We start from the raw sequence: 55,740 nt of genomic DNA, 5'->3' as shown, positions 1-55,740 counted from the left end.
CACGCTCCATGCCCGGCAACGGCTTGGCATCGATGTCGACCACGTAGTCCGGCAGCCAGATGCTTTCCTGGCGCTCGGCCTGGCTTTCGAAGCCTTCCTTTATCCACAGCAGGCCACGGTCATCCCAATGCATGGCCACCACCAGGCCATAGGCGATGATCGCCAGCGCAAGCAGCCACAGCGACCAGCGGGTGATCAGTCGTCGCTTTGGCGGCAGGGATGCGCTGGGGGGATTGGTCATCGGACAGGGATCCTGGAAATAGGCGGCAGGGTGGTCGCCACGGTCGGCAAAGGAGCGGGAAACAGCGAATTATCCGGATCAATTGTGAAAAAAACGACAAATCCTACCGGCAAGGGCGGCGACGACGGCATTGCGCCGTCGTCGATCTTGGTCAGAGCACCCGGCCTTCGAACCGGCTCGCGCCCGGAAGTTCCAGCACCAGCTCATCGCCCACATTGAACGGCCCCACGCCCGCCGGGGTGCCGGTGAGGATGACATCGCCGGCCTGCAGGGAGAAATGCGCCGCCATATGCTGGATCATCGGCACGATCGGGTTGAGCATCAGCGCGCTGTTGCCGTCCTGGCGTACCTTGCCGTTAATGGTCAGACGAATGCCGATATCGGTCAGGTCCTCGAAGGTACCGGCCGACACGAACGGCGGCAGCACGCAGGCGCCATCGAAACACTTGGCCAGTTCCCAGGGTAGGCCCTTTTCCTTCAGCTTCGCCTGCACATCGCGCAGAGTGAGGTCCAGCGCCGGGGCAAAGCCGGAGATGGCGTCGAGCACCTCGTCCTCGGAGGGATGGGTGGACAGAGGCTTGCCCAGCAGCACGGCGATCTCCGCTTCGTAGTGCACCGAACCGCGCTCGGTCGGGATCTTGAAGCCGCCTTCCAGGGGCACCACGCAGCTGCCGGGTTTTATGAACAGCAGCGGCTCGCTGGGGATGGGGTTGTCCAGTTCCTTGGCATGCTCGGCGTAGTTGCGGCCGATGCACACCACCTTGCCCAGCGGGAAATGGATGCGCGTGCCGTCTACGTACTGGTGCTGGTAACTCATGGCCGACTCCTGTGAATACTGCTTTTTATTCGGGAGCGAAGATCTTACCCGGATTCATGATGCCGTTCGGGTCGAACACGGCCTTGATCGCCTTCATGCAGGCAATTTCCTCCGGCGAGCGGCTGTAGCCCAGGTAGTCACGCTTGGTCATGCCCACGCCATGCTCGGCGGAGATCGAGCCGTTGTAGCGTTCGACGATCTCGAACACCCATTTGTTGACCTTGGCACAGGAAGCGAAGAAGTCGTCCTTGCTCATGTGGTCGGGCTTGAGGATGTTCAGGTGCAGGTTGCCGTCGCCGATGTGGCCGTACCAGACCACTTCGTAGTCCGGGTAGTGCTTGCCGACGATGGCGTCGATATCGCGCAGGAAAGCCGGCACCTTGGACACGGTGACCGAGATGTCGTTCTTGTACGGCGTCCAGTGCGAGATGGTCTCGGACAGGTACTCGCGCAGCTTCCACAGGTTCTTCAGCTGGGTCTCGCTCTGGCTCATCACCCCATCGAGCACCCAGCCCTGCTCCACGCAGTGCTCAAAGGTGGCCAGGGCCTCGTTGGCCACTTCCTCGGTGCTGGCTTCGAACTCCAACAGGGCGTAGAACGGGCAGTCGGTTTCGAACGGCGCGGGCACATCACCCCGGGCGAGGATCTTGGCCAGACCCTTGTCGGAAAAGAACTCGAAGGCCGTCAGGTCGAGCTTGCCCTGGAAGGCGTGCAGCACCGGCATGATCGCGTCGAAATCGGGCGTGCCCAGCACCATGGCGGTGAGGTTGCGCGGCGCGCGGTCCAGGCGCATGGTGGCCTCGACCACGAAGCCCAGGGTGCCTTCGGCGCCGATGAACAGCTGGCGCAGGTCGTAGCCGGTGGCGTTCTTGATCAGGTCCTTGTTCAGTTCGAGCAGCTCGCCCTTGCCGGTGACCACTTTCAACCCGGCCACCCAGTTGCGGGTCATGCCGTAGCGAATCACCTTGATCCCGCCAGCGTTGGTACCGATGTTGCCGCCGATCTGGCTGGAACCGCTCGAGGCGAAGTCCACTGGGTAATAGAGGCCTTGGTCCTCGGCAAACTGTTGCAACTGGCGGGTGACGACCCCTGGCTGGCAGGCTACGGTGCGGTCGAATTCATTGAAGGCCAGGATCTGGTTCATGTAATCGAAGGCCACCACCACCTCGCCATGGGCGGCCACGGCGGCGCCCGACAGGCCGGTACGCCCGCCCGATGGCACCAGGGCGACCTTGTGCCGGTTGGCCCAGCGCACGATGGCCTGTACCTGCTCGACAGACTTGGGGAAGACGATGGCGGTGGGAGCCGGCGGGTAGTGCTTGGTCCAGTCCTTGCCGTAGGCCTCGAGCGAGGCCGGGTCGGTGAGGACCTTGCCAGGGTCGACCAGGGTCATCAGCTCATCAATTACCGCAGACTGGGTCATCGCTGGAACTCTCGACTTATTCATAGTCACCCTGAGCACGCTTCACCTGTCGGCATAAGCTCAGATTGTGTCGCGTATGCTAGCATAGCCCTCCCGCTGTTCGTGCTAAGGCCGACGCCGCGCCGCTTCACCCCCTCTTCGCCATTTTTCTCCGGGATACAGGTTTACGCAGATGAGCAAGACTTCTCTCGACAAGAGCAAGATCCGGTTCCTTCTTCTTGAAGGTGTGCACCAGAACGCGGTCGATACCCTCAAGGCCGCCGGCTACACCAACATCGAATACCTCACTGGTTCGCTGCCGGAAGCCGAGCTGAAGGAAAAGATCGCCGATGCCCATTTCATCGGCATCCGCTCGCGCACCCAACTGACCGAAGAGATCTTCGACTGCGCGAAGAAACTGGTGGCGGTCGGTTGCTTCTGCATCGGCACCAACCAGGTCGACCTGGAAGCGGCTCGCGAGCGCGGTATCGCCGTGTTCAACGCCCCTTACTCGAACACCCGTTCGGTGGCCGAGCTGGTGCTGGCCGAAGCGATCCTGCTGCTGCGCGGCATCCCCGAGAAGAACGCTTCCTGCCACCGTGGCGGCTGGATCAAGAGCGCGGCCAACTCCTTCGAGATCCGTGGCAAGAAGCTGGGCATCGTCGGCTACGGCTCGATCGGCACCCAGCTGTCGGTCCTGGCCGAGAGCCTGGGCATGCAGGTGTACTTCTTCGACCCGCTGACCAAGCTGCCGCTGGGCAACGCGGTACAGGTCACCAGCCTGCACGAGCTGCTGGGCCTGGCCGACATCGTCTCGCTGCACGTGCCTGAGCTGCCGTCCACCCAGTGGATGATCGGCGAGAAGGAAATCCGCGCGATGAAGAAGGGCTCGATCCTGATCAACGCCGCCCGAGGTACCGTGGTCGAGCTGGACCACCTGGCCGCCGCGATCAAGGACAAGCACCTGATCGGCGCCGCCATCGACGTGTTCCCGGTCGAGCCGCGCTCCAACGACGAAGAGTTCGAAAGCCCGCTGCGCGGCCTGGACAACGTGATCCTGACCCCGCATATCGGTGGTTCCACCGCCGAGGCCCAGGCCAACATTGGCCTGGAAGTGGCCGAGAAACTGGTCAAGTACAGCGACAACGGTACGTCCGTATCGTCGGTCAACTTCCCGGAAGTGGCCCTGCCGGCCCACCCAGGCAAGCACCGCCTGCTGCACATCCACGAAAACATCCCGGGCGTGCTCAGCGAGATCAACAAGGTGTTCGCCGAGAACGGTATCAACATCTCCGGTCAGTTCCTGCAGACCAACGAGAAAGTGGGTTACGTGGTCATCGACGTCGACGCCGAGTACTCGGACTTGGCCCAGGAGAAACTGCAGCACGTGAAGGGCACCATCCGCTCGCGCGTACTGTTCTGAGTTTCACTGCGTCATGAAAGCGGGAGGCCCTGGTGGCCTCCCTTTTTTGTTTGGCTAACGGCTAAAACCCAGAAGGGCCACTACAAAAATCCACCAATACCACTATCACTCGTTTTTACCCCCTCGCCACACAACCGTCTCACAGCCTTCCTAGCATGGCCCCATCTCTTCGATGAGGCCTTGCCATGAACGACGCCACGCCAGGCGCACAGATGAAAGTGCGCGGTATCCACAAGCGCTTCGGCGCCTTCACCGCACTCAACGACGTCTCCCTCGACATCGCCGCCGGCGAGCTGGTGTGCCTGCTCGGCCCATCGGGCTGTGGCAAGACCACCTTGCTGCGCTGCATCGCCGGGCTCGAACGCCAGGACCGCGGGACGCTATACATTGGCGAGCGCGACATCTCCGAGCTGCCACCCCAGGCCCGTGACTACGGCATCCTGTTCCAGTCCTACGCCCTGTTCCCCAACCTCACCGTCGAGGCCAACATCGCCTACGGCTTGGCCGGCAGCAGCCGTGAGGCCTCGCGCCAGCGGGTCGGTGAAATGCTCGAGCTGGTCGGCCTTGCCGGCAGCGAGAAGAAATACCCCGGCCAGCTGTCCGGCGGCCAGCAGCAGCGCGTGGCCCTGGCCCGAGCGCTGGCGCCCTCGCCGTCGCTGCTGCTGCTCGACGAGCCGATGTCGGCGCTGGACGCCCGTGTGCGCGAGCACCTGTGCACCGAACTGCGCCAGCTGCAGCGTCAACTTGGCATCACCACGCTGATGGTCACCCACAACCAGGACGAGGCCATGCTGATGGCCGACCGCATCGCCGTGATGAACAACGGCCAGGTCGAGCAGTACGCCACGCCCCAGGAGATCTATGACCAGCCGGCCACGCCGTTCGTCGCCGAATTCGTCGGCCAAGGCAACTGGCTGCCGTTCCAGCGCAGCGGCGACAGCCATGCCCAGGTCGGCGGCCTGCACATGCGCCTGGCGGCCAACGCCGCTGGCGCCAGCAGTGGGCGGCTGTTCTGCCGGCCCGAGGCGATCACCGTCAACCCGGTGGTACACGAGGAAAACCTGTTCCCGGCCAAGGTCCGCGAGATCACTTTCCTCGGCAACCGCTGCCGCATGAGCTTCGAGTTCAAGGCCCTGCCGGGCCACGCATTGCTTGCGGAGCTGGCGCCGGAGGCGATGCCGCGCCTGGGCTCGCAGGACATCTGGGTGGCCCTGCCGCCGCAGAGCCTGCAGGTGTTCGCCTGAGATGGCCGCGCCGATGACCCTGCCGCTCACCTCCACCAAGGTCGCACCTCGCAGTGGTGTCGCTCTAGGGGACCGTCTGTTCGTGGTCGGTGGCAAGAGCCTGCTGCTGATCTTGCTGGTGCTGGCGGTGCTGATGCCGTTGCTGGCGATCTTCTGGCGCGGTTTCAGCGCTGAAGCCGGGCAGGGCGGCGGCCTGCCGGCGGCCCGTGAGCTGTTCGCCAGCGAGAACTTCCACTGGCTGCTCGGCAACAGCCTGGCGGTGGCCTTCACCGTCGCTGCCATTGTCGTGCCGCTGGCCTACCTGTTTGCCTATGCCCTGCAACGCACGCTGATTCCGGCCAAGGGCCTTTGGCGAGGCATCTCGCTGCTGCCGTTGCTGGCGCCGTCGATGCTGCCGGCCATCGCCCTGGTGTACCTGTTCGGCAACCAGGGCCTGCTGCGCGGGCTGCTCAGCGACAACATCTACGGCTTCTGGGGCATCGTCATCGGCGAGGCCATCTACACCTTCCCCCACGCCCTGATGATCCTGCTTTCGGCGCTGTCGCTGGCCGACGCGCGACTGTTCGACGCCGCCTCGAGCATGGGGGCTGGGCCGGCGCGGGCATTCTTCAGCATCACCTGGCCGGCCACGCGCCAGGCGGTGTTCGCCGCGTTCTGCCTGGTGTTCACCCTGACCATCACCGATTTCGGCGTGCCTGTCGTGGTAGGTGGGGATTACCAGGTGTTGGCCCTGGAAGCCTACAAGGCCGTGGTCGGCCAGCAGCAGTTCGGTCGTGGCGCGCTGATCGGCATGGTGCTGCTGGTACCGGCGTTGCTCAGCTTCGCCGTCGATGCCTGGTTGCGCCGCCGCCAGGGCGAGGCCATGAGCGGCCGCGCCCAGGTGTTCGAGGCCAAGCCGTCGCGGCTGCGCGATGGCTGCTTCCTGGCCATCGTGCTGCTGGTGTGCGCCGCACTGCTGGCGGTGATCGGCATGGCGGTGTACTCGTCGCTGGTCACGTTCTGGCCGTACAACCTGTCGCTGTCGCTGAAGCACTACATGTTCGAGGACACCGCCGGTGGTGGTTGGCTGGCCTATCGCAACAGCGTGACCATGGCTATCGGCACCGCGCTGATCGGCAGCGTGGTGATCTTCACCGGCGCCTACTTGATGGAGAAGACCCAGGGGCAGCGCCTGCTCAACCAACTGCTGCGCCTGCTGAGCTTTATTCCCATGGCGGTGCCCGGCCTGGTGCTGGGCCTGGGCTACGTGTTCTTCTTTAACCTCAACGGCAACCCGCTGCATGTGTTCTACGGCAGCATGGCGCTGCTGGTGGTGTGCACCATCGCTCACTACCTGACCACCGCGCAGATGACCGCCACCACCGCACTGCGCCAGCTCGATGGCGAGTTCGAGGCCGCCGCGCTGTCGCTCAAGGCGCCGCTGTACAGGCATTTCATGCGGGTCACCGTGCCGATTTGCCTGCCGGCGCTGCTGGACATCATTCGCTACCTGTTCGTCTCGGCCATGACCACCGTGTCGGCGGCGATCTTCCTGTACAGCCCCGACACCATCCTCGCCGCCGTTGCCGTGCTGAACATGGACGACGCCGGCAACGTCGGCGGTGCCGCCGCCATGTCGACCCTGATCCTGCTCACCAGCGCTGCCGCATCCTTGCTGCTGGCCGGTGCCTCACGCGGCCTGCTGCGCCGCTCCCAGGCCTGGCGCCAGCGCGCCCCAGGCCATTGACCGACTGCCCACACTGATAGGAACCGCATCATGTTCAAGCCCCTCGCACTTGCCGCTGCCGTATCCGCTGTCTTCAGCCTGCAGGCCTCGGCCGCGACCCAGCTGACCGTCTACACCGCCCTTGAGGCCGAGCAGCTCAAGCGCTACAAGCAGGCTTTCGAAAAGGCCAACCCCGACATCGAGATCAAGTGGGTGCGCGACTCCACCGGCATCATCACCGCCAAGCTGCTGGCCGAGAAGGACCGTCCGCAGGCCGACGTGGTGTGGGGCCTGGCTGCTTCCAGCCTGGCCATCCTCGATCAGAACGGCATGCTCGAGGCCTATGCGCCGAAAGACCTGGGCAAGATCTCGGCCAACTATCGCGACGCCGCCAACCCGCCGGCCTGGGTGGGCATGGACGTGTGGGCCGCGACCCTCTGCTTCAACACCGTCGAGGCCGAGAAGCAGGGCCTGAGCAAGCCGGTGAGCTGGCAGGACCTGACCAAGCCTGAATACAAGGGCAAGATCGTCATGCCCAACCCGGCCTCGTCCGGCACCGGCTTCCTGGATGTGAGCGCCTGGCTGCAGACCTTCGGCGAACCGCAGGGCTGGGCCTACATGGATGCGCTGCACCAGAACATCGGCCAGTACGTTCATTCCGGCTCCAAGCCGTGCAAGCTGGCGGCCGCCGGTGAATTCCCGATCGGCATCTCCTTCGAGTACCCGGCCGTGCAGCTCAAGCGCCAGGGCGCGCCGCTGGATATCGTGCTGCCCAAGGAAGGCCTGGGCTGGGAGATCGAAGCCACCGCGGTGATCAAGGGCTCGCCGAAGGCCGATGCCGCCAGGCGCCTGGCCGACTTCTCCGCGAGCCCCGCGGCCATGGAGCTGTACAAGGAGAACTTCGCCGTGCTCGCCGCGCCGGGCATCGCCAAGCCGCAGACCGAGTTGCCGGCCGATTACGAGCAGCGCCTGATCAAGAACGACTTCGCCTGGGCCTCGAAGAACCGCGACCAGATCCTCAGTGAGTGGCGCAAGCGCTACGACGGCAAGTCCGAGAAGGTCGCCCAGCAGTAAAGCCCTCGCGCAGCGAGCCTGTTCCTGCAAGATCGTGGGAGCGGGCTTGCCCCGCTACGGCGTCACATCCGTCAGAACAGGAGCCCGCGTGATGGCAACATCCTCCCAGATTGTCAGCGACATCTTTGCCCTCTATGACCGTCATGGCAGCGCCGACTACATCGGCGAAGCCATCACCCAGGTCGAGCACATGTCCCAGGCCGCCCAGTTGGCGATGGAGGAGGGCTACGACGACGAAGTGATCCTCGCTGCCTTCTTCCACGACATCGGCCACCTGTGCGAGGGCGAGGACATGGGCGGCTATGGCATCGTCAGCCATGAGCGCATCGGCGCCGAGTACCTGCGCCGCTGCGGTTTCAGCGAGCGACTGGCGCGGCTGGTGCAGTATCACGTCGAGGCCAAGCGCTACCTGACCTTGCGCCAGCCCGGCTACTACGCTCGCCTGAGCGAGGCCAGCCGGCGCACGCTGGCCTACCAGGGCGGGGTGATGAACAACAGCGAAGCCGACGCGTTCGAGGCCGATCCTCTGTTCCGGGTGAGTCTGCGCCTGCGTGAGTGGGACGAGATGGCGAAGCTGACCGGGGTGCCCGTGATGGATCTGGAGGTGCTGAAGAGAAAGGCGCTGGCGGTACTTTGATCGATCCGTTTTCCCTTTCCGCAAGATCCCGCATCACTTCTCCAGATGCTCATGCTGTGCCTCTTACCATACTTCCCCTCCTGGCAGCCCACCCGTCGCGACGAGGAGACCTATCACCATGTCGTTCCCCATTGCGATTCTCCCCGGTGACGATAAACATGCCAGGGGGTGTGGAAGTCCCTGATATTCCAGGCTGTTTCTCGGCCGGCGAGGACCTCGACAACGCAATTGCCATGGCCCGCGAGGCCATCGAAGGCCACCTCGAACTGCTGGCCCAGGACCAGCAGGAGATTCCCAAGGCCAGCCTGGTCAGCGTGCACGCGGCGAATCCGGCCTATGCCGGCTGTACCTGGGCGCTGATCGACATCGACATCACCCGTTACCTGGGCAAGGCCGAGAAGCTCAACATCACGCTGCCGGCGTACTTGCTCACCCGCATCGACGCGTACGTGCAGAACCATCCGGAGCACAAGAGCCGTTCGGGCTTCCTGGCCGAAGCGGCGCTCAGGATCTTGCAGGGTGCAAGTGATCGGGCGCTCGCGTCCAACGGTAGGCGCACGCTGACGCACAATTCGCCATCGTTTCAGTCCGATCGAGATCTGTAGTTTTAAGGGCCGGATCAACCTGCGTTTGATTGGCGATCCGGGTGGGGGTCGATTGGCCTGTCGAGGTGATCGTCCAGTTGGTTCCAATCCTCCCCGAACAACTCCACCGGATGCATGGTCCGGTCCGCGCCGTTGCCGCATGCCAGTGCCTTGGCCGGGCAGTACAGGTCGCAGCCCCAGCAGATCCGTTCGGGATGGCTGGGGTTGCTGGGAAATCGCTTGGCCATGTTTCCCTCCATGAAGTGAATGCCTGCGCTCAGGCTATGCCGCGCATGGCCAAGGGGCTTGATCGGGGTCAATGCCGCTAGCTGATCGGCCCGGGCGCCTGCACCTGTTTCATCAGGTCGTCGTTCCAGTGGCCCTCGACCTGCACATGCGCGGCGGCGCCGAGCATCACCGCTTCGATCAGGTTGTGGTTGAGGTAGGTGTACAGCCCGGGCTGGCGGAAGGTATACAACGCCGCGCCCGCCGCGCCGCCGGGAATGAACCAGGTTTCCAGGTTGCGCTGCGGCGGGTTGGCGAACTTGCCCGAGGCCCAGACATAGTCGCCGTGGCCGCCGATCAGGTGCGGGCGGGTATCGCGGTTGGCCTGGGAGTGAACGATCAGCACGGTCTCGCCGACCTTGGCGGTGAGCGCCTGCTTGCCGGTCAGGGCACCGACGCTGCCGTTGAACACCACATGGCTGGGCACCAGCCCTTTCATCAGCTGGCTCATGTCACCGAAGCTGGCCATGGGGTTGGCGTAGCGCTTGTACTTGCCGTCCTTGTCGCGGGGGATGTAGTAGTCCTGCTCGCCGATGTACCAGACCTTGTCGTAGCGCAATGGCCGGCCCTCGGGGTCCTTCAGGCCATCGCGGGGCAGGACCATGATCGCGCCGTTCATGCCGCACACCACATGCCAGGGAATCATCGCCCCGCCCGGTGCGCAGTGGTATACGAACCCCCCGGCACGGTCGGCCTTGAAGCGCAGCTTGACCTGCTCGCCGGGCTTCACGTGGGTCAGCTCGCCGCCGCCGAGGGCGCCGGTGGAGGCGTGGAAATCGATGTTGTGCATCATGCTGTTGCTGGCTGGGTTGACCAGGGTGAGTTCCACGTAGTCGCCCTCATGCACCACCATCAGCGGGCCGGGAACCGAGCCGTTGAACGTCATGGCGTGGATGTAGGCGCCGGCGGTGTCGATGGCCAGTTCTTTCTCTTCGATGACCATGCGGAACTCGACGATCCGCGGCTTGCCCTCGGCACGCTGGGTATGAGCGTGGACTTGCGGCGGCGCCACCAGCTCGACGCTGACACGTTCCAGTTTCGCCAGGTCAACCGCCGGGTCCTGGCCCGGCACGGCGGTCGCGGCCTGGGCCAGGCCACTGCCAAGCGCCGAGGCGCCGACGCCTAGCAGCACAGTACCGGCCAGCATGCCGCGCCGGGTGAGGGACACGCCTTCTTGCTCGTTCATGGGACTTCTCCTTAAGTCGACGAAAGCCGTCGGGCACAGGAATAGCCGCTTTAAAGGTAAGGTTTATTGAGGGAGAACAAGAAGCGGAGAGGGTGGGCAATGTGTCGCAGGGGCTGAAACGAAAAAGCCCCGACATTCGTCGAGGCTTTTGAGGATGGTGCCGGCACCAGGAATCGAACCCGGGACCTACTGATTACAAGTCAGTTGCTCTACCATCTGAGCTATACCGGCACAGGGGCGTCATTATAGCGATGGATTTGGCGCTGTAAACCACTTCGTTGCATCCATCGCACATTCCCCTAAGTCACCGCGCAGAAAGGAGAATTTTCCTACCAGCCGCGGTGAATCGAGTTGACGCTTGGCTCGGGCTGGCCCGGGTTGAAGAACAGCTTGCCGTTGTCGCAGCCGCGCTTGCGGCAGCTGCCGTCGGCGTTGTGCAGGGGCAGGCCGCGGTCGCCGCCCAGTTGCATGCCGGGCATGTTCCAGTTCAGCGGGGCGGGCTTGCTCGATGGCGTGCCGCTGGCGCAGCCGGTCATGGCCAGGGCGAGGGTCAGCAGGGCGAAGGGCTTGGTGTGTTTCACGATGTTCGAGTCCGTTCCGGGATCAGTCTTTGTTCAGGATGCGCTGGATGGTGCCGCCGCAGGCCATGTAGCAGGAGTCGTAGTCATTGCCGCAACTGTAGCTGCTCCCCGTGTAGGAGGGGTAGCTCGGGTAGTAGCAACTGTGACGCGCTTCCTTCTTGCTCTTGCCGTTCTTGCAGTACTGGTAGGCCCTCATCTCGGCCTGGTGCAAGGCACGTTCGCTGTTCTCCTGCAGGCGCGCCATCTGCTGGCAGTGGTTGCGCTCGGTCGAACAGCTGTTGATGCAATTCATGCCATGCGCGCTGGGCGGTGGCGAATATCTATAGGTGTAGCTCGGGCCGCAGCCGGCCAGGGCCAAGGCCAGGCAGGCCAGCACGAGGGCGGCCAAACTGTTGTGGAAAAGTGTCATGGGTGTTGCAGTCCTTGATCATTCGTCGCTGAACTCCAGCAGGTCGCCGGGCTGGCAGTTCAGGGCGCGACACAGCTTCTCCAGGGTCTCGATCTTGAAACCCTTGATCTTGCCGTTCTTCAGCAGCGACAGGTTCGCTTCCGTGATACCGATGATTTCCGCCAGGTCCTTGGAACGCATCTTGTTCCGGGCCATGACGACGTCGAGGCGGATGATTATCGGCATAGGAAGCAGTCAGACATAACAGTTGTGTTCATCGCTGATGGTCTTGGCGTCACGCATGAGCAGCGAGAAGGCACACAGCAGGATGCCTTTCATGATCTCGTAGACAGCCTGCGATGATACACCGATCGAGAAGCTGAAGCTCCTTTCGCCGGCCGGCAGGTCGATAGCCAGGGCCAGGCCCTGCAAGGTGTAGGTCACCGGCCACAGCAACGGGGTGAAGATGCACAGCAGGCCGACCCACCACAGCAGCTTGATGTTGTCCGAGGACCAAGTCTGGCCACGGGACAGCCGATGGAAGAACAGGCCGGTCAGGCTTAGGGCAATGACGGAAATCATTGTCGGGATCATGTCCACGGCCAGTACCAGGCCGATGGCCAGGGGAGATGGCATGTAGCCGGGTTCCAGCAGCAGGGGCATCTGGTCGCCATAGGCCTGCAGGTAGCCGTTGAGCATTTCAGGGAAGTCGAAGATGCAGAGCAACGGGATGGCCGCCAACTCGACGATCGCGGTCGTCCAGGCCAGGTAGGCGGCAAATGTGCCGATGGTGCGTAGGCGCGAACGTGCATAGGCCACGGATCTACTGTTCATGGGGTGCCTCCGTACAGTGATGAATGGGGCGGATTATTCTTGAATAATTATCGTAAAACAATAATTAATTTTGTATTTTTGACTGTGGCGACGGTTTGTCGCAGGGGAAGGGGGTGAGCATGGCACAGGCCTTGCTAGTGTTCGCGAGGCCAGCCCGCTCCCACGCTGAGGAAGCTTGCCTACGCTATAGAGCAGTCGCAGGGTCATCCCTATAGGAACGACTGTGGGGAATATAATTTACGAAGCTTTCAACAGGCTTTAAGGGGATAAATCTGGAGGCGCGCAATTTTTCGCGAGAAACATTTAGTCTAACCCTATCGTTTTGACTTAATCGATCAGTTCAGCTAATCTCGTGTTCATTATGTTGAACAGCAAAGCTTTCAAGCTCCTCTCCTCCTCCCGCCTGGTTTCCCGTGAACGTCACTGGACCGGCGACCTCTAGCGCCACCCTCCCTCTACAGCCATAACCATCTCTGACTGGCGCCGATACCTGTGCACTCGGCTGCTGTCGCCCATGGGAGGGCATCATGCGTTCCTGGATCTACCTGATCGTCGCCATCACCTTCGAGGTGATCGGCACGGCGTCGATGAAACTCGCCGCCACCCATTTCCCCGTGCTGGGGCATGCCGTCATGTACGTCATGATCTGTCTGTCGTATTTCTTCCTGGCCCTGGCGGTCAAGCGGGTGCCGGTGGGTGTCGCCTACGCGCTGTGGGAAGGGTTCGGTATCGTGCTGATTACCCTGATCAGCGTGCTCTGGCTCGGCGAAAGCCTGGGCTGGACCAAGGCCCTGGGCCTGGCGGTGATGATCGCCGGTATCCTGCTGGTCAAGGCCGGCACTCGGGCCAAGGCCGTCGAGCGTGAAGGGGAGGCGGTGCCATGCTGATGCCATTTGCCTGGCTGGGCCTGGCCATCGTGCTGGAAGTCCTGGCCAACCTGCTGCTCAAGTATTCCGAGGGTTTTAGCCGCAAGGGCCTGGGCGTGGCCTCGATCCTGTGTGTGCTGGCGGCGTTCACCGCGCTGGCCCAGGCGGTCAAGGACATCGACCTGTCGCTGGCCTACGCCATCTGGGGTGGCTTCGGCATTCTTGCCACCGTGGCCATGGGCTGGGCCCTGTTCGGCCAGCGCCTGGCCGGGCGCGGCTGGCTCGGCCTGGTGCTGCTGCTGGTAGGCATGAGCTTGCTCAAACTGGCTTGACAACACCCCTGCCAGAGCGCTCGGCCGAATGGTTTATGCACAATGGGCATTGATTGCTTGCGCGAAAGGCATGCCGACCGGCGCTACCATCGGTCTTTGCGCAAAGGCCTGTTTTTACTGACTTTGCCGGCTGCAGTGGAATAAGCAAACCCGCGCAAATAGCCTCTGGATCCAACATTTGGTGACTTTCATCACAAGCTTGTTCACAGAGTTATCCACAGGCTGTCAACTGCCCTGCGGTGCTATGTCGCGCTCCCCAAGCAGCAGCAAGTTGCGAGGCGTTAGCGGGTAGTCGCAGAACACGCCGACCCTCACCGCATAGCGTTGCTCCTGAAGAAACAAGGCGCGGTCGAGCACCAGCCACAATTCCAGGGGGCGGCGGAAGAGATTGCGTACCCGCTCGAGGTTGCGCACCTCGGCCAGGCGTCGCTGGCCGGCTGCTTCCAGGAAGGCCCAGTCGGGGTTGCCGCTGATCATGACCTGCTTGAGTTCGGCCAGGTCGCGGCAGTACTGCTCGAAGGGCTTTGCCAGCCAGCTGACCGGCAGCGATGGCGTGGGCAGGTAGTCGTCTACGCCACGTTGCTGGCGCTGCAGGAGGTCGAAGCCCAGGCGGCGGGCCATGGAGCTGTCACGCTGGCGGCGGGTGCGCAGGCTGGAGGTGACCGCTTCGCTCAGCGGCAGGCCCAGGTCTTCCTGGGTCAACGCCAGACTCGAGGCTCGGGCGGCGCGGGAGAGCGGCTGATAGGCCTGGCCCTGGATGCGGTTGTAGCAGCAGGGCGCAACGGCGATCTGCCGGCAACCCTGCTGGCTTGCCAGCTGCATGAGCCGAACATGCAGGTCGCCGCAGGCGTGCAGGGCGACCACGCTCTTGTCGCCGTCCAGGTGGCGAGCGCTGTCGGCGGCCATGACGTCCTGATGCACATGGGTGGCAGGCAAGTGATGGTGCTCGCTCAGGGCCTTGCCGGCGCTGACCAGTTCGGCGTCGTACTCCAGGCAGGTCAGGCGCTGGCCGGGCTGTAGCAGGCGACGGCCCAGGTGGCCTTTGCCGGAACACCAGTCAAGCCAGTGTCGGGCGGGTTGACTGAACGTCAGGCGACGGCTGAAGGCTTCGATCTGCTGCCACTTGCGGCCAGGGACACCGACATCGAGGCGGTGGCCGGCGGGATGCAGGCCGGCGTCGGGCAGTTCGCCGACGGCGGACAGCTGCGCGGCTTTGGCGGCCAGTTGTGGGAAGGGGGCCGGGGCCTCGGGAGTGTCGAGGGACTCGGCTTGTTCGAGGGTACATTGGCGAAGCCAATGGGACAGTTCCGGGTGTTCGTCTTCCCACGCCAGGCGCAGGTGGGTGAACGGGCGTGGGTGCCACAGCGGCTGGTGCTGTGCGAGGAAGCGGTCGAGGGCCTGGAAGCGCTCGAGGAGCTGGTCGTTTTGCAGGCAGGATGTTGTGGTCATTCGAGCACCGGGGCGCGATCGAGAGGGGCTGCTGTGCAGCCCCGAGGTCTTCATGGGCTCAACGTCCCTGGCAGGCATCCACGCGCAGCCAGCGCTCCAGTACCTTGAAGCCTTGCACCAGCACGAACGAGATCACCAGGTAGAACACCCCGGCGGCAAAGAAGATCTCCACCGGCAGGTAGGTGCGGGCGATGATGGTCCGCGCCATGCCGGTTAGCTCCAGCAACGTCACGGTGCTGGCCAGGGCGCTGGCCTTGAGCATCAGGATCACTTCGTTGCTGTAGGCCGGCAGGCCGATGCGCGTGGCGCGCGGCAGCATGATGTAGAACAACGTCTTGCCCCGCGACATGCCCAGTGCACGGGCCGCCTCGATCTCGCCCTTGGGGATCGCCTGCAGGGCGCCGCGCAGGATCTCGGCGATGTAGGCGGCGGTGTGCAGGGTCATGGTCAGCACCGTGCACCAGAACGGATCGCGCAGGTACGGCCACAGCGAGCTGTTGCGCACCACTTCGAACTGGGCCAGGCCATAGTAGACCAGGAACAGCTGCACCAGCAGCGGTGTGCCGCGGAAGAAGAAGATGTAGCCGTAGGGCAGGGCGCGCACGTACCAGTGCCGCGAAGAGCGCGCGACCCCCAGCGGAATGGCCAGGATCAGGCCGGCGATGACGGCGATGGCCACCAGCTCCAGGGTCAGGGTCGCGCCCTGGGCCAGGCGCGGCAGCCACTTGATGATGACTTCCCAGTTCATTTACTCGGCCCTCATGAAGCCGCGAGCGGCGCGCTTTTCCAGGAAGTGCATGCCGATCATCGCGATGATGGTCAGGCCCAGGTAGATGCAGGCGGCGACCGCGTAGAAGGTGAACGGCTCCTTGGTCACGGTCACGCCGATCTGTGCGTGGCGCATGATTTCTTCAAGGCCGATCACCGACACCAGCGCGGTGTCCTTCATCAGGATCATGAACAGGTTGCCCAGGCCCGGCAGGGCGATGCGCCACATCTGTGGGAGGATGATCCGCGAGAGGATGCGGCCCTTGGACAGGCCCAGCGCCAGGCCCGCTTCACGGTGCCCCTTGGGAATGGCCAGGATCGCGCCGCGGAACACTTCCGTGGCGTAGGCGCCGAAGCACAGGCCCAGGGCGATGACGCCAGCGGCGAAGGCGCTGAGCTCCAGGCTTGGTATGTTCAGGGCTGCGCCGAGGCTGTTCATCAGCCCGACGGTGCCGAAGTAGATGAGCAGCACCCAAAGCAGTTCGGGTACGCCGCGCACCAACGTGGAATAGGTGCCGCCAAGCCATTGCAGCGGCTTGACCGACGAAGTCTTGGCCAAGGCGCCGAGCAGGCCCAGGGCCAGCCCCAGCAGCAAGGCGCAGAGCGCCAGTTTTACGGTCATCAGGGTACCGGCCATCATGGCCGGGCCGAATCCGTGCAGGTCGATAGTCATGGGTAAGTTTGTTCAAGGGACAGGCACCGCCATGGCGGCGATGCCTGTCGGGGCGAATCAATAGATGCTGAACGGGAAGTACTTGTCGTTGATCTTCTTGTAGGTGCCGTCGGCGACGATTTCCTTCAGCGCGGCATTGAGCTTGTTACGCAGTTCGTTGTCGCCCTTGCGCACGGCGATGCCGACCTTATCGCTTTCGTTGACCGGATCGCCCTTGAACTCGTAGTTCTTGCCGGCGTCGGATTTCAGCCAGTCGTAGTTGGCGTACTTGTCGGCGAGGATGGCGTCGACACGGCCGGAGGTCAGGTCCAGGTAGGCGTTTTCCTGGCCGTCGTAGAGGTTGACCTTGAACTCGCCATCCATGCCGCCGTTGTCATCCAGCCAGGTTGCCGCCTGGGTGGCGCGCTGGGTACCGATGGTCTTGCCCTTGAGCGAGGCGCGGTCGGTCTTGAAGTCGACGTTCTTCGGCGCGATGAACTGCTGCTTGTTCGAGTAGTACGGGTCGGTGAAGTCCACCGCCTGCTTGCGCTCATCGGTGATCGACAACGACGAGACGATGAAGTCGAACTTCTTGGCGTTCAACGCCGGGATGATGCCGTCCCAGTCGGAAGTGACCACTTCGCATTCGACCTTCATCTTGGCGCACAGGGCGTCGCCGATGTCCTTGTCGAAGCCGACGACCTGGCCGCTGGCATCCTTGTTGTTGAACGGTGGGTAAGCGGCTTCGATACCCATGCGCAGTTTCTCGGCGGCCATGGCATTGGCCGACATCACCAGCGTGGCAGCAGCTGCCAGGAGGAACTTCTTGTAGGTCTGCATGTAGTGCTCCGTTAGCGGTGGCTGGACATGAATTGCTTACAACGCGCCGAGGTCGGGTTCTCGAAGACCTGCTGCGGCGATCCTTGCTCTTCGACCAGGCCCTGGTGCAGGAAGACCACTTCACTGGACACCTGGCGGGCAAAGTTCATCTCGTGCGTCACCAGCAGCATGGTACGGCCTTCTTCGGCCAATGCGCGGATGACGTTAAGCACTTCCTGGACCATTTCCGGATCGAGCGCCGAGGTTGGCTCGTCGAACAGGATGACCTTGGGTTTCATGGCCAGGGTACGGGCGATGGCGGCACGCTGTTGCTGGCCACCGGAAAGCTGGGCGGGGTAGCTGTGGCGCTTGTCGAAGATGCCGACCTTGTTCAACAGCGCCTCGGCGTGCTCGGTGGCCTCGGCCTTGCTCTGGCCGAGCACGCGGCGCGGCGCCTCGATGATGTTGTCGAGGATCGACATGTGCGGCCACAGGTTGAAATTCTGGAAGACAAAGCCGATTTCGCTGCGCAGGCGGTTGATCTGGCGGTTGTCGGCGGCGATCAGGTCGCCGTTTTTCTGCGCCTTGAGTTTGAGGGCTTCACCGGCGACGAGGATTTCGCCCTGGTGCGGGTTCTCCAGCAGGTTGATGCAGCGCAGCAGGGTGGACTTGCCAGAGCCGGATGAGCCGAGGATGGAGATCACGTCACCGTCGCGCGCGGTCAGCGAAATGCCCTTGAGAATTTCCTGCTCGCCATAGCGTTTGTGCAGGTTGCGGATTTCCAGCGCGGGCGTGGCCTGGGCCATGTGCGGTCCTCATGTGTTCGGGTGCGTTCCCAGCTGTTGGCGGCCTTCCTGGCGAGCGCCACGCTAGCATAGCGGCGCAACGGCGGCCAACCGGGTCGCGGGGGGCTCGGGTCGCTGGTAGGACAGTTTGTCGCATCGCTGCAGTGGACTGTCGCCAGGATATCCGCATTGGCGTTTTGCCCAGCACCGGAGCCTTGATGAAAAAAGGCGCGATGGTGCCAGCTTTGCTCCGGTCTGGGAAGCCGTTTTTGGCCGGGTGGCACTGTGTTGCGTGTTATGTGGGGTCCGGGTTGCGCCCGTGGGTTGCGCTTTGCCTTGCCCTGAATGTGTGCCTGGGTGTTACCGAGGGGCACCTTTGGTGCGTTTGTAAGTGGGTATTTCAGTAATCCCAACTTGGCACGGGGGTTTGGCGACCTTTCGGCCAAGGCTTGGCACAATGCCCTGCAAGCCGCGTCGTTATTGGTTGCAGAAACATTTCAGACGAAAGCCATTCTCAGCTGGCCCGCTTATTGCCATCCGGAAACCACTGAATGCAGCGACGCCCACTCACACCCCGGCGCGCTGGCCAGTCATTCGTGTAGTCCACCTCCTTACAAAGGTAGTTTTATGAGCGGTAACAATTCCAATGACCTCGCTCAGGGGCTCAAGCAACGGCATGTGACCATGCTGTCGATTGCCGGCGTGATCGGCGCCGGCCTGTTCGTCGGCTCCGGCCATGCCATCGCTGCCGCCGGCCCTGCCGTGCTGCTGGCCTACGCCGCCGCTGGTACCCTGGTGGTGCTGGTGATGCGCATGCTCGGCGAAATGGCGGTCGCCTCGCCGGATACCGGTTCCTTCTCCACCTACGCCGACCGCGCCATCGGGCGCTGGGCTGGTTTCACCATTGGCTGGCTGTACTGGTGGTTCTGGGTCCTGGTGATCCCGCTGGAGGCCAACGCCGCCGCGGCCATCCTGCATGCCTGGTTCCCGTCGGTGGGCCTGTGGGCCTTCTCCCTGATCATCACCCTGGCGCTGACCGTCACCAACCTGTTCAGCGTGAAGAACTACGGTGAGTTCGAGTTCTGGTTCGCCCTGCTCAAGGTGCTGGCGATCATCGGTTTCATCGTCGTCGGTTGCGCGGCCATGTTCGGCATGGTGCCGAGTAGCCAGGTCAGCGGCGTCAGCCATCTGTTCGATACCCAGGGCTTCATGCCCAACGGCCTGGGCGCGGTGCTGGCCGCGATGCTGACCACCATGTTCTCGTTCATGGGTACCGAGATCGTCACCATTGCCGCCGCCGAGTCGAAAGACCCGGGCAAGCAGATCAGCAAGGCCACCAACTCGGTGATCTGGCGTATCTGCCTGTTCTACCTGGTGTCGATCTTCCTGGTCGTGGCCATGGTGCCGTGGAACGATCCGGCCCTGGCCGAGAAAGGCTCCTACCAGACTGTCCTTAGCCTGATCGGCGTGCCGAATGCCAAGCTGATCGTCGACATCGTCGTGCTGATCGCCGTGACCAGCTGCCTGAACTCGGCGCTGTACACCTCCTCGCGCATGCTGTTCTCCCTGAGCAAGCGTGGCGACGCCCCGGCCATCGCCCAGCGCACCACCAAGGCGGGCACCCCGCACTGGGCCGTGCTGCTGTCCACTGCCGCAGCCTTCCTGTGCGTGTTCGCCAACTTCCTGGCCCCGGCCGCGGTGTTCGAGTTCCTGCTGGCAAGCTCCGGCGCCATCGCCCTGCTGGTGTACCTGGTGATCGCCGTGTCGCAACTGCGCATGCGTGCCCAGCGTGAGGCGAAGGGCGAGAAGATCTCGTTCAAGATGTGGATGTTCCCGGGCCTGACCTGGGCGACCATCGCTTTCATCATCGCCATTCTGGTGGTGATGGGCCTGCGTGAAGACCACCGTGCCGAGATCATCGCCACGGCGATCCTGAGCATTGGCGTGGTGGCGGCTGGCCTGTTGCTGCACCGCAAGCGCGGCGCTGCTGCGCGGGTGGCGCTGGATAGCTGATCCGTTGGCGTGAAATGCAAAGGCCGCGTCCTGTGAGGGGCGCGGCCTTTTTGTTTGACTTGTGCGGGGGTGGGGGCGACTCAGCCGAACTGCTTCTGCTGTTGCTGCTGCCTGGCCACGACTTCCGAGGCAGTGACATAGGCGTCCTGGAACTCGTCGCTTTCCAGCCAGGCCATGGTCGCGTCCTCGTCGGCACCGTCGAGCCATTTGCGGTAGGCGGTGAACACCAGGACGATGTAGTCGGTGGCGTGTTCTTCCTTGTGGCCCTTGAGCACCAGTGCCAGCAGCGGGTCGACCAGGAATACCGAGATCATCGGCACCAGGCCGTTTTCCTGGGCTTGCTTCATCTTTTCGAACAGGCTGTTGTAGCTGCCCGACTCCATGGCCTTGTTGAACACCTGCTCGACGCTGGCGCTGTCACCGGCGCTGGCCTTGACCGCCTGGCCGCTGCGCACCATGCGATTCTGCTTGGCCTTGGTGGCGGCGCGCTTGGCGCGTTTCTGTTGTTTGGTGTTGGTGGCCATGGGTGGATCCTTGGGGTGTCTGGTAAAGGCGCGTATTGAAGCGTAGTTGCCAGGGAAACCCAAGCAGGTATTCGAGATCGCCGGGGGCGCAACGCGCCCCCGGGGCTTAACTGACTAGCGCCTCCGGCTCATCCTCCTCGAAGCCCCGCGAAGCCCGCCCGACCAGCAACGGATCCGGCGCATGCGCCACGCTGTGATCCTTACCCGGATAATCCAGCGAATGCAGGAAGTGGCGAATGCAGTTGATCCGTGCCCGCTTCTTGTCGTCCGACTTGATTACCGTCCACGGTGCATCGGCGGTGTCGGTGTGGAAGAACATCGCTTCCTTGGCCGCGGTGTAGTCCTCCCACTTGTCCAGCGACTTGATGTCGATGGGCGACAGCTTCCAGTGCTTGAGCGGATCGTCACGGCGCGAAATGAAGCGGCGCAACTGCTCCTCGCGGTTCACCGAGAACCAGAACTTGAACAGCAGGATGCCGCTGTTGCACAGCATGCGCTCCAGCTCCGGCGCTTGGCGCATGAATTCCAGGTACTGCAGGGGCGAGCAGAAGTCCATGACCTTCTCGACCCCGGCGCGGTTGTACCAGGAGCGGTCGAAGAACACCATTTCGCCGGCTGTGGGCAGGTGCTGGACGTAGCGCTGGAAGTACCACTGCCCCTTCTCCTGCTCGGAGGGCTTCTCCAGCGCGACGATGCGCGCGCCGCGCGGGTTCAGGTGCTCCATGAAGCGCTTGATGGTGCCGCCCTTGCCGGCGGCGTCACGGCCCTCGAACAGCACGACGATGCGCTGGCCGGTTTCCTTCACCCAGTTCTGTACCTTGAGCAGCTCGATCTGCAGGTCATGCTTGGCCTTCTCATAGTCCTGGCGGCGCATGCGCGTGCGGTAGGGGTAGTTGGCCGGCAGGCGAGCGGAGGTGCTGTCTTCGTTGCTGCCTTTGCGGGCGTTCGCCACTTCCAGGGCGGCGGGCTGCTGGCTGACCTGGGTAATGGTCTCTTGCGCGGCGGTGCTGGTGGCCGGCTTGCGCTGGCGTGGGCGACGAGGGCGAGGGGCTGGCTTGGGGTTGCTGGCGGCCTCGGCGGGCGCTGGCAGGAGGAGGGTGGCGGATTCTTCGCTCATGGAGGTCCTTGCGGGGGTCGGTCGAATGTCCACCTTCCATCCTATGCAGGAGCAAAGGGAGGCATTTTGATATCGATCAACCAGGGGCGAAGGATTCCTGGGGTAAAACGGTAGGCAACAAAAAACCCGCACTAGGCGGGTTTCTTGTGTCGCTTCGGGTAACTTTGCAACCACCAGAAGCTTGAAGGTGGTGCCCAGAGACGGAGTCGAACCGCCGACACGAGGATTTTCAATCCTCTGCTCTACCGACTGAGCTATCTGGGCGACGGGGTGAATTAAATAGATTTTCTCAGAGGCCGTCAACGACTTTTTCAAAAAAATTTAAATTAATTCCGTCGCTTACGATTCGTGGGTCAATTCGAGGGCGGAACGTAGCCTTCGGCCTGGGCGTAATCCTCGCCGGCGAAGAACTTGTCCATCTCGGCCTGGATGAATTTGCGGTCTTCGGCATTCATCATGTTCAGGCGCTTTTCGTTGATCAGCATGGTCTGGTGGTCCTGCCACTCCTTCCAGGCTTTCTGCGAGATGTGCTCGAAGATGTCCTGGCCCTTGGCGCCCGGGTAGGGCGGGCGGTCGAGGCCTGGGAGTTCTTCGTTGTACTTGCGGCACTTCACGGTGCGGGTCATGGCTTATCTCCTGCAATCAGTTCGTCGGCCGCGCGTTGCAGCAGCTTCTTGACCGGGGCGGCGAGGCCCAGGCGCGGCGGGGTGGCGAGGTTATACCAGAGCCAGTCGGGCTCGGCCACGTACGAGCCGACGGGCTCGACACGCACCAGCCAGGGTTCGATGGCCAGTTGGAAATGGCTGAAGGTGTGGGTCAGGCCGTCCAGGGCCTGGCTGCCGTTCAGGCGCAGGCCGTGCTGGTACGCGAGGTCGTCGAGCTGTTCCAGGCTGTCCAGCTCCGGCAGGCTCCATAGTCCGCCCCACAGGCCGGTGGAGGGCCGGCGATAGAGCAGGATCGCGCCTTCGTGGTTGGTCAGCAGCGGCATCAGGGTCTTGCGCTGGGGCAGGGCCTTGCGCGGCTTGGGCTCGGGGTAGCGGGTCTCTTCGCCATGCAGGTGTGCCTCGCAACCCCTTTGCAGCGGGCAGATCAGGCAACTGGGCTTGCTGCGGGTGCACAGCGTGGCGCCCATGTCCATCATGGCCTGGGTGAAGTGGTTGACCCGGGTCATCGGTGTGAAGCGTTCGGCGGTGGCCCAGAGCTGGTTGGCCACTTTGGGCTCGCCGGGGTAGCCGGCCTGCGCGGTGAAGCGGGCCAGCACGCGCTTGACGTTGCCGTCGAGGATCGGTGCGCGGATGCCCATGCTGATGCTGGCGATGGCGCCCGCCGTGGAGCGCCCGATGCCGGGCAATTCGGTGAGTTGCTCGACGCTGCGTGGGAACTCGCCGCCATGCTGCTCGACAACGATCTTCGCGGCTTTTTGCAGGTTACGGGCGCGGGTGTAGTAGCCAAGGCCCGTCCACAGGTGCAGCACCTCGTCCTCCGGCGCCTCGGCCAGAGCCTGCACGGTCGGCAGCGCCTGCATGAAACGGTCGAAGTAGTTGAGCACGGTGCTGACTTGCGTCTGCTGCAGCATGATTTCGGAGACCCACACCCGATACGGGGTGATGCCCTGTTGCCAGGGCAGGTCGTGGCGGCCGTGCTGGTCGTACCAGTCCAGCACGGCGCTGGAGAACTGCTGGGGGCTCATCGTTTGAACAGCCCCTTGAGCGCATCTTTGAGTTCCGGGCTCACCTTGTCTCCGAGTTTCTCTTCGAGTTTTTCATCGATCTTGTCCTTCAGGCGGTTGCCGGCCAGCTTCGCGGCGACCTTGCCCAGGCCGTCCTGGTCCAGGCGGCAGGCCTTGGCGCCCAGCTCCAGCGGGCCACGGCAGCGCAGCGGTACTTCGACACCGGTAAAGCGCTCGTTGACCTGGCAGGCCGGGTCGGGCATGGCGCGCTGGTCGCCCTCGACGATCACACCGACGTTGTAGTCCATGCCCAGCACGCGCAGGTCGAGGTCGCCATGGCCGTTGACGGTCAGGCCCGGGATGCGTGCCTTGAGGTCCGGGTTGCTGGCTACGCCGTTACGCACCACCAGGCTGCCGCGCAGTTCCTGGAACGGCGTGTCCTTGCCCCGTTGTTCGCCGCTGAGCTGCTTGCGGTTGAGGGTGGCGATGGCCTGGCACAGCTGCTGTTCCAGGTTGGCGTTGACCAGCACACCATCATTGATGGTGAAGCTGGCGTTGCCGTTGAGGGTATCGACCAAGGCTTTCTGGCTGTTGCCGGTGGCGGTCAGGTCGCTGTTCAGGGTCAGCAGGCCCTTGACCGGCGGCGCCTGGTCCGGGCTTTCGCGCTTGATGAAGTGCTCCACCGGCACGCGACTGATCTTGGCGTTCACGCCGATCTGCGGCACGGCAGGGCGTACGTCGACAGTGCCCTTGGCCTCGAAGGTGCCGTTGTACAGGCCGCCGCGCAGGGTCTGCAGGGTGACCAGGCCGGCCTGGCCGCTGGCGGTCAACTGCGCGTCGCTGATCGGCAGCTTGTCCAGGGTCAGCGCGCCGAACGACAGGTCGGCCTGCAGGTCCAGGGCGCGCAGGCGGTCGACCGGCAACAGCTTGTCGTTGCTCCAGGCCACCTGGGTCGGAGCGTCGGGCAGTGGTGTGGTGCCCGCGCCAGCGACGGCGGTGGCTTCCTGCTGCTTGACCTCGGCCTGGCGCGCTGCCGTGGCGCCCTTGGCCTCTTCGCTTTTGGCCGGCAGGTAGCGATCGGCGTTGAACGTGTCGGCTTTGAGGCGCACACGCAACGCTTGCTTGGCGAAGTCGTCCACGGCGACACGGCCGGTGAAGGTGCTGTCGTCCAGCTTCACCGCCAGGTCTTCCAGGGCCAGGCTGTTCTGCGTGCCCTGCAGGCGGGTGACCAGCTCCAGTTTCTTGAATGCCGCCGGGTCAGCGGTGGCCGGCAGCGGGTGGCCGATGCCGTCGAGGAAGCTGCGCAGGTCGAACTGGGCGATGGACAGGCCGCCGCTGACCTGCGGGGCCTTGTCGAGATCACGCACGTTCAGCTCGCCCAGGGCACGCAACTGGTTGGCCGAGACCTTCAGGCCGCTCCAGGACGCGACATTGGCCGCCAGGTCGACCAGCACCTGCCCTTGGGCAACGAAGGTCAGGGTCTTGCCGGAGAGCGGCTCGCCCGAGGTTTCGCCGGACAGACGCATGTCCTCGAGGTTGTAGCGCTTGAGCTTGCGGTCGAAGCGCAGCTCGCCGGTCAGCTCGGTGCGCGCCTTGATGTTCGGCTGGCTGGCGCTGAGGAAGGCGCTGGCCTTGAGCGCGATGTTCGCGCCTTCGTGCACGGGACCTGTGCTCAGCTGGATGCTTTCGGCGCCATAGGTCTGTCCGGCTTTCTCGTCGGTGTAGAGCACGCGGGCGTTATTGACGGTCAGGCTGTCGATGTCGAGCTTGACCGAGTGCTCGCTGGCTTCCGAGTTGGCTGGTGTGGCGGCTGGCGTTTCAGTCGGCGTGCTCGCCGACGCGCCTGCGACGGTCGGCTGCGGCAGTGGCTTGCCGATGTCTTCCCAGTTGCCATGGCCGTTGGCGTCGCGGGTCAGGGTCAGGTTGAGGCCCTCGACCCGCACATCGCTCATCTGCACCTCGCGGCGCAGCAGCGGCAGTACGCGCACTGACAGGCCGAGCATCTGCAGGTCGGCGAACGGCACCTTGGGGTTGTTCAGCGTGGCGATGCTTGCTTCGTGCAGTTCCAGGCCCAGCCAGGGGAACAGGCTCCAGCCGATGTCGCCGTTGAGGGTCAGTTCCACATGGGCCTTGTCGCGGGCCAGCTTGCGGATTTCATCTTTGTAGTCGTTGGGATCGAAGAGGTGGGTCAGGGCGAAGCCCAGCGCCACGATGATCAGCAACAACCCGAGAAGTCCCAGCCCCAGGATTTTGCCGAACGCTTTCATGGGCGAGTCCTTGTAGTCCGATTTAGAAATTCAGCGGCGAGTATAGCGCCGTGGCACTTGGCTCTGCGTATCCGACATTTCGACAGTGGCAATGGCGGCAGTTCATTTATTGCCTGTTCGGGCCTCATCGCCGGCAAGCCGGCTCCCACGCCGATCGCGCTTGCCTCAAGGCTTGCGCTGTTCCTGTGGGAGCCGGCATGCCGGTGATGCAGGCGCCCCCGATACAGGGTTGATCGTTTCAGTTGACGAAAAAAACACGATATCAGATTGCTTTCATGTCACCCCCTGCTGGTAATCTTGCGCCCGCCCGTGGAGTCCCCGCGACCCATTGTCGCGGGGTGCCAGCCCAAGCGGCCGGGCTGCCTTGCGTGCAGCCGAAGCAGAGCCGTCCATGCGCACAGCCCACCTACAAAAGGAACAATCCATGAACAGCAGTATCACGTCGGGGACGGTGGCGAGCGCGCCGGGCTTCCTGTCGAAGGAGCGCATCATCGCCCGTCCGGGCTTCAATCGCTGGCTGGTGCCGCCGGCGGCCCTGGCGATCCACCTGTGCATCGGCATGGCCTATGGCTTTTCGGTGTTCTGGCTGCCGCTGTCCCAGGCCTTGGGTGTCAGCGCACCGGTGGCCTGCGCCGCCGACATGGGCTTTGTCGCCCGACTGTTCAGCGCCGAGTGCGACTGGCCAATCTCCATGCTCAGCTGGATCTACACCCTGTTCTTCGTGTTCCTCGGCTGCTCGGCCGCGGTGCTCGGCGGCTGGCTGGAGCACGCCGGCCCGCGCAAGGCCGGCCTGGTATCGGCGCTATGCTGGTGCGGTGGCCTGCTGATCTCGGCGATCGGCGTGAAGACCCACCAGTTGTGGCTGATGTGGCTGGGCTCGGGGGTGATCGGTGGGATCGGCCTGGGTCTGGGCTACATCTCGCCGGTGTCGACGCTGATCAAGTGGTTCCCGGACAAGCGCGGCATGGCCACCGGCATGGCGATCATGGGCTTTGGCGGGGGTGCCATGGTGGGCGCGCCGCTGGCCACCGCACTGATGGGCCATTTCTCCAGCCCGACCGAAGTGGGCGTATGGCAGAGTTTCGTGGCCATGGCCGCGATCTACTTCGTGTTCATGACCGCCGGCGCCCTGGCCTACCGCGTGCCGCCGACCGGCTGGAAGCCTGAAGGCTGGACGCCGCCGGCGAAGAAGGCCAACGCCATGGTCACCGATCGTCACGTGCACGTCAGCGTGGCCTGGAAGACCCCGCAGTTCGCCCTGGTGTGGCTGGTGCTGTGCCTGAACGTGTCGGCCGGTATCGGCATCCTGGGCATGGCCTCTCCGCTGTTGCAGGAAGTGTTTGCCGGCAAGCTGCTGGGCAACGAACTGACGTTCAGCGAACTGAACGCCGCGCAGCTGGCGCAGATCGCCGCCATTGCCGCCGGCTTCACCGGGCTGTTGAGCCTGTTCAACATCGGCGGGCGCTTCTTCTGGGCGTCGTTCTCCGACTACATCGGCCGCAAGAATACCTACTTTGCCTTCTTCGCCCTGGGCGTGGGCCTCTACAGCCTGGTGCCGAACATGGGGCACATCGGCAACGTGGCGCTGTTCGTGGCGGCGTTCTGCATCATCCTGTCGATGTACGGCGGCGGTTTCGCCACCGTCCCGGCGTACTTGGCCGACCTGTTCGGCACACAGATGGTCGGCGCCATCCATGGTCGCCTGCTGACGGCCTGGGCGGCGGCAGGCGTGCTCGGCCCAGTGCTGATCACCTACCTGCGCGAGGCGCAGCTGGCTGCGGGCGTGGAGCGCGCGGCGGCTTACGACATGACCTTGTACATTCTCGCCGGCCTGCTGGTGCTGGGCTTCATCTGCAACATGTTGGTGCGGCCGGTAGCGGACAAGTACTTCATGACCGATGCCGAACTGGCTGCCGAGCGAGCGCTGAGCCATGACAAGGGTGTCGATTCGGCACGCTCGCTGGAGTGGCATGCGGCGCCGGGCAGCCTGCCGTTGGTGCTGCTGGCCTGGGCCGTGGTGGTGATTCCGCTGGCCTGGGGGGTGTGGATCACCTTGCAGAAGACGGCGGTGCTGTTTCACTGAGTTAGCTGGCCCTGGGGGCGCTTTGCGCCCCTTTCGCGACACAAGGCCGCTCCCACAGGCATTGCGTACCTTCAGGCTCACGAGGCTCCTGTGGGAGCGGCCTTGTGTCGCGATGGGCTGCGAAGCAGCCCCCAAAGGTACTTGTATAGACCTGTAGGCCCGTCCCGCCCCCGTAATTACTAGCCCTGCCATATGTCATCCGCGTTTCAAGCCGGCGCGTTCTGGGCCTATAATGGAGCCCTTTTCGCCCAATGATTTTGCGGAGCTGGTGATGGTCGAACGTAAGGCTTCCGTCGAGCGCAATACCCTGGAAACCCAGGTCAAGTGCTCGATCAACCTCGATGGCAGCGGCAAGGCCCGATTTGAAATCGGCGTGCCTTTCCTTGAACACATGCTCGACCAGATCGCCCGGCATGGGCTGATCGACCTGGACATCGAGTGCAAGGGCGACCTGCATATCGACGATCACCATACCGTCGAGGACGTTGGCATCACCCTCGGCATGGCGTTCGCCCAGGCCATCGGCGACAAGAAAGGCATCTTCCGCTATGGCCATGCCTATGTGCCGCTGGACGAAGCGTTGTCGCGCGTGGTCATCGACTTCTCGGGGCGCCCGGGCCTGCAGATGCATGTGCCCTACACCCGCGCCACCGTCGGCGGCTTCGATGTCGACCTGTTCCAGGAGTTCTTCCAGGGCTTCGTCAACCACGCCCTGGTGACCCTGCACATCGACAACCTGCGTGGCCACAACACCCACCACCAGATCGAGACCGTGTTCAAGGCTTTCGGCCGCGCCCTGCGCATGGCCGTCACCCTCGACGAGCGCATGGCCGGGCAGATGCCGTCCACCAAAGGGTGCCTGTAAATGCAGACGGTAGCCGTAATCGACTATGGCATGGGCAACCTGCACTCGGTGGCCAAGGCCCTCGAGCACGTGGGCGCCGGCAAGGTGCTGGTGACCAGCGACGCCGCGGTGATTCGTGAAGCCGACCGCGTGGTGTTCCCCGGCGTCGGCGCGATCCGCGACTGCATGGCCGAGATCCGCCGCCTGGGCTTTGACAGCCTGGTGCGCGAGGTCAGCCAGGACCGTCCGTTCCTCGGTATCTGCGTGGGCATGCAGGCGCTGCTCGACCACAGCGAAGAAAACGATGGCGTCGATTGCATCGGCCTGTTCCCCGGCCAGGTGCGCTTCTTCGGTAAAGACCTCAAGGAAGACGGCGAGCACCTGAAGGTGCCGCACATGGGCTGGAACGAAGTGAGCCAGACCATTGACCACCCGCTGTGGCATGACATCCCTGACCGGGCGCGCTTCTACTTTGTGCACAGCTACTACATCAACGCCGGCAAGCCGGGCCAGGTCGTCGGTCGCGGCCACTATGGCGTCGACTTCGCCGCCGCGCTGGCCGATGGCTCGCGCTTTGCCGTGCAGTTCCACCCGGAGAAGAGCCATACCCATGGCCTGCAGCTGCTGCAGAACTTCGTCGCCTGGGACGGGCGCTGGTAAATGAGCCGATCGAAGACCAAGGCCCCGATCATCACGCTGACGCCGGAGCAGGAGCGCGACGCGCTCGACACGCTCAAGCGTTTCCTCGAAGACCGCTTCGAGCTGCAGCTGGGGTCGTTCGAGGTGGCCGAGGTCCTCGAGCTGTTCAGCAAGGAAATTGCACCCCATTACTACAACAGGGCGATTGCCGATGTTCAACTGCACCTCAAGGAGCGGTTCGAGAGCATCGAAAGCGACCTGTGGGCGCTCGAGAAGCCCTGAACCCAACGAACAAGACAGGTTGCCAAGATGCTGATTATCCCCGCTATCGATCTCAAGGACGGTGCCTGCGTACGCCTGCGCCAAGGCCGCATGGAAGACTCCACCGTATTCTCCGACGACCCGGTGAGCATGGCCGCCAAATGGGTCGAGGGTGGCTGCCGTCGCCTGCACCTGGTCGACCTGAACGGCGCCTTTGAAGGCCAACCGGTCAACGGTGAAGTGGTCACTGCCATCGCCAAGCGCTACCCGAACCTGCCGATCCAGATCGGCGGCGGCATCCGCTCGTTGGAAACCATCGAGCACTACGTCAAGGCCGGCGTCAGCCACGTGATCATCGGCACCAAGGCGGTCAAGCAGCCCGAGTTCGTCGCCGAAGCGTGCAAGGCCTTCCCGGGCAAGGTCATCGTCGGTCTTGATGCGAAAGACGGCTTCGTCGCCACCGACGGCTGGGCCGAAGTGAGCTCGGTGCAGGTCATTGACCTGGCCAAGCGTTTCGAGGCCGATGGCGTCTCGGCGATCGTCTACACCGACATCGCCAAGGACGGCATGATGCAGGGCTGCAACGTGCCCTTCACCAAGGCCTTGGCCGAAGCCACCTCGATCCCGGTGATCGCCTCGGGCGGCATCCACAACCTGGGCGACATCAAGGCCCTGCTGGACGCCAAGGCCCCCGGCATCATCGGCGCCATCACCGGCCGCGCCATCTACGAAGGCACCCTCGACGTCGCCGAGGCCCAGGCCTTCTGCGACAACTATCAAGGCTAAGGAGCGACCATGGCACTGGCCAAGCGCATCATCCCTTGCCTGGACGTGGACAACGGCCGGGTGGTCAAGGGCGTCAAGTTCGAGAACATCCGCGATGCCGGCGACCCGGTGGAGATTGCCCGGCGCTACAACGAGCAGGGCGCGGACGAGATCACCTTCCTGGACATCACCGCCAGCATCGATGGCCGTGACACCACCCTGCATACCGTCGAGCGCATGGCCAGCCAGGTGTTCATCCCGCTGACCGTCGGTGGCGGCGTGCGTACCGTGCAGGACATCCGCAACCTGCTCAACGCCGGTGCCGACAAGGTCTCGATCAACACCGCGGCAGTGTTCAACCCTGAGTTCGTGGGTGAGGCGGCGGACCGTTTCGGTTCGCAGTGCATCGTCGTTGCCATCGACGCCAAGAAGGTTTCTGGACCGGGCGAAACGCCGCGCTGGGAGATCTTTACCCATGGCGGGCGCAAGCCGACCGGGCTGGATGCCGTCGAGTGGGCGAAAAAGATGGAAGGCCTGGGCGCCGGCGAGATCCTGCTGACCAGCATGGACCAGGATGGCATGAAGAACGGCTTCGACCTCGGTGTTACCCGGGCGATCAGCGATGCGTTGGGGATTCCGGTGATTGCCTCCGGTGGCGTGGGCAACCTGCAACACCTGGCGGACGGAATTCTGGAAGGCCACGCCAGCGCGGTGCTGGCGGCGAGTATCTTCCACTTTGGCGAGTACACGGTGCCTGAGGCGAAGGCCTATATGGCTTCGCGTGGGATCGTCGTTCGCTGACAGAGCGCTGGGAGGGCTTCGCCCTCCTTTCGCGACACAAGGCCGCTCCCACAAGTACAGCACTGCACCTGAGGCTGGCGTCGTGCCTGTGGGAGCGGCCTTGTGTCGCGAAAGGGCCGCGAAGCGGCCCCAGAGGCATCACCCGTGGTTCTTGCCAAGCAAGGCATGGTAAAGCTCGGTATCCCCAAGAATCCCCACCACCTTGTCGTTATCCTGCAGCACCAGCTTGTTGCCGGTCTGGTAACGAATCTGCAGCGCCTCGCGCATGCCGATATCGGCGTGCACCACGGTCGGCCTGCGCTCCAGCAGCTCCACATCCTGCCCCGGTGCCCAGTTCTGCATATCCAGCCCGTTCTGGCCCTGGCGCGCGCGCTTGAGCGAGCCTCCCTCGCCGAGGTCCAGCCATGAGTCGATTCCCGGGTCCAGGCACACCGAGCCGTTGACCCGCTTGCACTGGTCCAGGCTGCGCATCAGGCTGCGGCCGCACAGCACGTTGAGCGGGTTGGTGTGGGCGACGAAGGTACGCACGTACTCGTCGGCCGGGTTGAGCACGATGTCTTCCGGCTTGCTGTACTGGATGATCCGCCCGTCCTTCATGATCGCGATACGGCTGCCCAGCTTCAGGGCCTCGTCGAGGTCGTGGCTGACGAAGACGATGGTCTTGCTCAGCTTGCTCTGCAGGGCCAGCAGTTCGTCCTGCAGGCCCTGGCGGATCAGCGGGTCAAGGGCCGAGAACGGTTCGTCCATCAGCAGGATGTCGGCGTCCATCGCCAGCGCCCGGGCCAGGCCGACGCGCTGCTGCATGCCACCCGAGAGTTCATCCGGCTTCTTGTTTCGCCACTGGGTCAGGCCCACCAGCTCGAGCTTTTCATCCACCAGCTTGCGCCGTTCCTTCTCGGGACGGCCCTGCATCTCCAGGCCAAAACTGATGTTCTCGCGCACCGTCAGCCAGGGCATCAGGGCGAACTTCTGGAACACCATGGCGATGCGCTTGGTGCGCATCATTTTCAGCTCCGCCGGGGTGCAGTGGGCGATGTCGATGTGCTTGCCTTCATGCTCGACGAACAGCTTGCCGCGGCTCACGGTGTTGAGGCCGTTGATGCAGCGCAGCAAGCTGGATTTGCCAGAGCCGGACAGGCCCATCAGCACGCAGATCTCGCCCTTGTTGATGTCCAGGTTGGCCTTCTCGACACCGACCACCAGCCCGGTTTGCTTGAGGATCTGCTCGCGGGTCTTGCCCTGGTCGAGCAGGGCCAGGGCCTCGCGCGGCTTGCTGGAGAAAATGACGTCGACGTCTTCGAAACGAATGATGCTCATGCCTCACCCCTTACCGGCAGCTCCGGTTGCTTGCAGATACGGTCGAGCATGATTGCCAGCAGCACGATGGCCAGGCCCGCTTCGAAGCCCAGGGAGATATCGGCGGTGTTCAGTGCGTTGACCACGGGTTTGCCCAGGCCGTCGGCGCCGACCAGGGCGGCAATCACCACCATCGACAGCGACAGCATGATGCATTGCGTCACGCCGGCGGCGATGCTCGGCATGGCGTGGGGCAGTTCGATACGGGTCAGCAACTGGCGGCGCGAGCAACCGAAGGCCTTGCCGGCGTCCATCAGTTCCTGCGGCACGTCGCAGATGCCCAGATAAGTGAGGCGGATGGGCGCGGCGATGGCGAACACCACGGTGGAAATCAGTCCTGGCACCACGCCCAGGCCGAACAGGGTCAGGGTCGGGATCAGGTAGACGAAGGTGGGCACGGTCTGCATCAGGTCCAGCACCGGGCGCATGGCGGTGTAGAACATTGGTTTGTGCGCGGCGGCGATGCCCAGCGGCACGCCGATGACCACGCAGACCACCGTGGCGAAGGTGACCTGCGCCAGGGTTTCCATGGTTTCCTGCCAGTAGCCCAGGTTGAGGATCAGCAGGAACGACAGGGCGACGAAGACGGTGAGGGCCCACTTGCGCTGGATCAGGTGCGCGAGGGCGGCGAACAGGGCGATGAGCACGAACGGGTTGAACCAGGTCAGGGCGCTGGTGACCCCATGGATCATGAATTCCAGGCCTGCGGCGATGGCGTCAAAGTAACTGGCGCCGTTCTGGGTCAACCATTCGACGAATGAGGCGATGTACTGCCCCAGGGGTATTTTCTGATCGATAAGCATGATAGCGAGCTTCCACCTGCAAAGATTGAAATCAGTCCGGGGCGGGCACGGTCCCGCCCCGAGGTGTTGCCATTGCGTCTTGCGTTATTGCGTCAGTTTGGCCTTGGCCGCCTCGAGGCCGGGCTTGCCGTCCACGGTGGTCACGCCGGCCAGCCAGGCATCCAGCTTGCCGGGGTTGTCCTTGAGCCATTTCTTGGCCGCCGCCTCGGGTTTCATCTTGTCGTCCAGGACATAGCCCATCATGGTGCTTTCATCCTTGAGCTCGAACGACAGGTTCTTCAGCAACTGGCCGACGTTGGCGCATTCCTGCGCATAGCCCTTGCGGGTGTTGGTGAGCACGGTGGCCTTGCCGAAATCGGGACCGAAGTAGGCGTCCCCGCCGGTCAGGTACTGCATCTTGAAGCGGGTGTTCATCGGGTGTGGTTCCCAACCGAGGAACACGATCGCCTCGTCGCGCTTCTGCGCCCGCTCTACCTGGGCGAGCATGCCGGCCTCGCTGGACTGCACGATCTGGAAACCGGCGTCCTTCAGGCCGAAGGCGTTGTCGTCGATCATCTTCTGGATGGTGCGGTTGCCGTCGTTGCCGGGTTCGATGCCGTAGATCTTGCCCTTGAGCTCCTGCTTGAACTTGGGCAGGTTGGCGAAATCCTTCAGGCCCTTGTCATACAGGGCCTGGGGCACGGCCAGGGTGTACTTGGCGTTCTCCAGGTTGGCGCGCACGGTCTCGACGGTGCCGGCGTCGCGGTACTGCTTGATGTCGTTCTCCATGGTCGGCATCCAGTTGCCGAGAAACACGTCCAGGTCCTTGCCGGTGGCCAGCGACTTGTAGGTCACCGGTACCGAGATCATGGTGGTGTGGGTCTTGTAGCCCAGGGCTTCGAGCACGACGCTGGTGGTCGCGGTGGTGACCGTGATGTCGGTCCAGCCGACATCCGAGAAACGCACCGTCTGACACTGCTCGGGTTCGGCGGCCTGGGCCAGCAGCGGAGCGGACAGCAACGCGACCAGCAACAGCTTGGGTGAAGCTTTCATGGATGGACTCCTGTGATTTTATCTTCGGGTTCGCGTGGGTCGCCGGGCGTTCTCAGGGCTCCGGTCGACCAGGCCTGCAGAGGGCAGGATGCGAGGCCGTGCAATACGAGTCGCTTTCGATAATCCTCCAGCGTTCGGCAATCGCCTACTGGTGGCGTCGTATCCAGTACAGGACGGGTCGCATCCAGTACGGACGATGTCGCAACTGGATTTTTCCACCCCCCGGCCTCGGTTTTTGCGGCGTCCCGGCGCTGGAAAACGGCGCACGCAGGGCCGGTGCAGTGGCGGCGCTGCTGGACAAAAGTACGTCGGTTGCAGACGGCGAGGGGGTGGGCAAAAGCCCGATGATGCGAGCATTCCGAGGCGGCTCGAGCTTTCAGCCTAGCAGTTGCGCAAGGCGGTGTTCGGCGCTGCGAGACAAGCCCATCAAGAGGTGATGCGACAATGGCCATCAGCGTGTTCGACCTGTTCAAGATCGGTGTCGGGCCTTCCAGCTCACACACCGTCGGCCCCATGCGCGCCGGCGCGCTGTTCGTCCAGGGGCTGCGCGAGCGCGGTGAGCTGGAGCGGGTGCGGCGCGTCGAAGTGAGGCTGTATGGCTCGCTGTCGGCCACCGGTGTCGGTCACGGCACCGACAACGCCACGATCATGGGCCTGATGGGCGAATGGCCCGACGCCATCGACCCCAGCCAGATCACCCCGCGCATCGCCGACCTGCGCGAAACCAACGTGCTCAAGCTCGACAACCACCTGCCCATCGAGTTCGTCTGGGCCCGCGACATGCTGCTGCTGGACGAGAACCTGCCGTACCACCCCAATGCCATGACCCTGATCGCCGAAGGTGAGGCGGGCGAGCTGCACCGCGACACCTATTACTCGGTGGGCGGCGGTTTCGTGGTCGATGCCGCCCAGGCCGCCAGCGGCGTGCTGGACGCCGACCAGACCGTGCTGCCCTACGACTTCGACAGCGCCGCCGAACTGCTGCGCCTGTGCAAGCAAAACGACCTGCGCGTGTCGCAATTGATGCTGGAGAACGAAAAGGTCTGGCGCAGCGAAGCGGAGATCCGCGCCGGCCTGCTCAAGCTCTGGCAAGCCATGCAGGAGTGCGTGAACAACGGCCTCAAGCATGAAGGCATCCTCCCGGGAGGGCTCAATGTGCGCCGCCGCGCCGCCCGCCTGCACCGCAGCCTGCAGGAGCTGGGCAAGCCTAACGTGATCGGCTCGACCATGAGCGCCATGGAGTGGGTCAACCTGTTTGCCCTGGCGGTCAACGAAGAGAACGCCGCTGGCGGGCGCATGGTCACCGCGCCCACCAACGGTGCGGCGGGCATCATCCCGGCGGTGTTGCACTACTACATGCGGTTCTCCGATGCGGTGGATGAGTCCAATGTGGTGGACTTCTTCCTCGGCGCGGCGGCAGTGGGCATCCTGTGCAAGAAGAACGCCTCGATCTCCGGCGCCGAGGTTGGTTGCCAGGGCGAGGTCGGTTCGGCTTGCGCCATGGCTGCCGCAGGCTTGGCCGACGTGCTTGGCGCCACCCCGGCGCAGTTGGAGAACGCCGCCGAGATCGCCCTTGAACACAACCTTGGCCTGACCTGCGACCCGGTCGGTGGCCTGGTGCAGGTGCCCTGCATCGAGCGCAACGCCATCGCTGCGGTGAAGGCGATCAATGCCGTGCAGATGGCCTTACGCGGTGATGGCGATCATTTCATCTCCTTGGACCAGGTGATCCGCACCATGCGCGACACCGGCGCCGACATGCATGACAAGTACAAGGAAACCTCCCGTGGGGGCCTGGCGGTCAGCGTCATCGAATGCTGATGCGCCGTTCTGGCCCGCGCGTGACCGATGCGCCACATTCTGGCGCACTGGTTGTCATCTACCGGCCGTCGCCTGTCGTTACCAGCAGGGTCATTGTCGGTGACACTCAAGTCTGTCGCATCTGGGCAACTTTCCCACAAGTGCTACCGAATTGCTCAGCGGTGACGCGCAGGGGCGCTGGCGCGCCCGTTTGCGTTTGAACTGACGCTCATCACCCGGCCCGCTGGAAGGCGCATGCCGACGTCGTTTTTGGGTTTTATTGGATGAGCGTTCAATTTCAGGCATGCCATTTGCGTTGAGATTGGCAAAGCCCCTGCATACGAAACGGGGCCATTACAAGAACAGTGCTCGCCTGAGGCACACCCTGCATTGTGTGAGGAGAAATCGCGATGACGTCGTACACCTCCGGGACCCCAACCCAGAACCGCACAGCACCCCAGTCCATCGGCTTTCTCCTGCTGGACAACTTCACCCTCATTTCCCTGGCGTCGGCGGTCGAGCCGCTGCGCATGGCCAACCAGCTGTCCGGTCGCGAGCTCTACCGCTGGCATACTCTGACCGTCGACGGTGGCCAAGTCTGGGCGAGTGATGGCTTGCAGATCACCCCCGATGCCGCCATGCACAGCGCGCCCCCGATCGACACCGTGATCGTCTGCGGCGGTGTGGGCATCCAGCGCACCGTCACCCGCGAGCACGTCACCTGGCTACAGGCCCAGGCCCGCCAGTCGCGCCGCCTGGGCGCGGTGTGCACCGGCAGCTGGGCGCTGGCCTGCGCCGGCCTGCTCGACGGTTTCGACTGCAGCGTGCACTGGGAATGCCTGGCGGCGATGCAGGAAGCCTACCCGCGGGTGAACATGAGCACCCGCCTGTTCACCCTCGACCGCAACCGCTTCACCAGCTCCGGCGGCACCGCGCCGCTGGACATGATGCTGCACCTGATCAGCCGCGATCATGGCCGTGAGCTGTCGGCGGCGATCTCCGAGATGTTCGTCTACGAACGCATCCGCAACGAACAGGACCACCAGCGCGTGCCGCTCAAGCACATGCTCGGCACCAACCAGCCGAAGCTGCAGGAAATCGTCGCGCTGATGGAGGCCAACCTCGAGGAGCCGATCGACCTGGACGAACTGGCGGTGTACGTGGCCGTGTCGCGGCGCCAACTCGAGCGACTGTTCCAGAAGTACCTGCACTGCTCGCCGTCGCGCTACTACCTCAAGCTACGCCTGATCCGTGCCCGGCAATTGCTCAAGCAGACGCCGATGTCGATCATCGAGGTGGCGTCGGTGTGCGGGTTCGTGTCCACGCCGCACTTCTCCAAGTGCTACCGCGAGTACTTCGGCATTCCGCCGCGTGACGAGCGCGTGGGCTCGAACACCACCCAGCAGGTGGCAATGATGCCGATTCCGCAAGCCATGGCCTTGTCACCGCACAGCGGGCCGATGGCGGCGCTGAGCCAGGCGCGTAACGAGTCGACCTTTGCCAGTGTGCGCCTGTAGCTGAACATCGGTCCCTGTAGGAGCGGCACAAGGCCGCTCCTACAAAGGGCCAGTCAATGCTTCAGGCACGCTTGTTGAACTGCGCCAACGCCGGCAGCAACTGCTTGTCGATGGCCTGGCGCACGGCCGGCAGGATCGTCGCGCTGCCGGTGTACATCTGCTCGACCATGCCCTTCAGCGCCCGCGCATTGGGCTCGGTCAGTCCGCGTATCACCACCTCGCAGGCCTGCTCGGCGCTGGCGCCGGCCGGAATGTCGAAACCCCGCGAGCGCAGCTGGCCCAGCAGGTCGTCCTGGTCGATCAAGTCCGCATGCATCATGACTAATGTCCTTCGCCGCTGTTGTTTTCAATCGATTCTGTGTCCGATGCTCCGGGGCGGCAAGGGCGGATTGTCACGATGGCTGCTTTGACTACGAACAGGTCGTTTACGGCTAAATCGTCGGGAAAGGAGGGCCGCAGATTGATGTCACGGCACCGGGGGCTTGGTCACTCTCGGCGTTTTTCAAACTAGTTGTCGCGCCACTCCTCGATCAGATACAGATAGTCGTACTGACCACGCACCGAAGACGGTAAGTATGTGATGTCCCACGACCACACACGATTCGGTGCCTGGGTCGCATGTGTTGTCGGCTCGGCATTACGTCCAGGGCGCTGAGCACGTCCTCGGTGCTGCCTCTGTCCGGCAGTTCGAAGCTGCAGCGCAGTTCAATCTCAAGTTCTTTGATGCATTTCTGATCCTGCCGGGCTTGTTCCCGATCAACCTTGGGTTGCGCTTGTTGAGACGCCATTGCGCTCAGAAGCCCTTGCCGTCACGCGGTTATCTGCTTGGCATACAAGCTTTTGCGACGACAGTATTCGCCCAATTCAATCTCGGACAGGCTGGCACACTCGGTGACTGCAGCGAATTTCACCTCCACCGACTAACTCTCGGTCGGGTGTTTGGGGGCGGACACCACTACGAATCCTTTGGTACTGGCTTGCCGACGTCAGGTGTACAGAGACATTTCAGGAACGCCCTCGGCCATCGTCAGATTGAATGGAGGGAGCAACATCTTGAGGGGTTCGGCTTTGCGCTCAGAGGAATAGTACGGCACAACGGCTCTGTTTGCGCCCCTGTGTCTGGTTTGAGGTAAATCAGGCGAGGCGGCCACTATCCTGACACCGGGGGCCTTGCAGTGGATGTTGCTCTTGATCCCGGAAGCTCACGGCTTTCCAGGACTTTTGGGGTCACGCCAAACTACCTGATAATTTTGCCAGTTGCGGGCTGTCTGATAGTTAGTTAAGTATTATGGCAGATACTTTTTGTTCGAGCGTTGGCATGTCACTGCTGGGCGACGACAGCATAATCTGAGGATAGTGAGGTAAGGACATGAACAAACTATGCGGAATTCATGCTGTCTTGCTATGGACTGTATTGGTCTTTGTTTTTTCGGGGTGTTCCACTCCGAAGCCCGAGGGGGCGACGCCGTCTGCAAACGAATTGCAGGTTGTTTTTTATACGGGGCGTTTCGCAGCGAGCGGATTAATATGCCGTGTATTCGTGCCTGATCACGGAAATGCGCCAATATGCCCTGAGATGCTGAAAGCGCTGGCGGAGAATAGTTGTCATACTTCTGAGGAGGGGTGTAGGAGAGAAGGAAAAGAATACATGCCTGAGCTCGGATCGATTAAATTTTTACTTTGGTTTGGCTTTCGCGTTATTTGTTTTGAAACGGATCGGGGCGAGGCAGCGCTGTGCGTGCAGGGGATGCTTCCTGAAGACAATTTATATATACGGATGATCGGAGACATGAAGGAGTCGGTGTGGGCATACCCAAGTCTTCTTCAGCCCTTGGAAATAACGATATGGAATGAGGCGTTGTTCGGCAAGGTAACTAAGATTACCTCCTGGAAGCTTGATCAATAAGGCGGCTTGCGGCTGCTCTTCTGCCTTATTTAAGTATTTGTATTGTGCTTGGCTGTGTACTGCTTGCACATCTATTCAAGGAGAGTAAGATGATTGTTCAACGAAGGGTTACGTGGCTTTTCGCATTTTTACAGGTGCTTCTGCTGTCGGCTTGTGGAGTGGCAAGCCATGCGCAGGTTTCATCAATGGATGATGAGCAAAAACTTTATGATATCAAGGAAGCGATGGATCTCCAGAGGCTGTCGACGCTGGCCTCTAGCGATGCAGACGTCAATTTCCTTAAAGCACTGGGGCAATCGAGGAACATAGAATATGCGCGTTTCATTGATGTCAATCCGGCCTTGGTCAAGGCAGGGGTTGGCCGGCTTTTGGTGTCGCTACCAAATGGAGATATTGTAAAGTTTCAGCAACGTAATGTCTATGAAGAAGGTAACAATACTACGTATTGGTTTGGAGACATCGTTTCCGATCGAAAACAACACCACACATCTCCTGGTGAGGTTGATATAGATCCTGTCAGCAGAATTATGCTGGTGCGGCAAGGGCAGCGTCTGAGCGGTGAGATATATCTGCCAGGACAATTTTATCGTTTGGAAAATGCGGGTGCGGGGCGATATGCTCTCATTAAAGTTGGGTCGGATTCTAATTTAAAGTGTGATCCTATACGTGAGTCGCAGGGTAAAAAACTGAAAAAAGCAGTGAATGGTTCACAGCCCAGGGCGCGTAGTATTATTCGGGTCATGTTCGTTAGTACGCAGGAGGCGCGTGCAGTTGATCCGTCTTTTGAAGGCAGGATTAGGGCAATGTTGGCATCGAGCTCTCAGGTGTTTCGGAGAAGTAATGTTGACCTTGAGTTTGAGTACGCTGGGTATTATGCCTCGAGTTTAAAGGAGTCTGAGTTTGACAATGAACCATCTGAAGTGCTGAGGGCGATCCGTTTGTCAAACACGACTGTCGCAAAACAAATTGCTGAACAGAGAGAGTCGAAGCAGGCTGATTTGGTTGTCACTGCAGTTGCTTATCCATTTTTTGGTGGCAAGGCTTATGCCTCGACAAGAAAAGAAACTGCCTTTGCTTTGATCAGCGTTATGCACGACTCAGACATTCTGACGCATCAGCTTGGACATCTCTTGGGCGGGGACCATACCTGGAAACCTGGAGATCCCGATCTAGGTGATCCTCCTTACAAATTCGCGCATGAGTTTTTTGCCAATGGTGCTAAGTATCACACGATAATGGGTAAGTTTGATTGCGGAAAAAATGGATGTGATCATTATGATATGGGGCAGTTTTCTGATCCTAATGCTTCTTTTGCTTCAGTTCGTTTGGGTACTAAGGAACATAATGATAATGTTCGTTATTTTAATGAGGTTAGGGATGATGTGTCCAAATTCTACCCCTGAAATCAAGGTCGAGTGTCTATAGGTGGGCGCTGAGTGAGAAGGCACGCTGGTGGTTGAGGTGACCTTCTCGCTCGAGCCTGATCTTACGTTCAAGGAATGCGAATGGTTCGGCCAACGTACAGTGAATGCGGTTGGCTATCTTGCCCAGTGACCAGGTTTTCCAGTTGTTCGATGGAACTCGCCGTAAACGGCGCAGACTTTGGTCCGGCCATATCCACGTGCAGTAGCAGTTGCTCGCTGGCGGAGAGGGCTTCCTCAAAGTCCTTTCTATGCAAGCTGTGGTACAGGTGCAGGCGCTTCTTGTCGAAGCCGATAATGAATGTCTGCACCCACACCTCAGTATCAAGCTTTACCTCGTGCAAGTAGTTGATATGCGCCTCTAGGGTAAACAGCGAATGCCCGCTCTGCCCTCGTGCATCGGCATCCAGGCCGATGCGCTCCATCAGCGCATCGGTGGCGTAGCTGAAGATCAGCAGGTAGTAGGCATCGCGCAGGTGGCCGTTGTAGTCGACCCATTCCGGCAACACCCGGGTACGGTAGGTGATCAGGGCGGGCATCGTTTACTCCTCAGTCGCCGAAGGCCATGCCGTGCTTGGCTTTGCTGGTTTTCACCGCTTCCAGTACCGCCAGCAGTGTGTCATCACGATAGCGCTCCAGGGCCGCGATGCTGCGCTCGCCCAGCTGTTCCGAGGTGCCTTCCACCACATCGTCGATCAGCTTGTCGGTCAGCTCCGGTGCCGGCAGGTACGTCCAGGGCAGCTTCAGCGCGGGGCCGAACTGGGCCATGAAGTGGCGCATGCCGGCGTCGCCACCAGCCAGGGTATAGGTAAGGAAAGTGCCCATGAACGACCAGCGCAGACCGGCGCCGAAGCGGATCGCGTCGTCGATCTCGCCAGTGCTGGCGACGCCGTCGTTGACCAGGTGCAAGGCCTCGCGCCAGAGCGCTTCGAGCAGGCGGTCGGCGATAAAGCCGGGGACTTCCTTGCGCACATGCAATGGGCGCATGCCCAGCGCTGTGTAGAGGGCTTTTGCCGCTTCGATGGCGTCGGGGCTGGTGTTTCGGCCGCCGACGATTTCCACCAGTGGCAGCAGGTACACCGGGTTGAACGGGTGGCCCACCACGCAGCGCTCGGGGTGGGTGGCCGACTCATAGAACTCGCTGGGCAGCAGGCCCGAGGTGCTGCTGGCGATGATCGCATTCGGCTTGGCGGCGGCGCTGATCTTCGCGTGCAGGTCGAGCTTGAGGTCCAGGCGTTCGGGGGCACTCTCCTGGATGAAATCGGCGTCGCGCACGCACGCCTCGATGGTGGCGACGAAAGTCAGGCGATCCTGTGAGGCGCCGGGCGCCAGACCTTGCTTCTGCAGGGCCGGCCAGGCATTGGCGATACGTTTGCGCAACATGGCCTCGGCGCCGGGCGCAGGGTCCCAGGCAATCACGTCCAGGCCATGGGCCAGGGCGCGGGCGACCCAACCGCTGCCGATTACGCCGCTACCCAGGGCGGCGAAGGTCTTGATGTCGGTGATGAATGGCATATCGGGCTCCTACAGGAATATCAGCGGCGTTTGAGGTTCATCTTTTCCCGGCCTTCTGCCGGGCTGAGCACGCGGGCACCCATGCGGGTGATGATTTCCATCGCCCGTTCCACCAGCTGGCCGTTGCTGGCCAGCACGCCACGGTCCAGGTACAGGTTGTCCTCCAGCCCGACCCGGACGTTGCCGCCGAGCAGCACCGCCTGGGCGGCCATGGGCATCTGCATGCGGCCGATGCCGAAGCCGGCCCAGGTGACATTGGCCGGCAGGTTGTCGACCATCGCCTTCATGGTGGTGGTATCCGCCGGCGCGCCCCATGGGATGCCCAGGCACAGCTGGAACAGCGGGTCGTCCAGCAGGCCTTCCTTGATCATTTGCTTGGCGAACCACAGGTGACCGGTATCGAAGATCTCCAGCTCGGCCTTCACGCCCAGCTCGGTGATGCGCTTGGCGCCTGCGCGCAACTGGGCCGGGGTGGAGACGTAGATGGCGTTGCCGTCGCCGAAGTTGAGGGTGCCGCAGTCGAGGGTGCAGATTTCCGGCAGCAGTGCCTCGACATGGGCCAGGCGCTCCAGCGGGCCAATCAGGTCGGTGCCTGGGCCGAATTCCATGGGTGACTCGCCCGGGCCGATCTCCAGGTCGCCGCCCATGCCGGCGGTGAGGTTGACGATGATGTCCACGTCAGCCTCGCGGATGCGCTCCATCACTTCGCGATAGAGGTTGACGTCGCGGCTAAAGCGGCCGGTTTGCGGATCGCGAACGTGGCAGTGGACCACGGTGGCGCCGGCCTTGGCGGCCTCGACGGCGGATTCGGCGATCTGTTTCGGGGTGACCGGGACCAGGTGGCTCTTGGCGACCGTGTCGCCGGCACCGGTGAGGGCGCAGGTGATGATGACGTCGTGGTTCATGGTGGATTCCTTTTTGTGACTATGGACCGGATCTCTGTAGGAGCGGCCTTGCGTCGCGATAGGGCCGCGCAGCGGCCCCAGGATTTATGTGGCGGCGTTGAAGTCCGGGGGCCGCCTTGCTGCCCTATCGCGACACAAGGCCGCTCCTACACCGATCGGGTTGACCTGTCGGTGTGCGAGTAGGCGATGAGGTTCTGTCAGTTGGCCGTGAGCTTGAGGTTGTCCGCGGCGGGCTTGCCATCGAAGGTGGTTACACCCTCGAGCCAACGGGCCTTGTCCTCGGGGTGGTCCTTGAGCCACTGGCGGGCGGACTCCAGCGCGTCCTTGTGATCGAGCAGCGGCTGCATCATCCGGCTCTCGTCCTCGGCGCTGAAGTTCAGGTTGGCCAGCAGGCGGTGGGCGTTGGGACAGCGTTCGGCGTAGTCCGGCGCGGTCACCGTCCACACCGTGGCGCGGCCTTCGTCCGGGCCCAGGGCGTCCTGGCTGTCGCCGAGATAGACCATGTCGATGTTCACGTTCATTGGGTGCGGCGCCCAGCCGAAGAACACCACCGCTTCCTTGCGTCGTACCGCTCGGTCCACCGCGGCGAGCATCCCGGCCTCGCTCGACTCGACCAGCTGGAACTTGCCCAAGTCGAACTGGTTCTTGCTGATCATCGCCTTGATCTGGGTATTGGCGCCGGAGCCTGGCTCGATGCCGTAGATCTTGCCGCCCAGTTCCTTCTGGAACTTGTGGATGTCGGCGAACGTCTTCAGGCCTTTGTCGGCCAGGTATTTCGGCACGGCCAGGGTGGCGCGGGCGTCTTCCAGGCTTGGCTTGTCGAGCACCTTGACCTGGTTGGCCTGGATGAATGGGGTGATGGTCTGGGTCATGATCGGGTTCCAGTACCCGAGGAACATGTCCAGCCGCTTGTCGCGAATACCGGCGAAAATGATCTGCTGCGAGGCGCTGGTCTGCTTGGTCTGGTAGCCCAGACCATCGAGCAGCACCTGGGCCATGGCGCTGGTGGCGATCACGTCGGTCCAGTTGACCACGCCCAGGCGCACGTCCTTGCAGACGGCGGGTTCGGCGGCGAAGAGCGGTGCGGCTACGGTGGTGCTGAGCACGAGGGACAACAGGCTGCGGCGGATAAAGCGTTGCATGGTGGCTCTCCATCGGCAGTGCATATTGTTATGGGTCCGGCCTCTGCGGGCCGTGAGAACACGCTACGCTGGTGACAGGGTGGAAAATCGCACCCTGGCGACCAACACTTGCACGGAGGCGACCACCTTTGCGCGGAGCATGCGATGCCGGAAACCATAGACTTCCTGTTGCTACCCGGCTTTTCCGCCATGGGTTTCATCAGTGCCATCGAGCCGCTGCGCGTGGCCAATCGCTTCCGTGGCCCGTTGTACCGCTGGCGCGTGCTGAGCCTGGACGGTGGCGCGGTAGAGGCCAGCAACGGCATGTCGGTGAATGCCGATGGCGCGCTGGGGGAGGGCGGGCACGGGCGGCTGTTGCTGCTGGTGGCCGGCTTCGAGCCCTTGGCGTGCTATGGATCGGCGCTGCAGCAAGCGCTACGTCGTCTCGACCATGAAGGCGTAGTGCTCGGGGGTATCGACACCGGCGCAGTGGTGCTGGCCGAGGCCGGCCTGCTCGATGGTCACCGGGCGACCCTGCACTGGGAGGCACTGGAGGCGTTCAAGGAGCGTTATCCACGCCTGCAGGTGACCCAGGAGCTGTTCGAGATCGACCGCCGGCGCATCACCTGTGCCGGCGGCACGGCCTCCATCGACCTGATGCTCGACCTGATCGCCCAGGCCCACGGCAGTGAGCTGGCGGTGCAGGTTTCCGAGCAGTTCGTGCTGGGGCGCATCCGTCCGCGTCAGGACCACCAGCGCATGGAGATCGCCACGCGTTACGGGCTGCGCAACAAGAAGCTGGTGAAAGTGATCGGCGAGATGGAGCGCAACACCGAGCTGCCGCTTAACACCCAGGTACTGGCTGATGGCGTGCAGGTGACCCGGCGCCAGTTGGAGCGGCTGTTTCGCCTGTACCTGGCCGACACGCCCAGCGGTTTCTATCTGCGGCTGCGACTGGACAAGGCCCGCCAGCTGCTGCGCCAGACCGACATGAGCGTGCTGGAGGTGGCAGTGGCGTGCGGGTTCGAGTCGGCGTCGTATTTCACCCGCTGCTATCGGACACGGTTCGAGCGGTGCCCGCGGGAAGACCGGCGATTGGTCGGGTCATGAAGTGAGCATTCGCGGGGCAGGCAATCACTGCTGTCCGATCGACTGCAGGTATTCCGAGCGCTCGTCGCTACGCTGCGCCACGCAGGTATCCCACGCCGCCTCGTACGCCTTGCTCCCCGGCTTCTCGGCCCAGGTCTCGACCTTGCAGTCGGCGTCGCGCAACTGTGCCCACAGCTTTTCGGCGGCCTCCATCTTGCCGCTCAGTGCCGCGGCCTTGTCGCTTTCATCCGCGTACTGGTCGCGGATGCGTTGCATCAGGTCGTCATAGGCCGCTTTCAGTTCGCGCTCGGCGGTCTGCTTGTTGTAGGCCGCGCAGGCATACCCCTGCTGTTCGGTCTCAACGTTGTCGCAAGGCGTGCTTTCTTCCTCGGCGGCGTGCGTGCTACCCGCGACCGCCAGCAGAACCAGCCATGCCATTGATTTCATCCAATTTCTCCTGAACAGGCTGACCAATCGCTGGATTCTCGCTCAGCGCAGGTTCGGGCGATAGCTCCCTGACGAAATGTTCATCAAACGTCGTTGTCGAGACTCGCTCTCATTGCCGAGCGCCGTGCCAGAGCGTGCCGGATCGGCCATTGACGCTTTCGGCAAACCCCCTGTCGTTTTTGCATCGGGGCGCCTCGGGCGGCAGGCATATGCTGGCCCCAAAGCGCCGGCACAAGGTTCGGCGCATGCAGACTTCAATAAAAGGGGACAGCCTGATGAGCCCAGCCGAACTTCACGCCGACAGCATCGTCATCGACGGCCTGATCATTGCCAAGTGGAACCGCGAGCTGTTCGAGGACATGCGCAAGGGCGGGCTGACCGCGGCCAACTGCACGGTCTCGGTGTGGGAGGGCTTCAAGGCCACCGTCGACAATATCGCCTCCAGCCAGAAACTGATCCGCGAGAACAGCGACCTGGTGATGCCGGTGCGCACCACCGCCGATATCCGCAAGGCCAAGGAGCTGGGCAAGACCGGCATCCTCTTCGGCTTCCAGAACGCCCATGCGTTCGAAGACCAGATCGCCTATGTCGACGTGTTCAAGCAGCTCGGCGTGGGCATCGTGCAGATGTGCTACAACACCCAGAACCTGGTCGGCACCGGTTGCTACGAGCGTGACGGTGGCCTGTCGGGCTTCGGCCGCGAGATCGTCGCCGAGATGAACCGCGTCGGCATCATGTGCGACCTGTCCCACGTTGGCTCCAAGACCTCCGAAGAGGTCATCCTCGAGTCGAAGAAGCCAGTCTGCTATTCCCACTGCCTGCCCTCGGGCCTGAAGGAACACCCGCGCAACAAGTCCGACGCAGAGCTGAAGTTCATCGCCGACCACGGCGGCTTCGTCGGCGTGACCATGTTCGCGCCGTTCCTGGCCAAGGGCATCGACTCGACCATCGACGACTACGCCGAGGCCATCGAGTACACCATGAACATCGTCGGCGAGGACGCCATCGGCATCGGCACCGACTTCACCCAGGGCCACGGCCAGGACTTCTTCGAGTACCTGACCCACGACAAGGGCTACGCCCGGCGCCTGACCAACTTCGGCAAGATCATCAACCCGCTGGGTATCCGTACCGTCGGCGAGTTCCCCAACCTGACCGAAACCCTGCTCAAGCGCGGCCACTCTGAACGCGTGGTGCGCAAGATCATGGGCGAGAACTGGGTCAACGTCCTCAAGGATGTGTGGGGCGAGTAAAGCCGCTCTCCAAGCCTGAAAGCCCCTGCCAGCAACGCCGGGGCATCCAAACAAAAAATTTTATGGAGTTGAGTTTCCATGGCCAAGATCGCCCCGCAATTGCCAATCGAAGTCGACAGCGAGACCGGTGTCTGGACCAGCGACGCCCTGCCGATGCTCTACGTGCCACGGCATTTCTTCGTCAACAACCACATGGGCATCGAGGAAGTGCTGGGCGCCGACAAGTACGCCGAGATCCTCTACAAGGCCGGCTACAAGTCCGCTTGGCACTGGTGCGAGAAAGAAGCCGAGTGCCATGGCCTGGAGGGCGTGGCGGTGTTCGAGCACTACATGAAGCGCCTGTCCCAGCGTGGCTGGGGCCTGTTCCAGATCCAGGACATCGACCTGGACAAAGGTACCTGCAGCGTCAAGCTCAAGCACTCGGCGTTCGTGTACGTGTATGGCAAGTGCGGCCGTAAGGTCGACTACATGTTCACCGGCTGGTTCGCCGGGGCCATGGACCAGATTCTCGCTGCCCGCGGCAGCTCGATCCGCACCGTGGCCGAACAGGTCTACGGCGGGTCGGAAGAAGGCCACGAAGATGGCCTGTTCGTTACAAAGCCGTTGTAAGCCGGAGATAGCGTCATGGCCTTCGAAGCAATGTTCCAGCCGATCCAGATCGGCAAGCTGACCGTCCGCAACCGTGTGCTCAGCACCGCGCACGCCGAGGTCTACGCCACCGACGGCGGCATGACCACCGACCGCTACGTGAAGTACTACGAAGAGAAGGCCAAGGGCGGCATCGGCCTTGCCATCTGCGGCGGCTCTTCGGTGGTGGCCATCGACAGCCCGCAGGAGTGGTGGTCGTCGGTCAACCTGTCCACCGACCGCATCATCCCGCACTTCCAGAACCTCGCCGACGCCATGCACAAGCATGGCGCCAAGATCATGATCCAGATTACCCACATGGGCCGTCGCTCACGGTGGGACGGCTTCAACTGGCCGACGTTGATGTCGCCGTCGGGCATCCGCGAACCGGTGCACCGCGCCACCTGCAAGACCATCGAGGTGGAAGAGATCTGGCGGGTGATCGGCAACTACGCGCAAGCCGCGCGTCGCGCCAAGGAGGGCGGCCTGGACGGCGTCGAGCTGTCGGCTGTGCACCAGCACATGATCGACCAGTTCTGGAGCCCGCGGGTCAACAAGCGTACCGACGAGTGGGGTGGCACCTTCGAGGGCCGCATGAAGTTCGGCCTGGAAGTGCTCAAGGCCGTGCGCAAGGAAGTCGGCGATGACTTCTGCGTGGGCATGCGTATCTGCGGCGACGAGTTCCATCCCGATGGCCTCAGCCACGAGGACATGAAGCAGATCGCCGCCTACTACGACGCCACCGGCATGCTCGATTTCATCGGCGTGGTCGGCTCGGGCTGCGACACCCACAACACCCTGGCCAACGTCATCCCCAACATGAGCTACCCGCCGGAGCCGTTCCTGCACCTGGCGGCCGGCATCAAGGAAGTGGTCAAGGTCCCGGTGTTGCACGCGCAGAACATCAAGGACCCGAACCAGGCCACACGCATCCTCGAAGGCGGCTATGTCGATATGGTCGGCATGACCCGCGCGCACATCGCCGACCCGCACCTGATCGCCAAGATCAAGATGGGCCAGGTCGACCAGATCAAGCAGTGCGTCGGTGCCAACTACTGCATCGACCGCCAGTACCAGGGCCTGGATGTGCTGTGCATCCAGAACGCCGCGACCTCCCGTGAATACATGGGCGTGCCGCACATCATCGAGAAGTCCACCGGGCCGAAGCGCAAGGTGGTGGTGGTCGGCGCAGGCCCAGCTGGCATGGAGGCGGCCCGCGTCGCCGCCGAGCGTGGCCACGACGTCACCGTGTTCGAGAAGAAAGACCAGATCGGCGGACAGATCACCATCGCCGCCAAGGCGCCGCAGCGCGACCAGATCGCCGGCATCACCCGCTGGTACCAGCTGGAGTTCGCCCGCCTGAAGGTCGACCTGCGCCTGGGTACCGCTGCGGATGTGGACACCATCCAGGACCTGCGCCCGGACATCATCGTGCTGGCGGTGGGCGGCCATTCGTTCCTCGAGCAGAACGAGCACTGGGGCGCCGCCGAAGGGCTGGTGGTCAGCAGCTGGGACGTGCTCGACGGCAAGGTCGCGCCGGGCAAGAACGTGCTGGTGTACGACACCATCTGCGAATTCACCGGCATGTCGGTGGCCGACTTCCTCGCCGACAAGGGCAGCCAGGTCGAGATCGTTACCGACGATATCAAGCCGGGCGTGGCCATGGGCGGCACGACCTTCCCGACCTACTACCGCAGCATGTACCCCAAAGAAGTGATCATGACCGGCGACATGATGCTGGAGAAGGTCTACCGCGAGGGTGACAAGCTGGTGGCGGTGCTCGAGAACGAGTACACCGGCGCCAAGGAAGAGCGCGTGGTCGACCAGGTGGTGGTGGAGAACGGCGTGCGCCCTGACGAGCAGCTGTACTACGCGCTCAAGGACGGCTCGCGCAACAAGGGCCAGATAGACGTGGAGGCGTTGTTCGCCATCAAGCCGCAGCCGATCCTCAGCCAACCGGGCGAGGGCTACCTGCTGTACCGCATCGGCGACTGCGTGGCCCAGCGCAACGTGCATGCGGCGATCTATGACGCCTTGCGGCTGTGCAAGGACTTCTGATCGCACCGCCTCTCTAGAGGCGGGATTGGCCCCCTGTAGGAGCGGCCTTGCGTCGCGAAAGGGTCGCGAAGCGACCCCGGGATCTGTGCATCACTGCTGAGCCCCAGGGGCTGCTTTGCAGCCCTTTCGCGACACAAGGCCGCTCCTACAGGGGTCGGTGCCGCCCATGAGAGCGGCGCAGGATTCTAGCTGTTGTGGGAGCCTCCCATGTTGAACACCCTCTTACCCATCCTGCTGTTCGCCGCCCTCGGCCTGGCGGTGCTCGGCGCCCTGCGCCGGGTGCGCATGTGGCGGCGTGGGCGGCCGAGCAAGGTTGACCTGATTGGTGGCCTGCTGGCCATGCCACGGCGCTACCTGGTGGACCTGCACCATGTGGTCGAGCGCGACAAGTACATGTCCAAGACCCACGTGGCCACCGCCGGCGGCTTCGTGCTGTCGGCCGTGCTGGCGATCCTGGTGCACGGCTTCGGCCTGCACAGCAAGATCCTCGGCTATGCCTTGCTGGTGGCCACGGTGATCATGTTCACTGGCGCGCTTTTCGTCTTCAAACGCCGGCTCGATCCGCCTTCACGCCTGTCCAGGGGCCCATGGATGCGCCTGCCGAAAAGCCTGCTGATGTTCGCGGCGAGCTTCTTCATCGCCACGCTTCCGGTTGCTGGCATCCTGCCGGAAGGTACTGGCGGCTGGGTGCTGGTCGTCTTGCTGGGTGTCGGTGTGCTGTGGGGCGTGTCCGAGCTGTTCTTCGGCATGACCTGGGGCGGCCCGATGAAGCACGCCTTCGCCGGTGCCCTGCACCTGGCCTGGCACCGCCGCGCCGAACGCTTCGGCGGTGGCCGCTCCACCGGCCTCAAGCCGCTGGATCTGGAAGACCCGAATGCACCGCTGGGCGTGGAAAAGCCGGTCGATTTCACCTGGAACCAACTGCTCGGTTTCGACGCCTGCGTGCAGTGCGGCAAGTGCGAGGCCATGTGCCCGGCGTTCGCCGCCGGCCAGCCGCTGAACCCCAAGAAGCTCATTCAGGACATGGTCATCGGCCTGGCCGGTGGTACCGACGCACAGTTCGCCGGCAGCCCTTACCCGGGCAAGCCGGTCGGCGAGCATGGCGGCCATCCGCACCAGCCGATCGTCAATGGCCTGGTGGATGCCGAGACGCTGTGGTCGTGCACCACCTGCCGCGCCTGCGTCGAGGAATGCCCGATGATGATCGAGCACGTCGATGCCATCGTCGACATGCGCCGCCACCTGACCCTGGAAAAGGGCGCCACGCCGAACAAGGGCGCCGAGGTGCTGGACAACCTGATCGCCACTGACAACCCCGGCGGTTTCGCCCCGGGCGGGCGGATGAACTGGGCGGCCGACCTCAACCTGAAACTGCTGTCCGAGGTGAAGCGCACCGAAGTACTGTTCTGGGTCGGCGACGGCGCCTTCGACATGCGCAACCAACGCACCCTGCGGGCCTTCGTCAAAGTGCTCAAGGCCTCGGGCGTGGACTTCGCCGTGCTCGGCCTTGAAGAGCGCGACAGCGGAGATGTGGCCCGTCGCCTGGGCGACGAGGCGACCTTCCAGCAACTGGCCAAGCGCAACATCCAGACCCTGGGCAAATACAGCTTCCAGCGCATCGTCACCTGCGATCCGCACAGCTTCCATGTGCTGAAGAACGAGTACGGTGCGCTTGGCGGCGAGTACCAGGTGCAGCACCACAGCACCTACATTGCCGAGCTGATCGCCGCGAACAAGCTCAACCTCGGCCAGCACAAGGGCGGCAGCGTTACCTATCACGACCCGTGCTATCTGGGCCGCTACAACGGCGAATACGAAGCCCCGCGCGAAGTGCTCAAGGCGTTGGGCATCGAAGTGCGCGAGATGCAGCGCTCGGGCTTCCGTTCCCGCTGCTGCGGCGGTGGCGGCGGTGCGCCGATCACCGACATCCCCGGCAAGCAGCGTATTCCCGACATGCGCATGGACGATATCCGCGAGACCGAGGCCGAGCTGGTGGCGGTGGGTTGTCCACAGTGCACGGCAATGCTCGAAGGCGTGGTCGAGCCGCGTCCGCAGATCAAGGACCTGGCCGAGCTGGTCGCCGATGTGCTGATCGAAGACGAAGCCCCTGCAACCGCGAAGTCGCAGGCTGCCAAACGTGAACCTGCGGAGGTGCACTGATGAGCGGCATCATCCGCCGCGACCCACGCGCCGAGTGGATCGCCCGTAACCGTCTGCATCCGCTGCACGCGGCGATGCAGACGCAACAGACGAGCTGGATGGGCCCGCACGGGATCATCCGCAAGAACCCGCACGCGATCGCCGCCGGCTTCATCGGCCCCAGCGGCCTCAAGCGCATCGACCGCAGCGGCGCCCAGCAGGGCACCGGTGTCGGCGGGCGACGCAGCGCGGCCGCCGAAGTGCAGTTGCCGCTGCACAGCGTGGCGCAACCGGCCTTCTACATTGCCGTGGTCCCGGACATGGTCGGTGGTCGCCTGGGCAGCCATGACCGCGACCTTTTGGGCCTTGCCCACAGCCTTGCCGGCGGCGACGGCGCGGTGCTGGCCATCGTCTTTGGCGAGCACAAGGAAAACAACTTTTCCACAGCCGGCGTCGATCGCTTGCTGGTCATCGAGGGCGAGGCCTTCGCAGGTTATGCACCGGAGCAGCTGGTCCAGGGCCTGCGGGCTGTGGATAACCAGTTCGCGCCGCGTCACTGGCTGCTGCCTGACAGCCGTACCGGTGGCGGCGAACTGGGACGTCGCCTGGCCGCGGCGCTGGGCGAACGCCCTGCGACGCGGGTGTGGCAGGTCAAGGACGGCCAGTGCATCGGTCGTGCCGGTGCCGGCCAGCAGGATATCCAGCGGAGTGTGCCACGCCTGATCCTCGCCGCCGCCGAATGTGCCGAGCCGGTCAGCGAAACCCGTCATGAAGCGTTGCCGGTGGAGTTGTCCACAGGCGTGGCACGCAGCCTGTCGCGTATCGAAGACCTGGGTTCGGTGGCCGTGGACCCGGCGGCCATCGCCATGGCCGAGGCCGAGTTCATCGTCTCCGGCGGCAACGGCGTCAAGGATTGGGACCTGTACCACCGGGCCACGGCGGCCCTCGGCGCCACCGAGGGCGCATCGCGGGTGGCGGTGGACGACGGCTTCATGCCGCGCAACCGCCAGGTCGGCGCCACCGGCACCTGGGTCACGGCGCGGGTCTATGTGGCTGTGGGTATCTCCGGTGCCATCCAGCACCTGCAGGGTATCGGTGCCTGCGACAAGGTGGTGGCGATCAACATGGACCCGGGCTGCGACATGATCAAGCGAGCTGACCTGTCGGTGATTGGTGACAGCTCGGCAATTCTCAAGGCACTGATCGAGGCTGTGGACAACTTCCGCAGCGGCGGCCAGCGCGACGCGGCATAGGGGCAGCGAGCATGAGTACGAAAGTCATCAGCCTGGTCTCGATCGGCGCCCACCCCAGCTCCGGCCGCGCCCGCCGCGCCGAGCAGGATGCCCGTGCCGTGGAACTGGGCTTGCAACTGGCTGGGGATAACTTGCAGGTGGTGCACGCCGGCGATCCTCGCGAAGAGGCACTGCGTGCCTACCTGGGCATGGGGCTGGATCATCTGGATGTGCTGGAACAACCCGCCGGCGCCGATGTATTGGGCGTGCTCGGCGATTATCTGCGCGACGCGGGTGCCCAGCTGGTGCTGACCGGCAGCCAGGCCGAAACCGGCGAAGGCTCGGGCATGCTGCCGTTCCTGCTGGCCGAGAAGCTGGGCTGGCCGCTGGTGGTGGGGTTGGCCGAGGTCGAGTCCATCGACAACGGTACCGCCCAGGTGCTGCAGGCTCTGCCAAGGGGTCAGCGGCGTCGCCTGAAGGTGCGCCTGCCATTGCTGGCAACTGTGGATAACGCTGCGCCCAAGCCTCGACAATCGGCGTTCGGCCCGGCCCGGCGTGGTGTACTGGCGGCGCGCAATGTGGCAGTGATTGAGGATTCGTTGCTGGCCGAGGATGCCCTGCAACCTGCCAGGCCACGGCCCAAGCGGCTCAAGGTGATCAAGGCCAAGAGCGGCGCCGACCGCATGAAGGCCGCGACGGCCAAGGCCAGTGGCGGGGGGGGCAAGGTGCTCAAGGATGTATCTCCACAGGAAGGCGCCGAGGCTATTCTCAAGCTGCTGGTAGAGGAGGGGGTACTACGCTGATTTTGCCCACATTCACTGTTGGTCACGCTGTGGATAAACTGTTCGAATACCGCTGAAGCCCTTGTCAATCAATGTGTCTGCAGGTTTGTTCAATTTCTGAGCACTGGCATCTCCATTCATCATGGAAGCTATAGCGAACTGAGATTGATATGAGATATGCACAGACATATGCACAGACCTTGATTGGAGGGGGTTGTCAACAAAGCTTGTTCATGTCTCTGTGGACAAGTTGTTTGTGCAAGGCTGCAAGCACCGGACTCATTGGACTTTGGAGGAGTGACTATTTTTTGTTCATCAATGGTCGGAAGCAGACAGGCGAAGCTGTGCCTGTGAGTTGTTGAAAAGAGGACCCACTTTACCAGGCGGGCTGCATGACCCTGGTAATTTTGCTAGTTAACGCTCCCTGACAGGCGGTGGTAGTGTTGCTGCCAGGTCAGACAGGGGCTTATCTATGTTCACGGCAAAGCTGTTGGTCACAGACCATCTACTTAGTCCTAGCCTTGTACGGGGGACGTCAGGGAGTGCGCCTGTCTCCTATACCCCCTACGGTGACCGTTCTTCGCGAACGGGTTTCGCATGCACAGGCTTCTCAGGCCAGTTTCGTGAGCCAATCTCAGGCAGCTATCTGCTGGGCAATGGCCGCAGGTCCTACAACCCTCAGCTGATGCGCTTCCATTCACCCGATGCACTAAGCCCATTTGCTGCCGGAGGCCTGAACCCCTATGCGTACTGCAAAGGTGACCCTGTCAACATGACCGACCCAAGTGGCAATTTCCCTGGATACAAGGCGACAGTGATGGGGAACGCGCCGGCACTCTATACGGCAGGTAAAATGGTAGTCAGCAGTCTCTACAATAGAACACTGCCATCGGCTAAAGATACCGTTGTCACGCTCGCCACAGCAGCAGTTGGCGGTGTAGGTATGTATGGTGCTCTGTTGCAGTATCACGGCGATCCGTTGGGTGATGATTATGCTAACTGGACAACGGCGATAAATGGAGTTGGAACGACTGCATATTTATTTATGAGTGATCTGCTGAAAGGCGGTACGTTAAGCCTTGAAAAAGTTCGGGAAGTCGGTGGAAAGGTGGCCAGTTATACCCGCGAAAGTTTCAGGACTCGACATGCAAGAGAAATCGCAATGGAGAGTATGACCAAAGAAAACCAAGTAGTACTTCGCACATTCGAGCCGCGGCACAGCGTGGTAGAACTCCGAGGCAGAAGTCCAGGCTCGTCGAGTTCGGATAGCGAGTCTGATCTTACTAGTTCTGCTGAATCGCTAAGACGAAGCTGATTAGTCACCTGGCTAGATAGTATTCGGCTTCGGCGCAACTACGGGTTATTCGTGCTGTTTCGACCTGTCGAGGTACCGACTATGAGCGTTTCATCATCATTGTTGCAGACGGATCTTCAGTACAGTGCCCTGGCCGCCATGCTTAGAGACGGATCTCGGTTCATTGCTTATACGGTATATGGCGCGTCTCCGGTAATAGTCGCTGGTACCTTGACGGGTTTTGATGGAGTAGTGCGAGACGGCTGTTTGGGGGGGTATCTGCTTGGAAATGGTTATCGTGTATACAGCCCCATGCTGATGCGTTTTTATTCTGCCGACCAGGTGAGTCCATTTGGGCGAGGTGGAGTAAATGCTTATGCGTACTGTC

General features: G+C 62.8%; 55 protein-coding genes, 2 tRNA genes and 2 pseudogenes (2 of these 59 running past the window's edge). 28 read left to right on the top strand and 31 right to left on the bottom strand.

The window, feature by feature from the left end:
- From AC25MA_RS04805 to AC25MA_RS04795, 3 genes are all read right to left on the bottom strand, one after another.
- A protein-coding gene (locus AC25MA_RS04805) for an SdiA-regulated domain-containing protein (protein ID WP_280063509.1) crosses the window boundary here: on the bottom strand, positions 1–241 show its 5' portion. The gene continues 680 nt to the left of window position 1, outside the view; 241 of the gene's 921 nt are visible here — the first part of the coding sequence; its start codon is at positions 239–241; its stop codon lies beyond the left edge, outside the window.
- Between the two features lie 151 nt (positions 242–392).
- Positions 393–1,058 (bottom strand): fumarylacetoacetate hydrolase family protein, encoded by a 666-nt coding sequence (locus AC25MA_RS04800; protein ID WP_486971821.1) that lies wholly within the window; start codon positions 1,056–1,058, stop codon positions 393–395.
- Positions 1,059–1,083: 25 nt separating this feature from the next.
- A complete protein-coding gene (locus tag AC25MA_RS04795) occupies positions 1,084–2,481 on the bottom strand; it encodes an FAD-binding oxidoreductase (RefSeq protein ID WP_062359811.1) in 1,398 nt (465 codons plus the stop codon).
- Positions 2,482–2,653: 172 nt separating this feature from the next.
- Between AC25MA_RS04795 and serA the strand changes: the two genes are divergently transcribed.
- The 6 genes and pseudogenes from serA to AC25MA_RS04765 all read left to right on the top strand — a co-directional run.
- The gene (gene serA / locus AC25MA_RS04790) at positions 2,654–3,883 is read left to right on the top strand and encodes a phosphoglycerate dehydrogenase (RefSeq protein WP_028688490.1); all 1,230 of its coding nucleotides are present in this window, start codon (positions 2,654–2,656) and stop codon (positions 3,881–3,883) included.
- 185 nt (positions 3,884–4,068) lie between these two features.
- Positions 4,069–5,127, top strand: a complete 1,059-nt coding sequence (locus tag AC25MA_RS04785; protein ID WP_062359809.1) for a putative 2-aminoethylphosphonate ABC transporter ATP-binding protein — start codon at positions 4,069–4,071, stop codon at positions 5,125–5,127.
- A 1-nt stretch (position 5,128) separates the two neighbouring features.
- Positions 5,129–6,853 (top strand): putative 2-aminoethylphosphonate ABC transporter permease subunit, encoded by a 1,725-nt coding sequence (locus AC25MA_RS04780; RefSeq protein WP_486971820.1) that lies wholly within the window; start codon positions 5,129–5,131, stop codon positions 6,851–6,853.
- 30 nt (positions 6,854–6,883) lie between these two features.
- A complete protein-coding gene (locus tag AC25MA_RS04775) occupies positions 6,884–7,906 on the top strand; it encodes a putative 2-aminoethylphosphonate ABC transporter substrate-binding protein (RefSeq protein WP_028688487.1) in 1,023 nt (340 codons plus the stop codon).
- 91 nt (positions 7,907–7,997) lie between these two features.
- A complete protein-coding gene (locus AC25MA_RS04770; protein ID WP_028688486.1) occupies positions 7,998–8,543 on the top strand; it encodes a phosphonate degradation HD-domain oxygenase in 546 nt (181 codons plus the stop codon).
- Positions 8,544–8,661: 118 nt separating this feature from the next.
- A pseudogene (locus AC25MA_RS04765) lies at positions 8,662–9,061 on the top strand (type II toxin-antitoxin system HicB family antitoxin); the annotation flags it as partial.
- Positions 9,062–9,162: 101 nt separating this feature from the next.
- Here AC25MA_RS04765 and AC25MA_RS04760 read toward each other — a convergent pair.
- The 7 genes from AC25MA_RS04760 to AC25MA_RS04730 all read right to left on the bottom strand — a co-directional run bounded on the left by AC25MA_RS04760 (position 9,163) and on the right by AC25MA_RS04730 (position 12,401).
- A complete protein-coding gene (locus AC25MA_RS04760; protein WP_028688484.1) occupies positions 9,163–9,375 on the bottom strand; it encodes a DUF3079 domain-containing protein in 213 nt (70 codons plus the stop codon).
- 77 nt (positions 9,376–9,452) lie between these two features.
- A complete protein-coding gene (gene nirK, locus AC25MA_RS04755; protein ID WP_486971819.1) occupies positions 9,453–10,598 on the bottom strand; it encodes a copper-containing nitrite reductase in 1,146 nt (381 codons plus the stop codon).
- A gap of 155 nt (positions 10,599–10,753) precedes the next feature.
- Positions 10,754–10,829, bottom strand: a tRNA-Thr gene (locus AC25MA_RS04750).
- Positions 10,830–10,927: 98 nt separating this feature from the next.
- The gene (locus tag AC25MA_RS04745) at positions 10,928–11,179 is read right to left on the bottom strand and encodes a hypothetical protein (RefSeq protein ID WP_028688480.1); all 252 of its coding nucleotides are present in this window, start codon (positions 11,177–11,179) and stop codon (positions 10,928–10,930) included.
- A gap of 22 nt (positions 11,180–11,201) precedes the next feature.
- Positions 11,202–11,588, bottom strand: coding sequence for a hypothetical protein (locus AC25MA_RS04740; RefSeq protein WP_486971818.1), 387 nt, complete (start codon positions 11,586–11,588; stop codon positions 11,202–11,204).
- An 18-nt stretch (positions 11,589–11,606) separates the two neighbouring features.
- Positions 11,607–11,813 carry a helix-turn-helix domain-containing protein gene (locus AC25MA_RS04735; protein WP_023629980.1) on the bottom strand — a complete coding sequence of 69 codons (207 nt, stop codon included), beginning with the start codon at positions 11,811–11,813 and terminating at the stop codon, positions 11,607–11,609.
- Between the two features lie 9 nt (positions 11,814–11,822).
- Positions 11,823–12,401, bottom strand: coding sequence for a hypothetical protein (locus AC25MA_RS04730; RefSeq protein ID WP_062359792.1), 579 nt, complete (start codon positions 12,399–12,401; stop codon positions 11,823–11,825).
- A 527-nt stretch (positions 12,402–12,928) separates the two neighbouring features.
- Here AC25MA_RS04730 and AC25MA_RS04725 point away from each other — a divergent pair.
- On the top strand, positions 12,929–13,288 hold the full coding sequence (locus tag AC25MA_RS04725; protein WP_028688477.1) for a multidrug/spermidine efflux SMR transporter subunit MdtJ: 360 nt from the start codon (positions 12,929–12,931) through the stop codon (positions 13,286–13,288).
- Complete coding sequence (gene mdtI / locus AC25MA_RS04720) at positions 13,282–13,599, top strand: multidrug/spermidine efflux SMR transporter subunit MdtI (RefSeq protein ID WP_028688476.1); 318 nt, start codon at positions 13,282–13,284, stop codon at positions 13,597–13,599. The genes AC25MA_RS04725 and mdtI overlap by 7 nt, the downstream gene beginning before the upstream one ends.
- A 225-nt stretch (positions 13,600–13,824) precedes the next feature.
- Here the strand turns inward: mdtI and AC25MA_RS04715 are convergent, their stop codons facing one another.
- From AC25MA_RS04715 to AC25MA_RS04695, 5 genes are read right to left on the bottom strand one after another with little or no spacing between them, the layout of a single operon-like run.
- The gene (locus AC25MA_RS04715; protein WP_280060384.1) at positions 13,825–15,048 is read right to left on the bottom strand and encodes a methyltransferase; all 1,224 of its coding nucleotides are present in this window, start codon (positions 15,046–15,048) and stop codon (positions 13,825–13,827) included.
- A 58-nt stretch (positions 15,049–15,106) separates the two neighbouring features.
- On the bottom strand, positions 15,107–15,796 hold the full coding sequence (locus AC25MA_RS04710; RefSeq protein WP_028688474.1) for an ABC transporter permease: 690 nt from the start codon (positions 15,794–15,796) through the stop codon (positions 15,107–15,109).
- Positions 15,797–16,489: an ABC transporter permease gene (locus AC25MA_RS04705; RefSeq protein WP_486971817.1), complete on the bottom strand. Its 693-nt coding sequence runs from the start codon at positions 16,487–16,489 to the stop codon at positions 15,797–15,799.
- A 57-nt stretch (positions 16,490–16,546) separates the two neighbouring features.
- A complete protein-coding gene (locus AC25MA_RS04700) occupies positions 16,547–17,308 on the bottom strand; it encodes an ABC transporter substrate-binding protein (protein WP_028688472.1) in 762 nt (253 codons plus the stop codon).
- 11 nt (positions 17,309–17,319) lie between these two features.
- Positions 17,320–18,093: an ABC transporter ATP-binding protein gene (locus AC25MA_RS04695; protein WP_028688471.1), complete on the bottom strand. Its 774-nt coding sequence runs from the start codon at positions 18,091–18,093 to the stop codon at positions 17,320–17,322.
- A 606-nt stretch (positions 18,094–18,699) separates the two neighbouring features.
- Between AC25MA_RS04695 and gabP the strand changes: the two genes are divergently transcribed.
- A complete protein-coding gene (gene gabP, locus AC25MA_RS04690; RefSeq protein WP_486971816.1) occupies positions 18,700–20,085 on the top strand; it encodes a GABA permease in 1,386 nt (461 codons plus the stop codon).
- 80 nt (positions 20,086–20,165) lie between these two features.
- Here the strand turns inward: gabP and AC25MA_RS04685 are convergent, their stop codons facing one another.
- The 6 genes from AC25MA_RS04685 to AC25MA_RS04660 form a co-directional block, all read right to left on the bottom strand.
- Entirely contained in the window at positions 20,166–20,609 is a 444-nt protein-coding gene (locus AC25MA_RS04685; RefSeq protein WP_028688469.1) for a hypothetical protein, read from the bottom strand.
- Positions 20,610–20,715: 106 nt separating this feature from the next.
- On the bottom strand, positions 20,716–21,726 hold the full coding sequence (gene ppk2, locus AC25MA_RS04680) for a polyphosphate kinase 2 (RefSeq protein ID WP_207851154.1): 1,011 nt from the start codon (positions 21,724–21,726) through the stop codon (positions 20,716–20,718).
- Positions 21,727–21,914: 188 nt separating this feature from the next.
- Positions 21,915–21,990: transfer RNA gene (locus AC25MA_RS04675), tRNA-Phe, on the bottom strand.
- A gap of 89 nt (positions 21,991–22,079) precedes the next feature.
- Positions 22,080–22,352 carry an oxidative damage protection protein gene (locus tag AC25MA_RS04670; protein WP_011536185.1) on the bottom strand — a complete coding sequence of 91 codons (273 nt, stop codon included), beginning with the start codon at positions 22,350–22,352 and terminating at the stop codon, positions 22,080–22,082.
- Entirely contained in the window at positions 22,349–23,416 is a 1,068-nt protein-coding gene (gene mutY / locus AC25MA_RS04665) for an A/G-specific adenine glycosylase (RefSeq protein WP_182321882.1), read from the bottom strand. Before mutY ends, AC25MA_RS04670 begins: the two co-directional genes overlap by 4 nt.
- The gene (locus AC25MA_RS04660) at positions 23,413–25,662 is read right to left on the bottom strand and encodes an AsmA family protein (protein WP_486971815.1); all 2,250 of its coding nucleotides are present in this window, start codon (positions 25,660–25,662) and stop codon (positions 23,413–23,415) included. The genes mutY and AC25MA_RS04660 overlap by 4 nt, the downstream gene beginning before the upstream one ends.
- A gap of 424 nt (positions 25,663–26,086) precedes the next feature.
- Between AC25MA_RS04660 and AC25MA_RS04655 the strand changes: the two genes are divergently transcribed.
- The 6 genes from AC25MA_RS04655 (at position 26,087) to hisF (ending at position 31,055) form a co-directional block, all read left to right on the top strand.
- Complete coding sequence (locus AC25MA_RS04655) at positions 26,087–27,745, top strand: OFA family MFS transporter (RefSeq protein WP_028688465.1); 1,659 nt, start codon at positions 26,087–26,089, stop codon at positions 27,743–27,745.
- A 271-nt stretch (positions 27,746–28,016) separates the two neighbouring features.
- Positions 28,017–28,610, top strand: coding sequence for an imidazoleglycerol-phosphate dehydratase HisB (hisB, locus tag AC25MA_RS04650; protein WP_028688464.1), 594 nt, complete (start codon positions 28,017–28,019; stop codon positions 28,608–28,610).
- On the top strand, positions 28,611–29,249 hold the full coding sequence (hisH, locus tag AC25MA_RS04645; RefSeq protein ID WP_028688463.1) for an imidazole glycerol phosphate synthase subunit HisH: 639 nt from the start codon (positions 28,611–28,613) through the stop codon (positions 29,247–29,249).
- Positions 29,250–29,510, top strand: coding sequence for a DUF2164 domain-containing protein (locus tag AC25MA_RS04640; RefSeq protein WP_028688462.1), 261 nt, complete (start codon positions 29,250–29,252; stop codon positions 29,508–29,510).
- A 27-nt stretch (positions 29,511–29,537) separates the two neighbouring features.
- Positions 29,538–30,275, top strand: coding sequence for a 1-(5-phosphoribosyl)-5-[(5-phosphoribosylamino)methylideneamino]imidazole-4-carboxamide isomerase (hisA, locus tag AC25MA_RS04635; RefSeq protein ID WP_028688461.1), 738 nt, complete (start codon positions 29,538–29,540; stop codon positions 30,273–30,275).
- A 9-nt stretch (positions 30,276–30,284) separates the two neighbouring features.
- Positions 30,285–31,055 (top strand): imidazole glycerol phosphate synthase subunit HisF, encoded by a 771-nt coding sequence (gene hisF, locus AC25MA_RS04630; protein WP_069015878.1) that lies wholly within the window; start codon positions 30,285–30,287, stop codon positions 31,053–31,055.
- Positions 31,056–31,193: 138 nt separating this feature from the next.
- On the opposite strand, the gene choV is transcribed toward hisF, so the two are convergent.
- From choV to AC25MA_RS04615, 3 genes are all read right to left on the bottom strand, one after another.
- On the bottom strand, positions 31,194–32,372 hold the full coding sequence (gene choV, locus AC25MA_RS04625; RefSeq protein WP_028688460.1) for a choline ABC transporter ATP-binding protein: 1,179 nt from the start codon (positions 32,370–32,372) through the stop codon (positions 31,194–31,196).
- Positions 32,369–33,217: a choline ABC transporter permease subunit gene (choW, locus tag AC25MA_RS04620; protein ID WP_172402369.1), complete on the bottom strand. Its 849-nt coding sequence runs from the start codon at positions 33,215–33,217 to the stop codon at positions 32,369–32,371. Before choW ends, choV begins: the two co-directional genes overlap by 4 nt.
- Positions 33,218–33,298: 81 nt before the next feature.
- Positions 33,299–34,246 (bottom strand): choline ABC transporter substrate-binding protein, encoded by a 948-nt coding sequence (locus AC25MA_RS04615; protein ID WP_069015877.1) that lies wholly within the window; start codon positions 34,244–34,246, stop codon positions 33,299–33,301.
- 444 nt (positions 34,247–34,690) lie between these two features.
- On the opposite strand from AC25MA_RS04615, the gene AC25MA_RS04610 reads away from it, so the two are divergent.
- On the top strand, positions 34,691–36,067 hold the full coding sequence (locus tag AC25MA_RS04610) for an L-serine ammonia-lyase (protein ID WP_028688458.1): 1,377 nt from the start codon (positions 34,691–34,693) through the stop codon (positions 36,065–36,067).
- A 389-nt stretch (positions 36,068–36,456) separates the two neighbouring features.
- Positions 36,457–37,563 carry a choline metabolism transcriptional regulator GbdR gene (gene gbdR / locus AC25MA_RS04605; protein ID WP_028688457.1) on the top strand — a complete coding sequence of 369 codons (1,107 nt, stop codon included), beginning with the start codon at positions 36,457–36,459 and terminating at the stop codon, positions 37,561–37,563.
- Between the two features lie 61 nt (positions 37,564–37,624).
- Here the strand turns inward: gbdR and AC25MA_RS04600 are convergent, their stop codons facing one another.
- Complete coding sequence (locus AC25MA_RS04600) at positions 37,625–37,882, bottom strand: hypothetical protein (RefSeq protein WP_028688456.1); 258 nt, start codon at positions 37,880–37,882, stop codon at positions 37,625–37,627.
- A 203-nt stretch (positions 37,883–38,085) separates the two neighbouring features.
- Positions 38,086–38,256 (bottom strand): annotated as a pseudogene (locus AC25MA_RS04595) (IS3 family transposase); the annotation flags it as partial.
- A gap of 676 nt (positions 38,257–38,932) precedes the next feature.
- On the opposite strand from AC25MA_RS04595, the gene AC25MA_RS04590 reads away from it, so the two are divergent.
- Both AC25MA_RS04590 and AC25MA_RS04585 read left to right on the top strand, forming a co-directional pair.
- Positions 38,933–39,469, top strand: coding sequence for a hypothetical protein (locus AC25MA_RS04590; protein ID WP_139121013.1), 537 nt, complete (start codon positions 38,933–38,935; stop codon positions 39,467–39,469).
- Between the two features lie 89 nt (positions 39,470–39,558).
- Entirely contained in the window at positions 39,559–40,872 is a 1,314-nt protein-coding gene (locus tag AC25MA_RS04585) for a hypothetical protein (protein WP_139121012.1), read from the top strand.
- 89 nt (positions 40,873–40,961) lie between these two features.
- On the opposite strand, the gene AC25MA_RS04580 is transcribed toward AC25MA_RS04585, so the two are convergent.
- From AC25MA_RS04580 to choX, 4 genes are all read right to left on the bottom strand, one after another.
- On the bottom strand, positions 40,962–41,429 hold the full coding sequence (locus tag AC25MA_RS04580) for a thioesterase family protein (protein ID WP_028688454.1): 468 nt from the start codon (positions 41,427–41,429) through the stop codon (positions 40,962–40,964).
- A gap of 10 nt (positions 41,430–41,439) precedes the next feature.
- A complete protein-coding gene (locus AC25MA_RS04575) occupies positions 41,440–42,405 on the bottom strand; it encodes an L-carnitine dehydrogenase (protein WP_028688453.1) in 966 nt (321 codons plus the stop codon).
- A 20-nt stretch (positions 42,406–42,425) separates the two neighbouring features.
- A complete protein-coding gene (gene cdhC, locus AC25MA_RS04570; RefSeq protein ID WP_028688452.1) occupies positions 42,426–43,310 on the bottom strand; it encodes a 3-dehydrocarnitine:acetyl-CoA trimethylamine transferase CdhC in 885 nt (294 codons plus the stop codon).
- A 197-nt stretch (positions 43,311–43,507) separates the two neighbouring features.
- Complete coding sequence (choX, locus tag AC25MA_RS04565) at positions 43,508–44,452, bottom strand: choline ABC transporter substrate-binding protein (protein ID WP_028688451.1); 945 nt, start codon at positions 44,450–44,452, stop codon at positions 43,508–43,510.
- Between the two features lie 144 nt (positions 44,453–44,596).
- Here choX and AC25MA_RS04560 point away from each other — a divergent pair, with 144 nt between their 5' ends.
- Positions 44,597–45,541 carry a GlxA family transcriptional regulator gene (locus tag AC25MA_RS04560; RefSeq protein WP_088852220.1) on the top strand — a complete coding sequence of 315 codons (945 nt, stop codon included), beginning with the start codon at positions 44,597–44,599 and terminating at the stop codon, positions 45,539–45,541.
- 24 nt (positions 45,542–45,565) lie between these two features.
- Here AC25MA_RS04560 and AC25MA_RS04555 read toward each other — a convergent pair whose 3' ends face one another.
- Entirely contained in the window at positions 45,566–45,967 is a 402-nt protein-coding gene (locus tag AC25MA_RS04555) for a lysozyme inhibitor LprI family protein (protein WP_028688449.1), read from the bottom strand.
- A 275-nt stretch (positions 45,968–46,242) separates the two neighbouring features.
- On the opposite strand from AC25MA_RS04555, the gene AC25MA_RS04550 reads away from it, so the two are divergent.
- The 8 genes from AC25MA_RS04550 to AC25MA_RS04515 all read left to right on the top strand — a co-directional run.
- Positions 46,243–47,220: a dipeptidase gene (locus AC25MA_RS04550; RefSeq protein WP_011536164.1), complete on the top strand. Its 978-nt coding sequence runs from the start codon at positions 46,243–46,245 to the stop codon at positions 47,218–47,220.
- A 78-nt stretch (positions 47,221–47,298) separates the two neighbouring features.
- Entirely contained in the window at positions 47,299–47,829 is a 531-nt protein-coding gene (locus AC25MA_RS04545; protein WP_028688448.1) for a DUF5943 domain-containing protein, read from the top strand.
- A 15-nt stretch (positions 47,830–47,844) separates the two neighbouring features.
- Complete coding sequence (dgcA, locus tag AC25MA_RS04540; protein WP_028688447.1) at positions 47,845–49,905, top strand: dimethylglycine demethylation protein DgcA; 2,061 nt, start codon at positions 47,845–47,847, stop codon at positions 49,903–49,905.
- 207 nt (positions 49,906–50,112) lie between these two features.
- On the top strand, positions 50,113–52,065 hold the full coding sequence (dgcB, locus tag AC25MA_RS04535) for a dimethylglycine demethylation protein DgcB (protein WP_088852221.1): 1,953 nt from the start codon (positions 50,113–50,115) through the stop codon (positions 52,063–52,065).
- Entirely contained in the window at positions 52,065–53,297 is a 1,233-nt protein-coding gene (gene etfA / locus AC25MA_RS04530; protein WP_486971814.1) for an electron transfer flavoprotein subunit alpha, read from the top strand. The genes dgcB and etfA overlap by 1 nt, the downstream gene beginning before the upstream one ends.
- 11 nt (positions 53,298–53,308) lie before the next feature.
- The gene (etfB, locus tag AC25MA_RS04525) at positions 53,309–54,079 is read left to right on the top strand and encodes an electron transfer flavoprotein subunit beta (protein ID WP_028688444.1); all 771 of its coding nucleotides are present in this window, start codon (positions 53,309–53,311) and stop codon (positions 54,077–54,079) included.
- Positions 54,080–54,530: 451 nt separating this feature from the next.
- Complete coding sequence (locus tag AC25MA_RS04520; protein WP_349738405.1) at positions 54,531–55,373, top strand: RHS repeat-associated core domain-containing protein; 843 nt, start codon at positions 54,531–54,533, stop codon at positions 55,371–55,373.
- A gap of 81 nt (positions 55,374–55,454) precedes the next feature.
- Positions 55,455–55,740, top strand: the beginning of a protein-coding gene (locus AC25MA_RS04515; protein ID WP_083241987.1) for an RHS repeat-associated core domain-containing protein. Its footprint extends 476 nt past the window's final position; only the first 286 of its 762 coding nucleotides appear in the window; it begins with the start codon at positions 55,455–55,457; the stop codon falls past the right edge of the window.

This window comes from Pseudomonas sp. P65(2024) (assembly GCF_057480955.1).
Note: the sequence above shows the minus strand (reverse complement) of the source record. Positions and strands in the feature narration are given on the sequence as shown.

Coding starts and splice junctions, on each gene's coding strand:
- cdhC (WP_028688452.1), bottom strand. CDS start 43,310: ATGAACCACGACGTCATCATCACCTGCGCCCTCACCGGTGCCGGCGAC.
- AC25MA_RS04800 (WP_486971821.1), bottom strand. CDS start 1,058: ATGAGTTACCAGCACCAGTACGTAGACGGCACGCGCATCCATTTCCCG.
- AC25MA_RS04610 (WP_028688458.1), top strand. CDS start 34,691: ATGGCCATCAGCGTGTTCGACCTGTTCAAGATCGGTGTCGGGCCTTCC.
- AC25MA_RS04780 (WP_486971820.1), top strand. CDS start 5,129: ATGGCCGCGCCGATGACCCTGCCGCTCACCTCCACCAAGGTCGCACCT.
- AC25MA_RS04520 (WP_349738405.1), top strand. CDS start 54,531: ATGTTCACGGCAAAGCTGTTGGTCACAGACCATCTACTTAGTCCTAGC.
- AC25MA_RS04710 (WP_028688474.1), bottom strand. CDS start 15,796: ATGAACTGGGAAGTCATCATCAAGTGGCTGCCGCGCCTGGCCCAGGGC.
- AC25MA_RS04615 (WP_069015877.1), bottom strand. CDS start 34,246: ATGAAAGCTTCACCCAAGCTGTTGCTGGTCGCGTTGCTGTCCGCTCCG.
- AC25MA_RS04715 (WP_280060384.1), bottom strand. CDS start 15,048: ATGACCACAACATCCTGCCTGCAAAACGACCAGCTCCTCGAGCGCTTC.
- AC25MA_RS04560 (WP_088852220.1), top strand. CDS start 44,597: ATGCCGGAAACCATAGACTTCCTGTTGCTACCCGGCTTTTCCGCCATG.
- nirK (WP_486971819.1), bottom strand. CDS start 10,598: ATGAACGAGCAAGAAGGCGTGTCCCTCACCCGGCGCGGCATGCTGGCC.
- AC25MA_RS04640 (WP_028688462.1), top strand. CDS start 29,250: ATGAGCCGATCGAAGACCAAGGCCCCGATCATCACGCTGACGCCGGAG.
- AC25MA_RS04730 (WP_062359792.1), bottom strand. CDS start 12,401: ATGAACAGTAGATCCGTGGCCTATGCACGTTCGCGCCTACGCACCATC.
- AC25MA_RS04775 (WP_028688487.1), top strand. CDS start 6,884: ATGTTCAAGCCCCTCGCACTTGCCGCTGCCGTATCCGCTGTCTTCAGC.
- gbdR (WP_028688457.1), top strand. CDS start 36,457: ATGACGTCGTACACCTCCGGGACCCCAACCCAGAACCGCACAGCACCC.
- hisF (WP_069015878.1), top strand. CDS start 30,285: ATGGCACTGGCCAAGCGCATCATCCCTTGCCTGGACGTGGACAACGGC.
- AC25MA_RS04735 (WP_023629980.1), bottom strand. CDS start 11,813: ATGCCGATAATCATCCGCCTCGACGTCGTCATGGCCCGGAACAAGATG.
- AC25MA_RS04600 (WP_028688456.1), bottom strand. CDS start 37,882: ATGATGCATGCGGACTTGATCGACCAGGACGACCTGCTGGGCCAGCTG.
- AC25MA_RS04725 (WP_028688477.1), top strand. CDS start 12,929: ATGCGTTCCTGGATCTACCTGATCGTCGCCATCACCTTCGAGGTGATC.
- AC25MA_RS04590 (WP_139121013.1), top strand. CDS start 38,933: ATGAACAAACTATGCGGAATTCATGCTGTCTTGCTATGGACTGTATTG.
- AC25MA_RS04740 (WP_486971818.1), bottom strand. CDS start 11,588: ATGACACTTTTCCACAACAGTTTGGCCGCCCTCGTGCTGGCCTGCCTG.
- AC25MA_RS04580 (WP_028688454.1), bottom strand. CDS start 41,429: ATGCCCGCCCTGATCACCTACCGTACCCGGGTGTTGCCGGAATGGGTC.
- hisB (WP_028688464.1), top strand. CDS start 28,017: ATGGTCGAACGTAAGGCTTCCGTCGAGCGCAATACCCTGGAAACCCAG.
- mutY (WP_182321882.1), bottom strand. CDS start 23,416: ATGAGCCCCCAGCAGTTCTCCAGCGCCGTGCTGGACTGGTACGACCAG.
- AC25MA_RS04795 (WP_062359811.1), bottom strand. CDS start 2,481: ATGACCCAGTCTGCGGTAATTGATGAGCTGATGACCCTGGTCGACCCT.
- AC25MA_RS04695 (WP_028688471.1), bottom strand. CDS start 18,093: ATGGCCCAGGCCACGCCCGCGCTGGAAATCCGCAACCTGCACAAACGC.
- ppk2 (WP_207851154.1), bottom strand. CDS start 21,726: ATGAGCGAAGAATCCGCCACCCTCCTCCTGCCAGCGCCCGCCGAGGCC.
- hisA (WP_028688461.1), top strand. CDS start 29,538: ATGCTGATTATCCCCGCTATCGATCTCAAGGACGGTGCCTGCGTACGC.
- hisH (WP_028688463.1), top strand. CDS start 28,611: ATGCAGACGGTAGCCGTAATCGACTATGGCATGGGCAACCTGCACTCG.
- dgcA (WP_028688447.1), top strand. CDS start 47,845: ATGGCCTTCGAAGCAATGTTCCAGCCGATCCAGATCGGCAAGCTGACC.
- AC25MA_RS04685 (WP_028688469.1), bottom strand. CDS start 20,609: ATGGCCACCAACACCAAACAACAGAAACGCGCCAAGCGCGCCGCCACC.
- etfA (WP_486971814.1), top strand. CDS start 52,065: ATGAGCGGCATCATCCGCCGCGACCCACGCGCCGAGTGGATCGCCCGT.
- AC25MA_RS04670 (WP_011536185.1), bottom strand. CDS start 22,352: ATGACCCGCACCGTGAAGTGCCGCAAGTACAACGAAGAACTCCCAGGC.
- AC25MA_RS04785 (WP_062359809.1), top strand. CDS start 4,069: ATGAACGACGCCACGCCAGGCGCACAGATGAAAGTGCGCGGTATCCAC.
- AC25MA_RS04700 (WP_028688472.1), bottom strand. CDS start 17,308: ATGCAGACCTACAAGAAGTTCCTCCTGGCAGCTGCTGCCACGCTGGTG.
- AC25MA_RS04705 (WP_486971817.1), bottom strand. CDS start 16,489: ATGACTATCGACCTGCACGGATTCGGCCCGGCCATGATGGCCGGTACC.
- etfB (WP_028688444.1), top strand. CDS start 53,309: ATGAGTACGAAAGTCATCAGCCTGGTCTCGATCGGCGCCCACCCCAGC.
- serA (WP_028688490.1), top strand. CDS start 2,654: ATGAGCAAGACTTCTCTCGACAAGAGCAAGATCCGGTTCCTTCTTCTT.
- choV (WP_028688460.1), bottom strand. CDS start 32,372: ATGAGCATCATTCGTTTCGAAGACGTCGACGTCATTTTCTCCAGCAAG.
- AC25MA_RS04655 (WP_028688465.1), top strand. CDS start 26,087: ATGAACAGCAGTATCACGTCGGGGACGGTGGCGAGCGCGCCGGGCTTC.
- gabP (WP_486971816.1), top strand. CDS start 18,700: ATGAGCGGTAACAATTCCAATGACCTCGCTCAGGGGCTCAAGCAACGG.
- AC25MA_RS04545 (WP_028688448.1), top strand. CDS start 47,299: ATGGCCAAGATCGCCCCGCAATTGCCAATCGAAGTCGACAGCGAGACC.
- AC25MA_RS04760 (WP_028688484.1), bottom strand. CDS start 9,375: ATGGCCAAGCGATTTCCCAGCAACCCCAGCCATCCCGAACGGATCTGC.
- AC25MA_RS04555 (WP_028688449.1), bottom strand. CDS start 45,967: ATGAAATCAATGGCATGGCTGGTTCTGCTGGCGGTCGCGGGTAGCACG.
- AC25MA_RS04770 (WP_028688486.1), top strand. CDS start 7,998: ATGGCAACATCCTCCCAGATTGTCAGCGACATCTTTGCCCTCTATGAC.
- AC25MA_RS04585 (WP_139121012.1), top strand. CDS start 39,559: ATGATTGTTCAACGAAGGGTTACGTGGCTTTTCGCATTTTTACAGGTG.
- choX (WP_028688451.1), bottom strand. CDS start 44,452: ATGCAACGCTTTATCCGCCGCAGCCTGTTGTCCCTCGTGCTCAGCACC.
- dgcB (WP_088852221.1), top strand. CDS start 50,113: ATGTTGAACACCCTCTTACCCATCCTGCTGTTCGCCGCCCTCGGCCTG.
- AC25MA_RS04660 (WP_486971815.1), bottom strand. CDS start 25,662: ATGAAAGCGTTCGGCAAAATCCTGGGGCTGGGACTTCTCGGGTTGTTG.
- AC25MA_RS04575 (WP_028688453.1), bottom strand. CDS start 42,405: ATGCCATTCATCACCGACATCAAGACCTTCGCCGCCCTGGGTAGCGGC.
- AC25MA_RS04550 (WP_011536164.1), top strand. CDS start 46,243: ATGAGCCCAGCCGAACTTCACGCCGACAGCATCGTCATCGACGGCCTG.
- mdtI (WP_028688476.1), top strand. CDS start 13,282: ATGCTGATGCCATTTGCCTGGCTGGGCCTGGCCATCGTGCTGGAAGTC.